This window comes from Kutzneria buriramensis, from assembly GCF_003387475.1.
GTDB lineage: Bacteria > Actinomycetota > Actinomycetes > Mycobacteriales > Pseudonocardiaceae > Kutzneria > Kutzneria buriramensis.
In genome coordinates, this window is the sequence record NZ_QUNO01000033.1 from 1 (window position 1) to 57,671 (window position 57,671).

Consider the following 57,671-nt stretch of genomic DNA (forward strand, 5'->3'; position numbering starts at 1 on the left):
CTCCGATCCCTACTTCGCGCGGATCGTGGTCGGCGTCAGCCGGGAGGTCACCGCCGCCGGACTGCAACTCGTGCTACTACCCGTCCCGTCCACAAGGGACTGTCAGGCGCCGGCCATGCACTACCTGAGCAGCGGTCACGTCGACGGCGCGCTGTTCGTCAGCATGCGCGGCCGCAGTCCGCTGGATCTGGACCGGATCGAGGTCCCCGTGGTCATCGGCGGACGCCCGGTGCACGGCGGCCAGCACCGCCAAGTCTCCTACGTGGACGCCGACAACCTCGGCGGTGCGTCACGGGCCGTTCGACACCTCATCGACAGCGGCCGGTCCGTGATCGCCACCGTGGCCGGCCCCCGGGACATGACCGTCGGCCTGGACCGCCTCGCCGGCTACCGCCAGGTGATGGCCGACGCGGAGAGGTCCGACCACGGCCTGGTCTTCTTCGGCGACTTCGGCCAAGCCTCCGGCGAACACGCCACCACCCGACTACTAGAACGCCGCCCCGACGTCGACGCCATCTTCACCGCATCCGACCTGATGGCCGTCGGCGTACTCCGCGCACTACGCCGGGCCGGCCGCCGAGTGCCCGACGACGTCGCCGTGATCGGCTTCGACGACCTGCCCATCGGCCGCCACACCGACCCCCCACTCACCACCGTCCGCCAACCCATCGAGGAAATGGGCGCACGAATGACCGGCGAACTGCTCAGCCAGATCGTCGCCGGGCCCTCCGCACCACGCCGGGTCGTGCTCGACACCGAACTCGTGCTGCGCGCCTCGGCGTGAAAGACGCCGACCGGGCCGACGTCGATATCCGCCACCGGCGGAAAGCCGAAAGCTCCCCGAACGCACCGCGGAGGTGACTTGACCGGCGATACCGCGCCAAGCCGGTAACCAATCGGTCGAGGTCAGACCGCCAGTGCTCGACCCGCGCTGGGGCGTCAGCACTGGGAGTGCTCGCCACTCCCCTCACCGAGCCGGTCGTCGCGGCAAGGTCCACAAGCGCCGGCTCAGCCGGCGACGAAGACCCGCACATCCCAGGCGCCGAGGCGCACCTCCGCACCGCTGGGCAGCCAGCCGCCGTCCAGGACATCGGTCAGGCTCGTCGGCGCCTGGGCACGAGCGGGACGCCAGCTCCAGTTGTGCACCACGTGCACCCGCCGACCGTCCGTGCCGGTTCCGGTCATCACCGTGGCGGACGCAGGCAGGTCCCGCCAGCCGCTGACCGGCTCCGGCGCCAGCCAGGTGGCCAACGCCTGAGCAAGGCCGCGCCCGGGCACGGTACCGACGCTGGTGACGCGTCCACCGCCGTGACGGCGCGTGGTGGCCACGGGCCAGCGGCCGAAGTGCGGGTGGTCGTACTCGGCGAGCACCTCGGCGTCCTCGACGGTCAGGCCGTCCACCCAGTGGGTCGCCGAAGCGCCGTCGGGCAGCTCGAGCGGGCTGCCGGGCGTCGCCCGAACCGAAAGGTCGGCGGCGAGGTTGCTGAACTCGTCGTACCTGGCGCCCGCAGCCTCGGCCAACCGCGACTCGTGGCGGGCCCGGCCCTCGTGATCGGCGTAGCCGGTGCGGGGCCCCAGAACCAGGTGGCCACCGGCGGCCGCGTAGGCCACGAGCCAGTCGAGCATGGCGTCGTCGGCGAGGTACAGGCCGGCCGCGATCAGCACCGGATGGCGGCCCACGGCCAGGTCTGCCGGAATCTGGCCGAGCTGGCGGGCGTGGTAGATCCGCACCTGGCGGCCGGCGTCGAAGGCGCCGCGGTAGAACGGGTCGAAGATCCGGTCGTACGCGGCGGGATCCGGCCCGCCGTCGGCCTTCGCCAGCGGCGGGTACTTCTGCATCAGCCACTTGCTCGGCGCCGAGTAGACCATCGCGATGTCGGCGTCCGGCCGGATGCCGGCGACCAGCGCGCCGGCGGTGTCGAACTCCGCGCCGAGGCGGGCGATCTCGGCGTACACCCGGCCCGGGCGGCCGCTGTGCGGCAGGACGCCGCCCCAGTAGGTCTCCGCGCCGAAGTGCAGCGTGTGCCAGTGCCAGTACTCGATCATCCGGGCTCCGCGCGCCACGAGTGCCCACGCGGCCTGCCGCCACTGCCCGTCGAAGGCCGGGCGGTTGTCCCACGGCGAGCCGATCGCCTGGGCGTTGGTCTCGGTGACCAGGAACGGCTCCTGGCGGGAGGAGAAGATCCGGTCCGCGCTCTTGACCAGCCCCCACACCCCGGTCGCCAGCCACGGGTGCTCGCGGCTGCCGGTGGGCGCGGGCAGTTCGAGGCCGTCCTGCATGTCGTAGTACGGGTTGCCGGCCGTCACGTCGAGCTTGTCGGTCAGCTCGTCGTCCTGCAGCGCCGGATGCCCGTAGGCGACGCAGGTGGTGACGAACTGCTCGGGCCGGGCGTACTCGCGCACGATGTCGGCCTGCCAGGCCACGAACTCGGTGGTCTGCCGGGCCAGGAACGCCCGCCAGGCCACGTCGTACTGCGGCTGGGCGTTGCCGTCCGGCGTCCACAGATCGGCCCATGTCGACAACCGGTGCGACCAGTAGACCAGGCCCCACTCCCGGTTCAGCGTCTCGACGTCGCCGTAGGTGGCGCGCAGGTGATCGACGAAGCGTTGGAACACGCCGTGGTTGTGCGGCAGGCGCAGGCCCGGCTCGTTGTCCACCTGGAACCCGATCACCGCCGCATGCTCGGCGTAGCGGGCGAGGATGGCTCGGATCACCCGCTCGGCGTGGAAGCGGAACGCCGGGTGGCTGAAGTCGATCTCCTGCCGGGCGCCCCAGTCGATGCGGTGGCCCGTGGCGTGCTCGGCGGCGATCTCCGGGTACTGGCGGGAAAGCCAGGGCGGGACGGCGTAGGTCGGCGTGCCGAGAACGACCGAGATCCCGCGCTCGCGGGCCCCGTCGAGCACCGGCTGGAGCCAGTCGAGCTCCAACCGGCCGTTGTCCGGCTCCCACGTGGACCAGACCGACTCGCCGACCCGGATGACGGTGAACCTGGCCTCCTTCATCAGGTCCAGGTCGGCCTTGAGCCGCTCGTACGGCTGGTACTCGTGGTAGTAGGCGGCGCCGAACAGAACGCGGTCGGCCATGGGAGGACCTCCGGCGGAAGGGCGGCCGGGACGGGGGCACGCCCCGGCCGCCGGGGTCGTCAGGACGAGGTGCCGGTCACGGTGTTGCCGGACTTGGTCACGTGGTAGGTGAGGGAGGTTCCGGTCCAGTAGTGGAAGGTGAGCTTGACCGGCGCGCCGTCCTTGAGGCTGTTGAGGAAGTCGGAGGTCATGGTCGTGGTGCCGGCGGTGTAGTCAGGGGAGAACGAGTACCCGAACTGCTGGTACGAGGTCCAGCTGGCCGGGCCGGCATTCGTCCCGTCGGCGTAGGTGGCCTCCATGGTGGCCAGCAGGTCGCCGTGGAACTGGGTGGGGATGGCGAGCGAGGTGGTGGTGCCGGTCGCGTCCGAGAGCACGGGCCGGTCGGCCGACCTCACGTGGAGTTGCCAGGGCACGCCCCGCGAATACCGGACCTGGAGGGTCGAGTCGACGCCGTAGACGCGGTCGCCGGCCAGCCGGGTGAGCGCCCGGGAGGTCAGGGTCAGCTGGTTGCCGTCCAGGGTGTAGTCGAGGAACGGGATCAACGGGACGTCGCCCTGCCACAGGCCGGCGAAGAAGAGCCCGTTGGTGTTCAGGGTGATGGTCTGCGCGGGGATCGGACCGGTCTTCGGCACGAAGAGGTTGTCGGTGGAGGCGGTGCCCGAACGGGTGGTCCAGGAGGCCTTGATCAGGGCCTCCATCTCGGGGTCCACCCACTGCATGGTGGTGCGGTTGAGGAAGTCGTTGTCGGCGTCCCAGACCGCAGTGGTGAGGCCGTTGATCCGGGCCTCGTAGTCGACCTCCTCGAAGTACTTCAGCATCTCCCCGCGTTCGACGTAGCCGGAGTGGGGCGAGGTGAGCAGCCCGTACTCGCCGAGGTAGACGGGAATGCCCTTGGCCACGAAGGTGTCGTGCACCCGGGCGAAGCCCTCGGTCAGATCCTGCTGGGCCTTGGCGTCGAAGGTCGTGCCGCCGGCGATGTTCACACTGAACGGGTACCAGCTGTAGTAGTGCACGGTCGCCACCAGGTTGCGGTCGTGCAGCGAACTCATCGTCGCCGACAGGTCGTCGAGCCAGTTCTGGGCGGAGTTGGTCTCCTCCGCGGGAAGGACGAGCAGGCGGTCCTTGTTCCCCCCGCCGCTGTCGCGCACGATGTCGTGGAACGAGGTGTTGAGTTCTCGCAGGTACTGGGTCTTCTGGGCGTCGGTCGCGTTGGCGAACTGCGGCTCGTTGATGCTCTCCATGAGCAGCGTGCGCGGCTCGTCCTTGAACTCGGCGGCGATCTGCTGCCAGGTCGAGTCGAACCGGGCCATGATGTTGTCGTGGTCGGTGGACATGTACTCGATCCACTTCCACGAGTCGTGGTGCACGTTGATCTCGACGTAGAGCCCGTCCTCCAGGGCCCAGTCGACCACCTGCTTGACCCGCTTCATCCACACCGGGTCGATGGTGTACGGGGTGGTGTCGGACTGGTGGGGGTACCAGGTGACGGGGATCCGGACGCTGCGGAAGCCCCGGGCCCGGAGGCCGTCGAACGTGGCCTTGGTGGTGAGCGGGTTGCCCCAGGAGGTCTCGTCGGGAATGGCGTCGAGGGTGTTGCCGAGGTTCCAGCTGGGCTGCATCGCGGCCACGGCCTTCATCGGATCCGCCGGGGCCGACTGCGCCGCCGGCGTCGCGTGCGCGGGGACGACGGCGAGCGTGGCCATGGTCGCCACCGCGATCGGGATGCTCGCCAATAGTCCGAGTCTGCGCCTGCGGTGCCGTGTCTGTGTCATGTGCCGTCCTCTTCGGTTGATCGAACTGGGGTCAGTCGGCGGTGAAGGCGGCGGCCACGGCCGCGCCTTCACGGAGGAAGACCGGAATGTGCTCGAGCGGGGCCGCCGCGTCGACGGTGACGCCGCCGTCGTGGACGTCGCCGCTGGCCGGGTCCAGCCAGCGGGTCCCCGCCGGCAGATACACCGGCCGCGACCGCGCCCCGGCTTCGGTGACCGGGGCGACCAGCACGTCCGGTCCGAGCAGGAACTGGTCGTCCACCGTCCAGGCGCGCTCGTCGTCGGGGAAGTCGAAGAACAGCGGACGCATCGGCGGCGCGCCGGTGCGGTGCGCGGCCCCGGACAGCTCGGTCAGGTAGGGGCGCAGGCGTTCCCGCAACCGCAGGTGCGCGGCCAGGATTGCGTACGCCTCCTCGCCGTAGGACCACACCTCGTTCGGCCCGCCGGACATCGAGGCCGAAAACGCCTGGTTCGGTACCCGGTCACCGTGCAGCCGCATGATCGGGCTGAACGTGCCGTACTGGAACCATCGCACCACCACCTCCCGGTAGGCCGGATCGTCCGGGTCGCCGCCGAGAAAGCCGCCGATGTCGGTGTGCCACCACGGGATGCCGCTCATGGCGACGTTCAGTCCGGCCCGGATCTGGGTGGCCAGTGACGCGAAGGTGGGGGCGATGTCGCCGGACCACAGCGCCACGCCGTGACGCTGGCTGCCCGCCCAGGCGCTGCGGATCAGAGTCAGCGGACGGTCCTCACCGACCGACCGCAGGCCGTCCGCCACGCCCTGCGCGTGCAGCAGCGCATAGAGATTGCCCACCTGCACACCCGGCCCGGCGGCATAGCCGGCGTGCGCGGCCAGCTCCGGCGAGACGTCCGGCTCGCACGCGTCGAGCCAGAACACGCTGATTCCGTCGGATCGGTAGCGCTCGCTCAGCTGCTGCCACAGCAACTGGCGGGCACGGGGATGGGTGGCGTCGTAGAGGGCCATCGGCTGGTAGTCGGTTCCGTGGCCCCGAGCCGGCCAGTGCGAGGTGAGCAGCCCACCTTGACGGCGATCCCGCACCAGCAACCCGTCCGCCCGCAGCGCCTCGTAGTTGTCGCTGTCCGGCTCCACCATCGGCCACACCGACACCGCGAGCTTGACGCCGAGCTCCGACAACTCCTTCACCATCGCCGCCGGATCGGGCCACTCGCTCGGTTCGAAGCGCCAGTCCCCCATCCTCGGCCAGTGGAAGAAGTCGCAGACGATCACCGACAGCGGCAGCCCGCGGCGAGCGTGCTCGCGGGCCACGGCCAGCAGTTCCTCCTGATCGCGGTAGCGCAGCCTGGACTGCCAGAACCCGCTGGCCCACTCCGGCAGCAACGGCGGATGGCCGGTGGCATCGGCGTAGCCGGCCATGATCTCGGCCGGGGTGTCGCCCGCGGTGATCCAGTAGTCGACCTGCTGGGCGGAGTCGGCCACCCAGCGGGTGGTGTCGCCGGCCAACTCCACCCTTCCCATCGCGGGGTTGTGCCACAGCAGCCCGTAGCCGCGCGAGGAGTGCAGGAACGGGATGGCGACCACCCTGTTGCCCTGGACCAGGTCGATGACCAGGCCCTTCTGGTCCAGCCGGCCGTGCAGGTGCTGGCCCAGGCCGAAGATCCGTTCCCCCTCGTATGCCGTGAAGTGCTGCTCGATGCGGTAGCTGCCGTCCCCGCGAGGCGAGTGGATCCGCGGCCCGGGGTCCCAGGCGGTGTACGGCTGCTGGTCCGCGAGCAGTTCGCGGCCGGTCGCCGCGTGCAGGAACCGGATCCGGCCACGGGTGTCCGCCGCCACGGCGAGCCGCCCGTTGACCAGACGAGCCGATCCGTCGTCCAGGACCGTCAGCTCGACCCCGGAGGCCGGCGGGGCCGTCGTGTCGAGCGCGCCCGGCAGGTCGCTCTCGATCGCGGTGGCCGCGGCGCGGACCCGCACCGCGTGCGGACCCCAGGGCTCGATGCGCAGCACCTCCTGCGGCGTCCGCAGTTCGAGACCGCCGTCGTGGCGGATGAAGTCAGGCATGGCGTCTCCCTTGTCGACCGCGCTCGGAAGTCCGTAGCCGAACCGGCCGAAGTGGACGGTGCGGGCCGAGGGCGGCCCGGCGACGTGCGGGCGCCGGGCCGCCGGGTCAGTTCAGCCGAAACGGGTCAGCTGAACGTCCACTGCTGATTGCTCTGGCTCGACCCGCAGGCCCACAGCTGGACCTTGGTTCCGTTCGCGGTGCCGAACCCGTTCACGTCAAGACACAGTCCGGTTTGGACGTTGCTGACCGTGCCGCTGGAGTTGACGTTCCACTGCTGGTTGGCACCGCCGGTGCACTGCCAGATCACGGCGGCGGTGCCGTTGGCCGTGCCACTGCCGGAGTCGTCCAGGCACATCGGGGTGCTGGTGTTGTCGTAGAACCGGAACTCCTTGGCGGAGGTGCGGGTCAGGGCCTGGGCCGTCCCGCCGTTGCAGTCCCAGATCTGGGCCTGCGTGCCGGCCGTGGTGCTGCCGCCGTTGATGTCCAGGCACTTGCCCGCGCCGACCGCATGCAGCGCGCCGGTGCTCCCGCCCGTGTTGCCGCCGCCGCTCGGGTGCATCTGCACTACGACCACCGAGTACGCCGGGACCGTCTGGGTGGTGCCGCTACCGGTGGCGGCCGAGGTGATCGAGGTGCCGTTCTTCTGATAGGTGTACACGGTCGGGGTGGCCGAGGACGGCGTGAACCCGGTGTAGGACAGGGACACCGTGGTGCTGTTGTTCGGATCCTTGTTGATCAGCATCACGTTCACGTCGCCGTTGCCGCGGTGCACCGCGTGCGCGGAGATCAGCGAGTTCGAGCTGGTGGTCTGGACCAGCGAGTCGCCGGACTGGGCCAGCTTGCCGATCATCGAGATGCCGTAGTAGGGCGCGAACGGGGTGTTCACCGCCGGCTCGCAGGACGAGCCGCTGGAGATCACGGCCCCGTCGTCGTAGTCGGTGGCACCGTCCACAGTGGTGACATTGGAGCAGCTGGTGCCGTTGTGCATGGCCCAGTAGTCGACGGTGAACGCGCCGTTCTCGGCCCAGGTCAGCATCTGGTCCGGGGCGAACAACCCGTTCGGGGCGGTGTTCTTGTACTTGTCGGCGTTCGTCTCGGTGATCGCGATGCCCACGTTCGACGCGTTGCCGCCGGCGTACTGGTTGATCAGCGACCGCACCGTGCTGGCCATGCCCGGGACGTTGGCCTGCGGCTTGGCCAGCAGGTCGGCTTCGCTGGTGGTGGTCGGGTAGTCGTGCACGATCACGAAGTCGATCTTCGAGCCGGCGATGGACAGGACGGTGTGGTTCCAGTCCTGGGTGTCACCGGGGCCGACGATGCCGTCCGGCCAGCTGCCGGGCGTGGTGAGCACCGCCCCGATCTTGATGCTGGAGTCCACCGCCTTCATCGCCGAGACGAACTGGACCAGGTTGGTGGCGTACGTGGTGGCGCTGTGGCTGGAGTGCTTGTCGGTCTCCCACTGCGCGCCGTACTCGCCGTTGCCGGGGATCTCGTTGCCGATCTCCCAGTACTTGACGCCGTAGCCCTTGGTGACATTGGCGTACCGCACCCAGGCGGCCGCCTCGTCCGGCGTGCCCGACCCGTAGTCCGCGGTGATGATCGGCTGGGTGTGCGCCGCCCGGACCGTGCCCATGAACGTGTCGAAGTCGGTGTTCGGGGCGACGACGCCACCGTCGGCGGTGTTGGTCTGCCAGTGGTAGATGTCGGCGTAACTGCCGCCGGGATAACGCATCATCCCGATACCGGCGTTGCTGAGCAGCCCGGGAATGGCCGAGCCGTTCATGTTGCCGTCGTACACCTGGGTGTTCAGGCCGGGTGTGGTGGACGAGTAGTTGGCCAGCCAGTGGGTGGCGTCGACCGACACCGTCGCCGAGGTGGCGGCGGTGGCGACCGGGGCGGCGGCGGTGAAAGCGCCGGCGGACAGGGCGGCGGCGAGGAGCGACAGGGCAGCGGCCGGGGCGAGCAGGCGATCACGTCCGGCGCGATGTAACCGTTTCACGAAACCCTCCGTTGGGTCGTGGTTGCGGCAGGGATGTGGTGGTGCTCCCGTCTGCGGAACGGCGGGCTTCCAGCCGTGCGTTCGAGCACGGCGGCCTTGTGGGTGTTAGCGCTAACACGCACTGGCATGGCGATCCCGGAAAGTCCGAGTGGCGCGGTCAGCTGAGGCGGAGCAGGACGGCCGATGGAGCCGCGGGCAGGGTCAGCGCGAGTTCCGCCGCACCGGGGTTCCAGGCGGTGGTGGCGCGGGTGTCGGCGGGGAAGATCGGCGTCGCGACGGCCGGGGTGTCCAGCAGGTGGGGCAGGTGCAGGGTGGTGGTCGGGTCGGCGCCGGGGCGGCGCCACGCGCTCAGGTAGGTGGTGGTCGGGGTGCGCAGGGCCAGCGCCACCCATGGGTCGTCCCAGGCCGGCAGGCCCAGCGGCCACACCGGAAGCGCGCCCGGCAGGTCGGCGCGCAGGTCGCGGTAGACCGCCACCGCCTCGTGCACCAGGGCGCGCGCCGCCGGGCTCAGGTCGGCCAGCTGCCCGGACAGGTGGATCCGCCCGAGCAGCGCGCTCACCAGCGTGAACGCCACCTCGTCCGGGGTGTCGTCGGGCTGTGGGTAGGCCCAGACGGCGCCCTGTTCGGGGGCGACGGCGGCCGGCGCGGCGGCTGCGATCGGCGCGTAGAGCAGCAGGTTCTGTTGGTCGCTGGTGGACAGCAGCTGCATCCGGGACAGCAACGCCTGGTCCGCGCGCATCCCGCCGGACGCGCAGTCCTCAAGCACCAGGTTCGGGTGTCGGTCCAGCACGCCGTCCAGCCAGTCCAGGTGCGCCCGGTGGTGGCCGAGCGCCCCCGCGGCCGGGACCTCACCGGGGTGACCGGTCGTGCCGGAACCGGCGTCGATGTTGTGGTCCAGCTTCAGGTAGCCGACGCCCCACTCGCCGACCAACCGGTCCACCACCGCGTCCAGGTGCGCGCGGGCCGCCGGGTGCCGCAGGTCGAGCTGGTACCGCCCGGTCTCCACCACCCGCACCCCGTCGCGACGGAAGAACGCCGCGTCCGGCAGCGCGCTGGCGATCGGGCTGCGCATCCCGACAACCTCCGGCTCCAGCCACAGGCCGGGCACCATGCCACGCTCACGGATCCGGTCCAGCACCTCGTGGATGCCGCGCGGACCGGGAAACCGGGTGTTGGACGGCTGCCACTCCCCCACGCTGTCCCACCAGCCGGCGCTGTCGTCGTACCAGCCGGCATCGATCACGAAGTACTCCGCGCCGGCATCGGCGGCGGCATCCACCAGCGGCAGCAGCTTCGCCGTTGTCGGGTCACCCATCAGGCAGTTCATGTAGTCGTTGAAGATCACCGGCAGGTGTTCGTGGTCCGGGTGCGGGCGGCGCGTCGCCCGGCGGTGGCGGGTCAGCGCGCCAAACGCGTCATCCAGCCGGTCGCCGAACGCCACCGACACCGGCACCGCGCGGAACTCGCCGCCGGGCTCCAGCGGGTGCCGCCAGCCGTGGTCGCCGTCGGTGGGGCCGGACAGCGCAAGGTAGGCGGTGTCGTGCCGTTCCGAACATTCCCAGCGCCAGCCGCCGCCGTTGTGTTCGACCTGCCACACCAGGGCACGACCGGACCGGCGGTCGGTGAGCGCGCCCATCGGCAGGTGTCCGCAGCTGGACCACGTGCCCTGCCCGGCCAGCGCGAACGAGCCCTTGCCGTACCCGTACCGGACCTGCCGTCCGCTGAGCTGGGGCACCGCCGCCCGCAGTGGCCGACGCTGCCAGCGGAACTCGGCGAGCCAGTCGTTGTCGGCCCAGAGCACGTCGGCGGTGTCCGGGTCGACGTCGGTGATCGCACCGAGAGCCAGCGAGGTCACCGATTCGAGGTGCAGGGTGCCGGCGCCCTCGTTGCGCAGGGTCACCTCGGCGCGCAGGGCCGGCACGCCGTCCGGTGAGCGGTACACCACCTCGGCCACCAGCCCGGTGTCGGGATCCTGCAGCTCGACGGCGAGCACGTGCCACCCGCCGGCGTGACTGACGTGGTGCGCGCGGTACCGCAGCCGGGTGCCGACGGCGGTGTCCACCAAGCGGTGGCTGGACCAGTGCCGGCCGTGGCCGGTGGCGTTGACCTCGACGAGCGGCAGCGCGCCCGGCACCTGGTCGGGGACGTCGCCGGCGGACGGCCCACAACGGACCACCTGAACGGGACCGTCGTCGGTGACGCGGAGGTCGAGCCGCAGTGCGTCGTGGCCCCAACTCAGGATCGGGGAACGGGTCAGCGGGGTGGTGGTCACGGCAACCTCTCCTCGCAGAGTCAGGGCAGACGCAGCACGACGCAGCCGCCGGGCGGCAACTCGCGGGCGGTCGCGCCGGTGAGCAGGTCGTGGCCCGGTTCCGGCAGCGGCACTACTTCGGCGGTGTGGTTGAGCACGAAGTGCCAACGCCGGCCGTCCGGGGCGTGCCTGGTGACGGCTTCGACGCCGAACGGCAGCCCGGGCAGATCCGGCGCGACGCCCGCCTGGGCCAGCAACCGGTCGATCAGGACGGCGTAGTTCGCGTCGTCCAACCGGGTGGACAGGTACCAGCCCCGGCCATTGCCGTGGCGGTGCCGGGTGAGCGCAGCGGTGCCGTTGGTGTAGGCAGCGACGGATTCCGCCCCCTCGAGGCGCACGGACTCGCTCCAGACCGTGCCGTGCGAGCCGTCGGACAGGACGATCCGCTCGTCTCGGCGCAGCGGCCGGTACTCCTCGACGCGGATGCCCAGCGCCTCGCGCAGCGGCGCGGCGGGACAGCCGCCCAGGCGGGCATGGAACCGGGCGTCGACCACGCCGTTGAAGTGCTGGACCAGCAGCGTGCCGCCGTCGGCGACGTACCGGCGCAGGTTCTCCGCGCTGGCGTCGGAGAGCAGGAACAACGCCGGCGCCAGCACCAGCCGATACCGGCTCAGATCGTCGTCGGGACGGGCGAAATCCGTTGTGACGCCGGCATCCCACAGCGCCCGGTGCGCGCGGCGCAGCGCGCCGAGGTAGTCGAGTTCCGCTGACGGCAGGCCGTCCACGTCCATCGCCCACCAGGAGTCGGAGTCGTGCAGCACGGCGACTTCCGCCCGCACGGTCGATCCCGCCACCTCGCCGAGCCGGGTCAGTGCCTCGCCGAGCTCCGTCACCTCGCGGAAGGTGCGGCTGTCCGGCCCGGCGTGCGGCACCATCGCCGAGTGCCACATCTCGGCCCCCGCCTTGGACTGCCGCCACTGGAAGAACAACGCGCCCTCCGAGCCGTGCGCGATGTGGCCCAGGCTGTGCCGCAGGATCTCGCCGGGATCCTTGGCCAGCACGCGATCGCCGGCGTAGATGGTGTTCGCGCCCTGCTCCATCAGCAGCCACGGCCGCCCACCGCCGAAGGACCGCGCGCGGTCGCCGCCGAACGCGATGTCGGCGGCCGCGTCGACGCCCGGCGCGATCGGGTAGTGGTCGATGGCGACGAGGTCGACCTCGCGGCCGAACGCCCACAGGTCGAGGTTCTGGTAGCCGGGCACCATCAGGTTCGTGGTCACCGGCCGGTCGCTGTGGGCGCGGATGGCGTCCCGCTGGTCGATGTACGCGGCCAGCGCCTCGTCGGACCAGAACCGGCTGAAGTCCAGCCGCTGCCCCGGATTGTGGTGCCACTGGGTGGCACGCGGCGGCAGCACCTGGTCCCAGCTGGTGTAGTGCTGGCTCCAGAAGGTCGTTCCCCACGCCTCGTTGAGGGCGTCGAGCGAGCCGTGGCGGGCGTGCAGCCACACCCGGAAAGCCGCGGCGGTGTGCTCGCACCAGCAGAGCGTGGCGTACTCGTTGTGCACGTGCCACATCGCCACCGCCGGGTGGTCGCCGTAGCGCTCGGCCAGCACGGTGGCGATGCGGCGGGCCGCGCCGCGGTAGGCCGGGGCCGCCAGGCAGTACGTGTCGCGGCTGCCGTGCACCAGCCTCGTGCCGTCGGCGGTGACCGGCAGGGCGTCCGGGTGGGCGAGGGTGAACCACGGCGGCGGGGAGGCGGTCGGGGTGGCGAGGTCGACGGCGATCCCGTTGGCGTGCAGGCGATCCAGGTGGGCGTCGAGCCAGGAGAAGTCGAAGTGCCCCTCCCTCGGCTCCAGCAGGGCCCAGGAGAAGACGCCGACGGTGGCCAGGTTGACCCCGGCGCGGCGCATCAGCTCGTCGTCCTCCTCCCACACGGACTTGTCCCACTGCTCGGGGTTGTAGTCGCCGCCGAAGGCGAGTCCCCCGAGCCGGCGGACCAGGCGTTGTGTCGTCACGACTCCTCCCGGATCGGCAGTTGCGCGCCGTCGCGCAGGAACAGCGGGATGCGCTCGATGGGGGCCGCCACGACGACCGTCTGCCCGCCTTCGTGCTCCTCACCGGTCCACGCGTCGGTCCACCGCGCCCCCGCCGGCAGATGGACGGACCGTTCGCGGACACCGGCCTCGGTGACGGGGGCGACCAGCAGGTCGGGGCCGAGCAGGAACGCGTCCTCGACGCGCCACGCCGCCGGATCGCCGGGAAACTCGAGGAACAGCGGGCGCATCGGGGGCACACCGGTCTCGGCGGTCGTGCGCATCTGCGCCATCACGTACGGCCGCAGCCGCTCCCGGAGCCGCAGGTGCGCGGCGAGGATCTCGTACGCCTCCTCGCCGTAGGACCAGACCTCGTTGGGCCGGCCGGTCATCGCCGGCTCCAGCGTCTGGGACGGGCCGCGGAACCCGTGCAGGCGGAACAGCGGGCAGAAGGCGCCGTACTGGAACCACCGCACCAGCACCTCGCGGTAGGCCGGGTCGTCCGGGTCGCCGCCGTGGAAGCCGCCGATGTCCGTGGTCCACCACGGAACGCCGGACATCATCACGTTCAGGCCGGCCTTGATCTGGGTGCGCAGCGACGCGAAGTCGACGTCGATATCTCCCGACCACAGCGCAGCGCCGTAACGCTGGGCCCCGGCCCAGGACGAGCGGTTGAGCGAGACGATCTCGGTCTCGCCCGCCGCGCGCAGGCCGTCGTGCACGGTGCGGGCGTTCTCCCGGGGATAGAGGTTGCCGACCTCCAGGCCGGGGCCGGCGTGGTAGCGCAGGCCGTTCTGGTGGCCGGGCTTGAGTTCCGGCTCGGACGCGTCCAGCCAGAACACCTTGACGCCGAGCTCGTGGTAGCCGCGGCGGATCCGCTCCCACACGTAGTCACGGGCAGCCGGGTTGGTGGCGTCGTAGAAGGCGACCTGCGCCGAGTGCGCGCCGAGGCCCTTGTCCGGCCAGTCGGCGTGCGCGACCGGGCCGTACTCGGTGCCGATGAACAGGCCCTCGTCCAGCATCGGCTGGAAGTTCTCGCTCACCGGGCTGACCGACGGCCACACCGACACCATCAGCTTCACGCCGAGCTCGTCCAGCTCGCGGACCATGGCCGCCGGGTCGGGCCACTCGGCCGGGTCGAAGCGCCACTCCCCCAGGTGCGTCCAGTGGAAGAAGTCCGACACGATGACCGACAGCGGCAGCCCGCGCCGCTTGTACTCGCGGGCAACCTCCAGAAGTTCTTCCTGGGTGCGGTAACGGAGCTTGCACTGCCAGAACCCGGCCGCCCACTCAGGGAGCTCGGGCGCGTGGCCGGTCGCGTCGGCGTAGCGGCGGAGCACGTCGGCGGGGCGGCCGGCGGTGATCCAGTAGTCGATCTGACGGGCGCTGTCGGCGACCCAGCGGGTGGCCGTCTCGGCCAGCTCGACCCGGCCGATCGCCGGCGAGTTCCACAGCAGCCCGTAGCCGCGGTCGGAGACGAGCAGCGGGATGGTCACCTCGCCGTTGCGCTGGACGAGGTCGATCACCGCGCCCTTCTGGTCGAGCAGGCCGTGCGTGTGCTGGCCCAGACCGTACAGGCGCTCGCCCGGGTAGGCCCGGAACCGCTGTTCGAGCCGGTGGTAGCCGTTGCCGGTCGCGGTGGCCAGCCGCGGCCCCGGCCACCAGAAGTGGGCCGGCTGCTCGGCGAGCAGCTCGGCGCCGTCCTCGGTGCGCCGGAACGTCAGGCGGCCGGAGGTCGGCGTGAGGCCGGGGTTGATCCGGCCCTCGGTGCCGGCGTCGACGTGGACGGTCAGGCCGCCGTTGACGAAGGTCGCGTGGTGCTCGTCGATGGTGATCTGGGCCTTGCCGCCGGTCGGTGGCGTGTCCAGCAGCGCGCCGGGCAGGTCGTCCAGCAGCTCCCCGCCGGGAACGGCCCGAACCCGGACGGCGTCCGGGCCCCACGCCTCGATGCGCAGGGTCTCGCCCCTGGCCCGCCACTCGAGGGCGTCGCCGAGGTCGTGGAAATGCGCGGGCATGCGGTGCTCCTCGATGTTCTGGGCTGCGGGCGTGCGGGATCGGACCGTGCCGGCGGCACGGCCTGTCGGTCGGTTTCGGGGCTAGCGCGGGGCGGGGCCCGTGCTCTCGCGGACGGTCAGGACGGGATCGAGCAGGACGAGCTCGTCGGTGGGCCGGCCGCCTCTGCTGGCGGCGGTGATCCGGCCCATCACCTGTTCCACGGCGACGCGGCCGAGTTCCTTGGTCGGACCGGTCACCGCGGTCAGCCGGGGCGAGTACTGCTCCGCCAGCTGCTCCGGGCACAGCGCCACCACGGAGGCGTCCTCCGGCACCGTGCGCCCGCTGCTGCGCAGGAGGTTGAGCAGCGGACCGATCGCCCCCTCGTTCTGCACCACGAAGCCGGTGGTGTCGGGCCGGTCGGCGAGGACGCGGGCGAGCGTGCCGGCCGTGCTCTCGAAGGTGCCCTCGCACGACCGGTGCAGGAACCGCAGGCCGCGTTGGTCGGCGCGGGCGCGGAAGCCCGACAGCGTGCGCTCGGCGTAGCCGGCGTGGCGTTGGTAGACGCCGGCGCCGTAGCCGATGAAGGCGATCTCGCGGTGCCCGAGGTCGGCCAGGTGGTCCGCGCACATCGCGCCGGCGGCGGCGAAGTCGTGGTCCACGCAGGACAGTCCGCTCGCGTTGTCGGGCAGGCCGATCAGCGAGGCCTGCGTGCCCTGCGCGCGCAGCGCCGGGATGCGCTCGTCGTCCAGCTCGACGTCCATCAGGATGACGCCGTCGGCCAGGCCGCTGGCCGCGACCCGCCGCACCCCGTCCACGCCCTCGTCGTTGGTGATCAGCAGCACGTCGTAGCCGTGCTGGCGGGCGGCCATGGTGACCGAGATGGCGATCTCCATCATGATCGGCACGTACACGTCCGAACGCAGCGGCACCACCAACGCGATGATGTGCGAGCGGCGGGCGGCCAGCGCGCGGGCGCCGGCGTTGGGGTGGTAGCCGAGCTCGACGACCGACTCCTCGACCCGGCGCCGAGTCTCCTGGGAGATCGAGCGCTTGCCGCTGAGCACATAGCTGACCGTGCTGGCCGAGACGCCCGCGTGCCGCGCCACGTCGGCGAGTGTCACCATCGGCGGAACTCCTGTTTTCTCTCAGCCCTTGATCGCGCCGGTGAGTACGCCGGTGCGGAAGTGCTTCTGCACGAACGGATACACGATCAGCAGCGGCACCAGGGTCAGCACCACCACCGCCATCTGCAGCGATAGCGGCGCGGTCTGGGCGTGCGTGGTGCCGAAGCCGGCGTTGACCGAGCCCGGCAGGCCGTTGCCCCGGTTGACATAGGTGTACAGCACGTACTGCAACGGCCACTTCGCGCTGTCGGTCGGCATGTACAGCATCACGTTGAAGAACGAGTTCCAGTAGCCCACGGCGTAGAACAGCGCGATCACCGCGGTCACCGCCCGCGACGTGGGCAGCACCACCGACCACAGCGTCCGCCACTCCCCCGCGCCGTCGATCCGGGCCGCGTCGATCAGGTCGACCGAGGTGCTCGAGTAGAACGACCGCAGCACCAGGATGTTGAACACCGACACCGCGCTGGGCAGGATCAGCGCCCACCACTGGTCGTAGCCGCCCAGCCCGGTGACCACCAGGAAGGTGGGGATCAGGCCGCCGTTGACGAACATCGTGACGATCAGCAGCACCAGCACGAACCGGTGGCCGAACGACCGCGACCGGGACAGGCCGTAGGCGCACAGCACCGACACCACCATCGACACGGCCGTGCCGACCAGGGTGATGCCGAGGCTGACCAGCAGCGACGTGCGCACCGTCGAGTCGCCCAGCATCTCCCGGTACGCCTCCAAGGTCAGCCCGTCCGGCCAGATCACCAGCCCACCGGCCCGGTTGACCGCACCGGGGTCGGACAGGCTGGTCACCACGATGATCCACAGCGGCACCAGGATCACCGCGAGCATGCCGGCCAGCGTCAGACCCTTGGCCGCCTGGCCGGCCGGTGTCGGCGGTTCCTCCCAGGTCGGGCGGGCCGTCCGCCTCGCCCGCCGGCTGGCGGCACGCGACGTGGCGGCGGCCGCGGGGGCACGGTCGATCGTGAGTGCGTTCGTCATCGTCGGTACAACCCGTCTTCCCCGAAGGCGTGCGCCAGCCGGTTCGCTCCCCAGATCAGCAACAGCGAGATGATGCTCTTGAACAGGCCCGCCGCGGCGCCGTAGCTGTAGTTGCCGGTGGCGATGCCGTAGTAGAAGGAGAACGTGTCGAGCACGTCCGCGGTGTCGTGGCCGACCGCGTCGCGCTGGATCAGGAACTGCTCGAAGCCCACCGACAGCGCGTTGCCCAGGCGCAGCACCAGCATCAGCACGATCACGCCGCGCAGGCCCGGCAGCGTGATGTGCCACAGCCGCCGCCACCGCCCGGCGCCGTCGGCCGCGGCCGCCTCGTACAGGTCGGTGTTGATGGCGGCCAGCGCGGCCAGGAACACGATGATGCTCCAGCCGGCCTCCTTCCAGATCGCCTGGGACGTGACCAGCAGCGCGAAGGTGTGCGGGTTGGTCATGATGTCCCAGGTGCCGATGTCGTGCGTGCGCAGGAACTGGTTGAGCACGCCGGCGCCGCCGAGCATCTGCTGGAAGACGGTGATGGCCAGCACCCACGAGAAGAAGTGCGGCAGGTACACCACGGACTGCACGAAGTTGCGCAGCCGCTCGGACAGCACCGAGTTCAGCAGCAGGGCCAGCGCGATCGGGATGGGGAAGAACAGCACCAGCTGGACGAAGCTGAGGTAGAGCGTGTTGACCGTCGACTCCCAGAACAGCGGGTCGCCGAGCAGCTGGCGGAACTGGTCGAGGCCGACCCAGTCGCTGTGCCAGACGCCGACCAGCGGGTCGTAGTCCTGGAACGCGGTGAGCAACCCGAACAGCGGCACGTAGTTGAACACCACCAGCAGCGCCACCGCCGGCACGGTCATCAGCAGCAGCGAGCGGTCCCGCCGCAGTCGGACCAGCCAACTCAGCCGCGGTCGGCCGACGCTCGTGGTGGTCACTGGCCGGTACCGTACTTGTTCAGCACGTTGTCGGTCATCCACTGGGTGAGCCGGTCGCCCCCGCTGGACTTCCAGCTCGCGATCGCGGCCTGCACGTCGGACACCTTCTTCTTGCCGTGGTAGCAGTCCTTGATCGTGTCCTCGACGGCCTGCCCGGCGTCGGCCGTGGCCGCCCACTGCGGCATGCTGATGTTCATGTTCCAGAACACCGGCTTGGTCAGGCTCTTCACGTTGGCGGTCTGCCAGGCGGTGTAGTCCTTGGTGACGACGTCCCCGCCGGGGTTGCTGATCACCGACCGCGGGGACGCCAGGAACGGGAAGGTCGTCGCCTGGACGTTCTTCTTGCCTTCGTCGGTGAAGGTCGGCACGCCGTTCTGTCGGGTGTAGTGCACCCCCTCGACGCCGAAGTTGGCCATCGTGTACTCGGCGGAGCCGTAGGGCGCGGCCAGGTAGTTCGCGACCGACAGCAGCTCCTCGATCTGCGCGGGCTTCAGGTTGGCGTTGAGGTAGCTGATCATGGAGCTGGAGGCGCCCATGGACGTCCGGGGCGTGCCCTTGCCGTCGGCGGTGATGACGTTGAACGCGCCGCGCCGGTAGTTCGGGTTCGCCGCGACGCCGGACTGGTAGTCGGCGAGCACCCACGCGCCCATGCCGCCGCCCTGGATCAGCTCCTTGCCGGCGTAGAAGCGGGTGCCGCTGTTGGCGTTGTCGCCGGCCAGCGTGTCCGGGTGCATGTAGCCGGAGGTCGCCAGCTTGTAGTGCCAGTCCAGCGCGTCCAGGAAGGCCGGCAGCTCGTACTTGTTCACCAGCTTGCCGTTGTCGATCGCCCACTTGAACGGCAGGTTCCAGGCCCCGAACATGTAGGTCCAGACGTCGCCGAACGCCCACACGCCGCGCTTGGCGTCGGTCAGCTCCTTACCCAGGCTCATCAGGTCCTCGGCCGACCGCACCTGGTCGGCGGTGATGCCCTTGGACTCCAGGATGTCCCGCCGGTAGAACGTGCCGCCGGCGACGACGAAGCCGCTGGAGAAACAGGGGATGCCGTAGAGCTTGTCGCCCCAGGCCCCGACGCGCCAGGCGGCGCTGGGAATGGCCGCGAGGTTCGGGTACTTCTTGATCTTGTCGCCGGCCAGGTACGGCGTCAGGTCGGCCAGCTGCGAGCCGGCCAGTTCGCCGACGTTGAAGTTGGAGTTCCACCAGGACGGCAGGTTGATCCAGTCCGGTAACTGCCTGGCCGCCGTCATGGTCGGCACGATCGTGTTGTAGTTGTTGCCGTCGGCCGGCTTCATCGTGAGGGTGACGCCGAGCGCCTTGTTCATGGCCTCGTAGAAGGAGTTCCCCGCGGTCGGCACGGTCCCCCACAGCGGCGTGACCGCCGTGTAGCTGCCACCCCGGCCCGGCACGCCGGACACGGTGGTGACCGGATTGGCCGGGTAGCTGAGGAAACCGGGATCGGTCATCACGTCGGGACCGCCGGCCATCGACGGGAAGTCCGGTTTGAGGGCCGTGCTCGGCACGTAGGCGGGCAGCGCCGCCTGGAGTCCCGACGCGGTGTTCACAGTGCTCGTCTGGCTGGCGCTACCGCTGCACGCGGACAGCAGGGGCGCCGCCGCGGCGAGACCCGCGACCGAGGCGGCGGCGCTCAGGAAGTGTCTGCGATTCAACTCGATGCCCATGTGGCGGCGGCCCTTCTCCATTGAAGTGTCGAAGCGCTTGAACTGCCGGTGAGACTAGCGCCACATCTCAGCCTTCGACAAACGTTTCGATGGGTCCAAAATCCCTACTTGTGCAGGACATTGACAAGGCCGAAGCCGCATGTCACGGTTCGAACCGCTTGAATTCTGGCCTTCTGCGAGGGGTTTGCCACGTGACTTCCCTGTCCGCGTCCGCCACCGAACGGCTGCCGTACCGCGACCCGGCGCTCCCACTGGACAAGCGCATCGACGATCTGGTCGAACGGCTCACGCTCGACGAGCGGATCGCGATGCTGCACCAGTACGCGCCGGCGGTACCGCGTCTGGGCCTGGGTGCGTTCCGCACCGGGACCGAGGCCCTGCACGGCGTCGCCTGGCTCGGCGAGGCAACCCTCTTCCCGCAGGCGGTGGGCCTCGGCGCGACCTGGGACGAGGAACTGGTGCGTGCCGTCGCCGAGGCGGTCGCCGTCGAGCAGCGCGCCTTCCACCACCACCGCCGCGCCGCCGTCGGCGCCGGGCCGATCAGCCTCCAGGCGTGGGCGCCGGTGGTGAACCTGCTGCGCGACCCGCGCTGGGGGCGCAACGAGGAGGGCTACTCCGAGGACCCCGTGCACACCGCCCGCCTCGCGACGGCCTACTGCCGCGGACTGGCCGGCGACGACCCGCAGTACATGCGCACGGCCCCGGTGCTCAAGCACTTCCTGGCGTACAACAACGAGGACGACCGCTGCACCACCTCGTCGAGCCTGCGTCCCCGGGTGCTGCACGAGTACGACCTCGCCGCCTTCCGGCCGGTGATCGCCGACGGCGCCGCGACCGGCGTGATGGCCGCCTACAACCTGGTCAACGGCCGTCCCTGCCACGTCAGCCCGCTCATCAACGAGCTGCGCCGCTGGTCCGACGAGGAACTGTTCGTGGTCAGCGACGCCGAGGCGCCGTCGAACCTGGTCGACCCCGAGCACTACTTCGACGACCACGCCGAGTCCCACGCCGCCGCGCTCAAGGCCGGCATCGACAGTTTCACCGACCACGGCGAGGACAGCGGCGTCCCGATCGGTCGGCTGCGCGAGGCACTGCGGCGGGGCATGATCGACGAGTCCGATGTGGACCGAGCGGTGCGACGGCAGCTGCTGGTCCGGTTCCGGCTCGGGGAGTTCGATCCCGACCTCGACCCGTACGCGGGCATCGGCCCGGAGGTGATCGACTGCGCCGAGCACCGCGACCTCGCCCGGCGGTCGGCGACCGAATCCGTTGTGCTGCTGCGCAACGACGGCATGCTGCCGCTCGCCGCGCCCCGGGTCGCGGTGATCGGCCCGCTCGGCGACATGCTGTGCGAGGACTGGTACAGCGGCACTCCGCCATACCGGATCACCTGTGTGGACGGGCTGCGCGCGGCGCTCGACGACGTGGTGTTCGTCGAAGGCGCCGACCGCGTCGCGCTGCGTTCACACACCAGCGGCGCGCTGCTCGGCACGTTCGATATCACCGACTGGGGCGGCGCGGCGCTGACCCTGCGAGACGCCGAGACCGGCCGCTACCTGAGCCTCAAGAGCGACGACACGCTCGTCGCCGACCAAACGCTGATCAAGAGCTGGGAGGTGCGAGAGACCTTCCGTCTGGAGGCCGACGGCGACGCCGTGCTGTTGCAAAGCGTCCTGACCGGACGGTTTGCGGCGGCGGACGGCACGGTCACCGCGGAGACCCGCGAGGACGCCGAACGCTGGCACCGCGAACTGGTGCGCGACGGCACCGCGGCGGCGCGGGCGGCCGCCGAGGCGGCCGACGTCGCGATCGTCGTGCTGGGCAACCATCCGCTCATCAACGGCCGCGAGACACAGGACCGCGCCTCCATCGCGCTGCCCGCGGGGCAGGAGGCGCTGCTGCGCGCCGTCGCCGAGGTCCGGCCGAACACAGCGCTGGTCGTGATGAGCAGCTACCCCTTCGCCCTGGACTGGGCGCATGAGCACCTGCCCGCCGTGGTGTGGATGTCCCACGGCGGGCAGGAATCCGGCCGCGCGCTGGCCGACGTGCTGCTGGGCGAGGCCGAGCCCGGCGGCCGGCTGCCGCAGACCTGGTACCGGGGCGACGACGAGCTGCCGGATCCGCTGGACTACGACGTCATCAAGGCGGGCTGGACCTACCAGTACCACCGGGCGACGCCGCTCTACCCGTTCGGCCACGGCCTGTCCTACACCACCTTCGACTACCGTGACCTACGCCTGTCCAGCGCCTCCGTCGATCAGAACGGTTCCGTCGACGTCTCGGTGACGCTGGCCAACACCGGCCCGCGGGCCGGAAGCGAGATCGTCCAGCTCCACGTCCGCGCGCTGGACGCCCGCTACCAGGCCCCCCGGGTGCGGCTGGCCGACTTCGGCAAGGTCCGGCTCGATCCGGGCCAGAGCCAGGAGCTGACGTTCCACCTGCCGGCCGAGGCGCTGGCCCACTGGGACGTCGCCACCGGCGCCTTCACCGTCGACCCGGGGGCGTACGAAGTGGTGGTGGCCCGCTCCGCCGACGACGTCATGCTGTCGGCGCCGCTCACGGTGATCGGCCCAGCTCCCTCGCCCCGGCGCGTCGTGGACCGCCGCACGTCGAGCGTCGACTTCGACGACTACGCGGATATCACCATCGTCGACGCCACCCGTGAGACCGGTGACGCGGTCGCCGCGACGGGAGCCGGGACATTGTGGTTCCACTCCGTCGACCTGTCCGGCGCGGTCCGGATCGAGGCGGAGGTCAGCCGGGAGGGCGACGGCTCGGCCCCGGCCTGCCTGGAGTTCAGGACCGGCGACCGGCTCCTGGCGGAGCTCTCGGTGCCCATGACCGGCGGCCGCTACACGTGGTCGACCGTGGCCGCCGACTTCCCGGCGCCGCTGGCTGGCGTCCATGACCTCCGACTGACCCTGTACGGCGACTTCCGACTCGCCGCCTTCCAGTTCCGCTCGGCCCGCTGAGGACCCCCATGCCTTTGACCGACTCCTCCCTGGACGAACTCGTGCGCTATCGACCGGACCTGCCGGCGCCGGAGGACTTCGACGCCTTCTGGAACCGCACGCTCGCCGAGGCCCGCGCCCACAACGGCTCCGTGCGGGTCGATCGAGTCACCGACCAGCACCTGTTGCGCACCGTCGAGGTGGAGGACGTGCGCTTCCCGGGCTGGAACGGCGAACCGGTGGCGGCCTGGCTGCTCCGCCCAAGGGACGCCGACGGCCCGCTGCCCGTCGTCGTGACGTGCATCGGCTACAGCGGCGGCCGCGGACTGCCCACCGACCACCTGCTCTGGTCCGCCGCCGGGTACTCCCAGCTCGTCGTCGACAGCCGCGGGCAGGGCCACGACACCCCCGACCGCACCGAGGGCGACGGCACGCAGTGGGCCGAGGGCTTCATGACCCGCGGCATCGACTCCCCCGACCACTACTACTACCGACGCCTGATGACCGACTGCGTCCGCGCCGTGGACGCGGTTACCGACCTGCCCGGCCTGGACCCCGACCGGGTGATCGTCACGGGCGGCAGCCAGGGCGGCGGTCTCGCGCTCGCCGTGGCGGGCCTGGCGCCGGGTCGGGTGGCGGCGGTCATGCCGGACGTGCCGTTCCTGTGCCACTTCCGCCGCGCGGCGGAGATCACCGGCGAGGGACCGTACGTGGAACTGGCCAAGTACCTGCGCTGGCACAGCCGGCACAACGTCGAGCCGGCCTTCGCCACACTGTCCTATTTCGACGGTGTGCACTTCGCCCGCCGCGCGACGGCGCCGGCGTTGTTCAGCGTCGGCCTCATGGACCCGATCTGCCCGCCGTCGACCGTCTACGCCGCGTACAACCACTACGCGGGCGCGGACCGCACCATGACCGTGTGGCCGTTCGCGGACCACGGCGGCGGCTGCGGGTCGAACCCGGCCGTGCAACTGGCCTGGCTGCAGGACCGTGGACTGACCCCGAAGTAGTCGTTGGACCGCTCCGGAACAATGCCCTGACCGCACCGGCCCCACCGGCGCGCCCGCGACCGCCAGCGGGCGCGCCGGTGGTCCGCCCATGACCGGAGAGAAGATCGATGGCCGAGACGTTCGCCAATCCCGTCATCCCCGGGATGCATCCGGATCCCAGCATCTGCCGCGTCGGCGAGGACTACTACCTGGCGTGCTCCAGCTTCGAGTACTTCCCCGGCGTGCCGATCTTCCACAGCCGCGACCTGGTGCACTGGACCCAGATCGGCAACGCGCTCGACCGCCCCGGGCAACTGCCCCTGCCGGTGGGCACGCCCGCCTCGGCCGGTGTCTACGCCCCGACGCTGCGCCACCATGACGGCCGGTTCTGGCTGATCACCACGAACGTCGCCCCGGGCGGCGGCAACCTGCTGGTCACCACGACCGACCCGGCCGGCCCCTGGTCCGACCCGATTCCGCTGCCCGGAGTCCCCGGCATCGATCCCGACCTCGCCTGGGACGCCGACGGCACCTGCTGGTGCACCGTCGCCGGCGTCTCCCAACTGCGCCTGGACCCCGACACGGGGCGAGCCCTCGACGAACCGCGCCGGATCTGGTCCGGCACGCCCGACGGCAAGGCCCCCGAGGCCCCGCACCTCCACCGCATCGGCGAGCACTGGTACCTGATGATCGCCGAGGGCGGCACCGAGCGCGGCCACGCCGTCTCGATCGCCCGGGGTCCCGCGCCCAGCGGACCGTTCGAACCGTGCCCGGACAACCCCGTCCTGACCCACCGCGGCACCGATCACCCGATCCAGAACACCGGCCACGCCGACCTCGTGCAGGCCGTCGACGGCTCGTGGTGGATGGTGCTGCTGGGCGTGCGGCCGCGCGGTGGCACCCCCGGCTGGCACGTGCTCGGCCGCGAAACGTTCCTGGCCCCGGTGACCTGGGTGGACGGCTGGCCGGTCGTCGGCGAACTGGCCATCGACCAACCTGTTCCGCCGTGGCCGACGCACCCGGTCGCGCCACTGCCGGCGCGCGAGGACTTCGACACTTCGCAACTGGCCCCACACTGGATCTCGATCCGCAGGCGGCCAGTGGAGGACTGCACCACCGAGCGGCGTCCCGGCTGGCTGACCCTCCGTGCCCGGGGCGGCTCACTGGACGAACAGGACGTCACCTTCGTCGGCCGCCGCCAGCAGGACCTGTACTGCGAGGCGCGCGTTCTGCTGGACACCGCCGAGGGCCGCGGCGGCCTGGCCGTGCGCCTCGACGAGGAACACCACTACGAGATCGAGGCCGGCGAGGGCCAGGTGCGCGTCCTGGCACGCGTGGGTTCGCTGCGGGCGCAGGCCGCGGCGGTGCCGCAGCCGGACGCGGCGGTCACCCTGGCGGTCCGCATCGTCCCGGTCCGCGAACCGGGCGGTCCGCGCGTGGGACCCGACACGATCGTGTTCGGCCTGTGCGGCGCGGACGGCTCGTTCACCGAACTGGCCGCGCTGGACGGCCGCTATCTGTCCACAGAGGTGGCCGGCGGCTTCACCGGCCGCGTCATCGGCGCATACGCCGCATCAGGCACCGCCCACGTCGACTGGTTCGACTACCGCCCGCTCGAGGAGACCGCATGACCAAGGCCGACGTCCCCCATTTCCTCGATGTCGTCGACCGGCGTGTCGCCACCGGCCCGTTCCTCGCGACCTGGGAATCCCTGGCCGACTACCGGGTTCCCGACTGGTATCGGGACGCCAAGTTCGGGATCTTCATCCACTGGGGTCCCTACAGCGTCCCGGCGTTCCGCAACGAGTGGTACTCGCGCAACATGTACCTGGCCGACCAGCCCGAGTACACCCACCACCGAGACACCTACGGACCGCAGGACGAGTTCGGCTACAAGGACTTCATCCCGCTGCTCACCGGTGAGAACTTCGACCCGGACGCGTGGGCCGCCCTGTTCCGACAGGCCGGAGCCCAGTACGTGGTGCCGGTGGCAGAACACCACGACGGGTTCGCCATGTACGACTCGGCCCTCACCCCGTGGAACGCGAGCGCGATGGGGCCCAAACGGGACGTGATCGGCGAACTCGCCGACGCGGTGCGCGCCAAGTCGATGGTGTTCGGGCTGTCCTCGCACCGCGCCGAGCACTGGTGGTTCTTCAACGGCGGCATGCGCTTCGACTCCGACGTGCGCGCCGGCCGGCACGCCGACCTCTACGGCCCAGCCCAGTCCGAGGAACTGCCGCCCAGCAAGGATTTTCTCGACGACTGGCTCGCGCGCACGGCCGAGCTGGTCGAGCGCTACCAGCCCCAGCTGCTCTACTTCGACTGGTGGATCCACCAGCCCGCGTTCAAGCCCTACCTGCCCCGGCTCGCCGCCTTCTACTACAACCGGATGGCCGACGTGGATCGCGGCCCCGTCCTGGCCTACAAACACGCCGCGTTCGCGCCCGGCACCGCGGTGTACGACGTCGAACGCGGCGTGAGCGCGACGCTGCGCCCCGACCCTTGGCAGTCGGACACCTCCGTGTCGCGCAATTCGTGGTGCCATGTCGAGAGCCACGACTACAAGAGCGGCGCCGAACTGCTGGCCACGCTCGTCGACACGGTCAGCAAGAACGGCTGCCTGCTGCTCAACATCGGCCCGCGCGCCGACGGCGCCATCCCCGAGCACGAGATCGGGCTGCTCCGCGAGATCGGCGCGTGGCTGGCCGTCAACGGAGAGGCGATCTACGCTTCCCGCCCCTGGACCGTGTACGGCGAGGGGCCGACCCGGATCAGCGACGGCCAGTTCACCGACGGCAGCCAGGTCACCTACCAGCCTGAGGACCTGCGCTTCACCACACGCAAGGAACACCTGTACGTGACCGCCCTCGGCGGCGTGCGGGACGGCCGGATCGACGTGCGCTCCCTGAGTCGGGACCTGACGCTGTTCCCGCAGGAGATCGGCACGATCCGGCTGCTCGGCCACCCGGAGCCGCTGCAGTTCGAGCGCGGCCCACACGCGCTGACCGTGCGGCTGCCCGAACGCGCCGCCGAAACGCCGATGCCCGTGCTGCGCGTCGACCCCGCGCACTGACCTACCTTTGCCCTGCCGGCAAACGACTCCTGCCGCCCGGCGGCGGCCACTGGTCCACGCCGGGACAGCCGGCTGGTGCGGCGCACGCCTGTAACTTTCACCGTCCACCCGTCCTTCGTGGACCGAGGACTGTGGCCTTGAGGTGCGAGGCCGCCCGGCCCGGGCGCGCACGGATTGACAACTCTTCTCTCGGCGTCGAGGTTGGCGTGACACATGTTAGCGATAACAGTCTTTCGCTGGGAGCAACGAGAAGTGGACCTACGGCTGACTGGGAGAAGATCGTCATGAACAGAGGAAGCATCAGCCGCAGGAGTCGATCCTTGATCGCCGTACTCGCCACCGCGGCGATGGTCGCGGTGGGGGCGATGCTGGGGGCCGGCCCGGCCCTGGCCGACGTCACCGGCGCACTGCAGGGTGTCGGCTCGGGTCGATGCCTGGATGTGCCGAACGCCAGCCGGACCGACGGCACCCACCTGCAGATCGACGACTGCTCGAACGCCGCGAGCCAACAGTGGACGTCGACGGACGCGGGCCAGTTGACGGTGTACGGCAGCAAGTGCCTTGACGTGCCCGGCAACGCCACCACTGCCGGCACACCGGTGCAGATCTGGACCTGCAACGGCGGATCCAACCAGCAGTGGCGGGTGAACTCCGACGGGACGGTGGTCGGGGTGCAGTCCGGGCTCTGCCTGGATGTCACGGGCGCCGCCACGGCCAACGGCACCGGGGTGGAGATCTGGACGTGCAACGGCGGCAGCAACCAGAAGTGGACGGGCCTGTCGACCACGCCGCCGGGCGGCGGAGGCGGCAACTGCTCTCTTCCATCGACTTACCACTGGTCGTCGACGGGTGTGTTGGCGACGCCGCAGCACGGGTGGGTCTCGCTCAAGGACTTCACCAACGTCGTCTACAACGGCAAGCACATCGTCTACGCGTCGAACGTCTCGGGGTCGTCGTACGGCTCGATGGCCTTCAGTCCCTTCACGAACTGGTCCGACATGGCCTCGGCCGCCCAGACCGGCATGCCCCAGGGCACGGTGGCGCCCACGCTGTTCTACTTCGCGCCGAAGAACATCTGGGTGCTGGCGTACCAGTGGGGTGCTTGGCCCTTCATCTACCGCACGTCGAGCGACCCCACCAATCCCAATGGCTGGTCGGCGCCGCAGCCGCTGTTCACGGGCAGCATCTCCGGCTCCGGCACCGGGCCGATCGACCAGACGCTGATCGGCGACGGCACGAACATGTACCTGTTCTTCGCCGGCGACAACGGCAAGATCTACCGGGCGAGCATGCCGATCGGGAACTTCCCGGGCAGCTTCGGCTCGTCGTACACGACGGTCATGAGTGACTCGACGGCCAATCTGTTCGAGGCGGTCCAGGTCTACAAGGTCCAGGGCCAGAACCAGTACCTGATGATCGTCGAGGCGATGGGCGCGAACGGGCGCTACTTCCGCTCGTTCACGGCCAGCAGCCTGAGCGGCACGTGGACCCCGCAGGCCAGCAGCGAGAGCAATCCGTTCGCGGGCAAGGCCAACAGCGGCGCCACCTGGACCAACGACATCAGCCACGGTGACCTGGTCCGCAACAACCCGGACCAGACCATGACCATCGACCCCTGCAACCTCCAGTTCCTCTACCAGGGCAAGTCCCCCAACGCCGGCGGCCCCTACGACCAACTGCCGTGGCGGCCGGGAGTGCTGACGTTGCAGCACTAGCCGACTCCGCCTGACCGAAACCCATCTCGGGGAGGAACCCCAGCCGCCCACCGGCTGGGGTTCCTTCCGGCCGACGGGTTGTCGGCTCCTTCCGGTGCCCGGCACCGAGCGGTAGCAGCAGACAACCAGCGGTAGAGACCTCCTCACCTTCGGCGCCGGGCCTCCGTCGACGCACAGGCGACACAGTGTTGCTGGTGGCTGGCTTTCCGCCGCTGGCCACAACATCGTCGGGCGGGCACTGGCTCGTGGCCATCAGTATGCGCAGGTAGGTGATCACGGCCGCCGCGCCGCCCATGCGTCGGTCGGTGAACTGGCACCCGATGTCGCGGATCCGACCCCGATTTCGTGGATCTGACGTTATTTCGTGGATCTGACGTTGTTGCGGCGGGAACTGTCGGGGCAGCGGTGAGAAGTCGCCGAGGCCACGCGCCGTGTGTACGACGGCGACCGGGAGCTGCTGTCGCTCTGGTGGTTGGAGGCGTCCAGCGAGTTGACCCGGGCCGAGCTGGCGGCGTCGCCCACAGTCACCTCGCCGAACGCGCTGCCGGTGCGGCCGGCCGGGCAGCTCGACCAGGACTGACCGGCCCCGTTGTCGGGAGGGAACGCGCACTCGGGCGTTCCCTCCCGCTACGGCTCACTGGTTGGCCACCCGCAGCATCACCGTGCCGTGCGCGGGGACGGAGGCGCTGATGGCGCCGGTGGTGCTCGACGTCGCGCCGGTCCACAGGTCGGTCAGCGCATACCGGCTCGCGCCGGTCTTGCCGACCGCGCCGGTCGTCGTGGAGATGGTCGCGGTCGAGCCGGTCTCGTTGAACAGCACCACCGACACGTCGCCGTTGGCCAGCGGCTTGGCCAGCACGTCGTGCCCGCTCGACGAGGTCACCATCCGGCCCTGCCTGCCCAGCGAGTCCTGGTCGACCGCGACGACAGCCCTGTTCGACAGGATGCCCAGCGTTGTGGCACTCGCCCTGGCGATGTTGGTGCCGGCGATCAGTGGCGCCGCCATCTCCGCCCACAGGCTGAACTCCGCGCGGTCCTCGGTGGCCGACATGCCGTTGCCGATCTCCAGCATGTCCGGGTCGTTCCAGCCACCCGGCCCGGCGTAGCCGTTCAGGCCGACGTTGGCGTGAAAGATCGACAGCATGCTGCCGAAACTGGCGTTGATATCGCCGGTGGTGCGCCAACTGTTGCCGACGCCCGCGCCCCAGGTCCACACGTTCTCCTGGCCCCAGTTGCACAGGCTGAACAGGATCTGCCGCCCGCTCGCGGCCAGGGCGTCCCGCATCGCGGTGTACCGGGTCTTCGCGCTGACCCCGGTGTTGTTGCAGTTGTCGTATTTCAGGTAGTCCACGCCCCAGGACGCGAACAGGGCGGCGTCCTGCCGCTCGTGGCCGAGGCTGCCCGGGTAGCCGGCGCAGGTCGCGGTGCCGGCGTCCTCGTAGATGCCGAGCTTGAGTCCGAGGGAGTGCACGTAGGACGCGGTTCCGGCGATGCCGTCCGGGAACTTTGCCGGGTCCGGCACCAGGTTGCCGTTGCCGTCACGGTTGTGGGTCAGCCAGCAGTCGTCGATGTTGACGTACTGGTAGCCGGCGGCCTGCATCCCGTTGGTGTGCATGGCCTGCGCGGTGGACTTGATCAGCGATTCGGAGACGTTGCAGCCGTAGGCGTTCCAGTCGTTGAAGCCCAGCTGCGGGGTCCGCGCCAGGCCGTTGCCCAACGCCTCGGCCGGCGCGGCCGTGACGAGCGCGAAGGCGGGCGCCGTCGTCACCGCCAGCACGGCGGCCACGGCGAGCCGGCTGAGCCGCGATCGCATGCGGAACGTGGTCAGACGCATCGGAGTGCTCCTTGGGGACGGGCCGAGGAGTGCGGTCGCGTCATCGGGACAGCGACCAGGTCTGGTTGCCGCCGCCGTTGGTGGTCCACTGGACGACGGGAGCGCCGGCGTCAGCGGAACCGCCGGAGACGTCGGCGACCCAGCCGCTGCCGAGGTTGACGAACAGGTAGCTGGTGTCGGTCGGCGAGGCGTAGTCGCCGACGGCGTCGAGGGCCCATTGCTGGCCGGCGCTGCCGTCGCAGGTCCGCTGGTCGAGTTGGGTGCCCTGGGCGGTGGAGCCGGCAGGGTCCTCGAGGCACTTGCCGCTGCCGGCGTTGACGACGGTGTAGACGTTGCCGGCGCGCTGGGTCAGGGTCCAGCGCTGGTTGCCGGCCTGGTGGTCGGTCCACTGGATGACCTTGGCGCCGTCGGCGGCCGACGCGTCGCTGACGTCCATGACCAGGCCGCTATGGGCATTGGTAAGTGCGCGCGTGCCGGCGGTCGGGTTCGACGAGCCCGCCGACCACGTTCCCGCGACCGGGTCGAGGCTCCAGGAGTTCTGCCACCCGACGGTCACGGTGGCGCCGGCGATGGTCATCGGCAGCCAGACCGCCGGGGACGCCCCGAGATTCCCGGTCGTCCACCGGTCCCCGGCGTAGACGTAGGTCGTGCCGGCGCCGCCTTGCACCGGGATGATGTTCGCGGTCTGGCTGTTGTACGTGTTGGTGCCGGCCGGGGCGACAGGCCGGAAGGGAGCCCAGGGCCCGCTCGGTGCGGTCGCGGTCGAGTACACGTTGTCGTTGGTGCCCCAACCGGTCAGGTGCGAGCCGAGCAGATAGTACCGGCCGTTGTCCTTCACCATGGCGGGTGCTTCGTAGTCCGGCAGGACGGCGACGGCGGCCTCGACCGAGAGGTAGTCGGCCGACAGCCGGTCGATGCGCAGTCCGTTGTTGCGGTCCTCGCTGAGCAGGTAGCCGGTGCCGTCACTGTCCTGGAACAGCCCGATGTCCCGGCTCAACTGTCCCAGGGGCCGAAAACTGCCGCGGTAGGTGTAAGGGCCGCACGGTGTGCCGCTGGTCGCCACGCCGACCTTGGCTTCGCCGTAGGACGGACTGTCGATGTGCAGGTACATCACATACGTCCGGGTGGTGGCGTTGTAGAGCACCTTCGGCCGCTCCACGACGCGGTTCGGACCGAGGTCACCGCTCGCCTGCCGGACAAGGGCGCGTCCTTGCGGCGTCCAGTTCGCGAGATCCGTGCTTGCGTAGCAGGGAATGTCCTGGAACGACGTGTCGGCGGAGGTCTCGCCGCTCTTGTCCTCGCCGAAGCCGTACCAGGTGGCGCCGACCTTCACGATGCCCAGGCCGTGCAACTGGAGTGCGGCGCCACTGGTGTCCTGCCATGCCTTGCCCGGGGTGAACGCGACCGTCGCGGCCCGTGCCGGCGCCGCGATCAGCACGGCCCCCAGCACCGCCAGCAGCACGGCGATCGCGCCGGCGCGGACACGCACCCCGATCCACTCGGACATGAAGTTCCTTCCGCGACAGTGTGCAGGCCCTCGACAGCGATACCCATCCGCCGCCGCGGCGTCAAGCCGTCGGGACACTGTCACGGAATCGCCCGAGGTGACGGGCGATTCCGGCGGATCCCCCGCGTGAAACCTTCACCGAGGCTTCGGCCGAACCTGGTGTAGCCCAGCGGAACGACGCCGGCGGCGAACAGCTCCACGCAGATCCACACCGAGGCCGGCAGGTTGAAGCAGTCCTGGCCGCCGGAGAGGCCGGTCGACAGGCCGGGCGAGTGTCCACCTTGGACTGCCAAGCAGGCGGCCGGTACGGCGCGAGGCCCAAGGTGGACTCCAGCGACAGGTGCATCTTCCCGAGGATCAGCACCGTTGTCCGGGCCAGCGCCATCTTCGACGTCGTCGGGAGGATGTCGATCACGTTGTCGCACCGTGGGAGGACCGGGTTGACCAACTGGCCGACGATGGCGGGCACGAGCGCGCAATCGGGCGAGGGTGAGCCGCCGCGCGGGCCGGCCCCGCGCGGCGGCACCCTGTGGTGGCCCGGCCGGTCCGGCCGGGCCACCGGAGCGTCAGGACGCGGTGCAGGTCAGCGTGGGCGACGCATTGGTCCCCGAGTAGCTGCCCTGGAACCCGAAGGACGTGGTGCCGCCGGGCGCGATCGCGCCGTTGTACCCCGCGTTCGTGACGGCCTCGCCCTGGCCGCTGCGGCTCTCCACACCGTTCCAGACGCTGGCGATCTGCTGGTTGCCGCCCCACGTCCAGGCCACCTTCCAGCCGGTGGTGGCGGTGGTCCCGGTGTTCGCGACCGTCACGTTGGCGGTGAACCCGCTGTCCCACTGGTTGGTCACCGCGTAGGTCGCCGTGCAGCCGCCCCCTCCCCCGCCGCCCGAGGACGTGGTGGCGGTCACCCCCGCGGACTGGGACGAGACGTTGCCGGCCGCGTCGTAGGCGGCGACCGTGTAGGTGTGCCGCGTCGAGGCGGACAGCCCGCTGTCGGTGAACGTGGTCCCGGTGGGCGTGCCGACCTGGACGCCGTCCCGGTACACCCGATACCCGGCCACGCCGACGTTGTCCGTGGCCGGCGCCCACGACAGGGAGACCGAGGAACTCGTCACGCCGGTGACCGCGACGTTCGCCGGCACGGAGGGCGCGGTGGTGTCCCCGCCGCCGCCGGCCGTGGTCGAGACGGAGAAGCTGTTCGTCGCCAGGCCCTGCCCGCCCTGCCAGATCTCGAAGCCGGCCTCGACGTCGATCAGGTAGTGGGAGGGGTTGATGGAGCCGCGGGCCACCGCGTCGTTGATCATCGCCTTGAGGTCGAGGTTCGACACGGCCGTGGCGCCCGGCGTCAGCACGTACGAGATGATCTTCCACGAGGTCTGCTGCCCGGTCCACACCGCCCAGTTCATGCCGGCGGCGCCCGACGTGCCGGTCTGCGAACCGAACGGCTGCACCCCGCCGCGGCTGTTGATCCAGATCATCACCTCGGTGCCGTCGGGCTGGCCGGTGGTGGTGGGCGTGGAGTTGAACCAGATGTCGTAGGCGACGTCATAGGCGCCGGAGGCGGGCTGCACGGTGCTCCACGACGTGGTGGCGCTGCCCAGCTTGCTCACCTGGATGGGCATTCCGCTGTTGGCGGTGCACAGGCCCCAGTGACATCCCTTGTAGATGGACGGGTAGGTGGCCGGCGCGCCGCCGCTGAGGTTGAAGTTGGCGGTGCTCACCGACCACGCGGTCCCGCCGGTGTAGGTGAGGCACTGCTGCGCGCTCGAGTTCCACTCGTTGGCCTGAATCAGATAGTCCCCGGCCGGGATCGTCCCGGTGCCGGAACAGGTGGTCGTGGCGGCGTGCGCGGCCGGGGCGGTGACTGCGAGGGCCGCCCCGACGGCGGCCGCCAGCGCCACCGCGAACGCGCGGAGCCGAGGGAATGCTCGGGACATCGAACTGTCACTCCTTCGGAAGTCCGCCGTGCTCCCACGGCGGAAAGGCTTGCGGCGAGCCGCAGGAGGACCACGGGCGGACCTGACCGCGGCAGACGCTAGCCACGCGCCTGCCGCGGCCCAAGGACGACCGCGACGAAGCCCAGGTCGAGCCGGCATCGTGAACTGAAAGTTTCAGGGCGGCCATTGGATTCGTCCGAACGACACGCACGAGCAGGAGTCTGTCGTCCGGTCCGTCCGCGGCCGGCTCCGGCATGCTCATCGGCCGGGTCAGGCCCGGGATGAAACATGCTCATCACCGCAGGAAGAGCCCTACACAAGCGTGATCGATCGGCCCACCCGTACGTGTCCGACCTCCGTGCCGCCCAGACCGTCTGTCTGGTGGACGGGCCGCTGACGTCGCAGGGCGGCTGCTTGCCGCCGGACGGACCGGCTGCTATCGATGGTGGCCGACCTGGCCGGAATCACGTCGAACCAGAACCCATGAGTGCTGCTGATCCCAGCACATCAGTGTTACTTCCCTGAGCGGCTGCCATGGCATGAGCAGAGCAGCCGAAACCGCCCGAGCGGGCGGCGTCAACCGACATCGGACGGCGGAGGGTGTGGATGTCTGGACACAAAGCCGTTTTCGTTCCCGTTGCGCTACTGGCAGCCCTCGTCGTCGCCCTGGGCGGTCTGGTGGTGACCGGCCTCGGCATGACCGCGGCGGCCTCGGTCGACGCCCACCTCACGGCAACCGCCGGCTGCGGCAAGGCCCCCACCCTGGCCAGCGGCACACACACCATCCAAAGCAACGGCCAGAACCGCAACTACATCCTCCGAATCCCCACCAACTACGACAACAACCACCCCTACCGACTCATCTTCGGATTCCACTGGGTCGGCGGCACCGCCAACGACGTCGACTCCGGCGGCACCGACGGCTACAACTGGTCCTACTACGGCCTCCGCCGCCTCGCCGACACCGCCGGCAACACCACCATCTTCATCGCACCCCAAGGCAACAACAACGGCTGGGCCAACCCCGGCGGCCAAGACATCACCTTCGTCGACGACATCACCAAACAACTCGAGGGCGGCCTCTGCGTCGACACCACCCAACTCTTCTCCGCCGGCTTCAGCTACGGCGGCGCCATGACCTACGCCCTAGCCTGCGCCCGCCCCACCACCTTCCGCGCCGTCGCCGTCTACTCCGGCGCCAACCTCAGCGGCTGCAACGGCGGCACCCAACCCATCGCCTACATCGGCCTCCACGGCCTCCGCGACAACGTCCTACCCATCGCCAACGGACGCGCACTCCGCGACACCTTCGTCCACACCAACGCCTGCACACCACAAAACCCACCCGAACCCACCCAAGGCAGCCTCACCCACATCACCACCACCTACACCGGCTGCAAACCCGGATACCCCGTCGAGTGGGCCGCCTTCGACGGCGCCGGCCACGACCCCGGCCCCATCGACGGCTGCACCTGCGACGGCTGGCACACCTGGACCTCCAGCGAAGTCTGGAAATTCTTCACCCAGTTCGACTCCACCACCCCACCGCCCACGTCGACCACCCCGCCACCCAGCGGCGCGTGCAGCGCCGCCTATCGGACGGTCAACTCGTGGCAGGGCGGTTTCCAGGGCGAAGTCACGGTGACGGCAGGCAGCGCGGCGGTCAACGGCTGGACGGTCCACTGGACGCTCGACAGCGGACAGACCATCAGCCAGATGTGGAACGGCACCCTGACCGCGACCGGCTCGTCGGTGTCGATCACCAACGTCTCGTACAACGGCGCACTGCCGGCGGCCGGGTCGACGACCTTCGGCTTCCTCGCCAACGGCACGCCGCCGACCGCCGCGCCGAGCTGCACCAGCCCGTAGCGCCGTCCCCAGCCAAGCCTGACCAGGAAGGAGCACGCACGTGCACCCTGTCCATGCCGACCGCCGCAACGGACTCAGACGGCACGGCAACCGTGCCAGGCTGCTGCTCAGCGCCGGCTGCACCATCGTGTTGGCCGTGGCACTCACCCTGGTGGGGATCTTCCTGCCCGGCACCGCCAACGCCGCCGGGACGATCTGTTCGAGCCAGACCGGGAACAGCAACGGCTACTACTACTCCTTCTGGACCGCGGGCGGCGGATCGGCCTGCATGACCCTCGGCTCCGGCGGGAACTACAGCACGTCGTGGAGCAACGTCAACAACTTCGTCGCCGGCACCGGCTGGGCCAACGGCGCACGCATGACGGTGAACTACTCCGGATCCTTCAACCCCTCCGGCAATGCCTACCTCTCCCTCTACGGCTGGACGTCCAACCCCCTGGTCGAGTACTACATCGTCGACAACTGGGGCAGCTACCGGCCAACCGGCGACTACAAGGGCACGGTCACCAGCGACGGCGGCACGTACGACATCTACGAGACGACGCGCTACAACGCCCCCTCGGTCGAGGGCACACGGACGTTCAACCAGTACTGGGCCGTCCGCCAGTCCCGGCGCACCGGTGGAACCATCACCACCGGCAACTTCTTCGACGCCTGGGCCAGCCACGGCATGAACCTCGGCAGCTTCAACTACTACATGATCCTGGCCACCGAGGGCTACCAGAGCAGCGGCAACTCCAACATCGTCCTGGGTGGATCCGGCGGGGGTGGTGGCGGCGGTGGCGGCACCACCGGCGCGGTGCACGCGGTGGGCGCGGGCAAGTGCCTGGACGTGCCGAACGCCTCGACGACGCCGGGGACCCAGTTGCAGATCTACTCCTGCTGGGGCGGCGCCAACCAGACGTGGACCCACACGTCCTCGGGCCAACTGACCGCCACGATGAACGGCACCACCCTGTGTCTGGACGCCTACGACAACCAGACCAGCCCCGGCACCAAGGTGGAGACCTGGTCCTGCAACGGAGGGACCAACCAGCAGTGGAACGTCAACTCCGACGGCACGATCACCGGAGTCCAATCCGGACTGTGCCTGGACGTGGTCGGAGGCGCCACTGCCGACGGCGCGCTGGTCGACCTGGCGACCTGCAACGGCCAGAGCAGCCAGCGATGGTCCCTCGGGTGACCACCGGCACGTCCCCCAAGTCCAATCCGGACAGCGCCACCGACCACCTGTGACGGAGCACCGATGTCCTTGATCCGCCCCGGCCGGCGCCGAGCACGACTCGTCGCCGCCTCCCTGCTCGCCGCGGCCGCACTCGTCCCGTCCACGTGGGCGGCCGCGTCGGCGCAGCCGGCCGCGACCGCGCTGCCGCTCTACCGCGACACCCACCACAGCTTCGCGGAGCGGGCCGCGGACCTCGTCTCCCGCATGACGCTCGCCGAGAAGGTGCTGCAACTGCACACCAACAGCGCGCCGGCCATTCCCCGGCTCGGCGTGCAGCAGTACACGTACTGGAGCGAGGGCCAGCACGGGCTCAACACGCTCGGCGCGAACACCGATCACGGCACGGTCGGCGGCGGCGTGCACGCGACGAGCTTCCCGACCAACCTGGCCAGCACCATGTCGTGGGATCCGGATCTGATCTACCAGGAGACCACGGCGATCTCCGACGAGGCCCGCGGCATGCTGGACAAGTCGCTGTGGGGCGTGGCGCAGAACAACATCGGTCCGGACAAGAACGGCTACGGCTCACTGACCTACTGGGCGCCGACCGTGAACCTGGACCGCGATCCCCGATGGGGCCGCACCGACGAGGGGTTCGGCGAGGACCCGTACCTGGTCGGCCGGATGGCCGGCGCGTTCGTGGACGGCTACCAGGGCCAGACCCCGTCCGGCCGGCCGCTGACGCCCTACCTCAAGGTCGCGGCCACGGCCAAGCACTACGCGCTCAACGACGTGGAGAACGACCGGCACGCGGACTCCTCGGACACCACGGACGCCAACCTCCGTGACTACTACACCGCGCAGTTCCGGGACCTGATCCAGAACGCCCACGTGTCCGGCCTGATGACCTCGTACAACGCGATCAACGGCACGCCGTCGCCGGCCGACACCTACACCGCCAACGAACTGGCCCAGCGGACCTACGGCTTCGACGGCTACACCACGTCCGACTGCGGCGCGGTCGGCGACGTCTATGCGCCGGGCAGCCACAACTGGGCGCCGCCGGGCTGGACCACCGCGACCGCCAACGGCGCGACGCAGTGGACGAACACCGTTACCGGGCAGCAGGTTTCCGGCGCCGCCGGCGGCCAGGCGTACGCGCTGCGCGCGGGCACCCAGCTCAACTGCACCGGCGCGGAGGACACCCTCGCCAACATCCAGGAGGCGATCAAGGCCGGGGTGCTGTCCGAGGGCGTGATCGACGACGCCCTGGTGCACCTGTTCACCATGCGCATGCAGACCGGCGAGTTCGACCCGCAGAGCCAGGTGGCCTACACCAAGATCACAAAGGACCAGATCCAGAGCCCCGCACACCAGGCGCTGGCCGAGAAGGTCGCGGCGAACTCGTTGGCCCTGCTGAAGAACGATCCGGTGCCCGGCACGGGTGCGCCGCTGCTGCCGGCCGATCCGGCGAAGCTGGACAACGTGGTCGTCGTCGGCGACCTGGCCGGCACGGTCACCCTCGGCGACTACTCCGGCGAACCGGCCCTCCAGGTGAGCGCGGTGCAGGGCATCACCTCCGCGGTCAAGGCGGCCGACCCGAAGGCCACGATCACGTTCGACGCGTGCGGCACGTCCACCGCCGCGACCACGACGGCGAGCTGCTCGGCGCAGACCCTGGCCGCGATCAAGACCGCCGACCTGGTCGTGGTGTTCGTCGGCACCGACACGAACGTGGCCACCGAGGGCAAGGACCGCACCACCATCGCCATGCCCGGCAACTACGACTCCCTGATCGACCAGGTCCACGCGGTCGGCAATCCGCGCACGGCGTTGGCGATCCAGGCCGGCGGCCCGGTCGCCATCGACGACGTCAAGGGCGACTTCCCGGCCATCGTGTTCAGCGCGTACAACGGGGAGAGCCAGGGCACCGCGCTCGCCGACGTGTTGTTCGGCAAGCAGAATCCCAGCGGGCGGCTGGACTTCACCTGGTACGCCGGCGACGCGCAACTGCCCGGGATGAAGAACTACGGACTCACCCCGTCCCAGACCGGCGGCATCGGGCGCACCTACCAGTACTTCACCGGCACACCGACGTATCCGTTCGGCTACGGCCTGTCCTACACCAGTTTCGCCTACTCGCATGTGCGCGCCAACACCAGGGCGGTCAGCGCGGACGGGCAAGTGACCGTGCACGTGGACGTGACCAACACCGGCCGCACGGCCGGCGCCACCGTCGCCCAGCTGTACGTGGCCACACCGTTCACCGTGCCCGGCGTGGAGCTGCCGCGCGAACGGCTGGCCGGGTTCCAGAAGACGACCGTGTTGAAGCCCGGCCAGACCCAGCACCTGGCCATCCCGGTGCGGATCAGCGATCTGGCGTTGTGGGACGAGGCGCAGCACCGCGACGTGGTGCACGACGGTCCCTACCGGTTCGGCGTGGGCACCGACGCGGATCACATCGTCGGCGCCAGCACGGTGAACGTCACCGGGGCCATCACCCCGAGGACGCGGTACGTCACCGTGCAGCCCGACCAGGTGGTGTTCGCGCCGGGCCAGAGCATCGACCTGACCGGCGGGAACCCGTGGATCGCCGACGACACCGCGCAAGTCGCCCAGCACGTCCGGGCCGACCACGTCGTCGAGGCGGTGAACAACGACGAGTCCTTCGTGGACCTGGCGCACACCCAGGTCGGCTACCGCAGCAGCGATCCGCGAGTGGCCCAGGTGAGCCGGAACGGCAAGGTGACCCTCGTGGCGCCCGGCGTCGCGACCATCAGCGTCACGGTCAACGGGGTCACCGGCTCGACGCCGGTCGTGGTCAAGCAGCCGTTCACGCTCAGCGCACCGGCCCAGGTGCAACCGGGCACCACCGTCACCGCCACCACCACGCTGCCCAACCCGACGGGTGCTCAGCCGCTGCGCGACGTGACCTTGGCGCTCGACGCGCCCGCCGGCTGGACCGTCCAGGCCACCTCTCCGTCCACCTTCGCCACCGTGGCCGCCGGGCAGACGGTCAGCACCACGTGGCAGGTCGCCGTGCCGGCCTCGGCGCAGCCCGGCAAGTTCGACGTGTCCGCGCAGGCGACGTTCACCTCCGCCAACGGGTCGGGCAGTTCGACGGATGCGACCACGCTGCTGCTGCCGCATGCGCCGTACCCGTCGCTCGCGGCCGCGTACGACAACGTGGGCATCAGCGACGACGCCAGCCCGGGCACGGGCGACTTCGACGGCGGCGGCGCCAGCTTCTCCGCCCAGGCGCTGGCCAACGCGACGCCCAGCCTCACCCCGGGTGCCACGTTCACCCATGACGGCTTGACGTTCACCTGGCCGAACGCTCAGCCCGGCGCCCAGGACAACGTGGTCGCCGGCGGGGTTGCCGGCGGGCAGACCATCGAGATCTCCGGCTCCGGCCGGACGCTCGGCCTGATCGGCGCCGGTGACTACGGCAGTCCGACCGGAACCGCGACGGTGACCTACACCGACGGCACCACCGAGTCCCACACTGTCAGCTTCGCGGACTGGTGGGCCAACGCGGCGACCGGTGGCGACATCGCCGTCACGGTCCCGTACCTCAACAACAGCAGCGGGCGGGAGAACCAGCAGGTGAGCCTGTACTACGCCGGGATACCGCTCCAGCCGGGCAAGACGGTGCGGTACCTGACCCTGCCGGACATCAGCGACGGCGCGGTCAGCGGCACGGCGGCGATGCACATCTTCACCATCGCCATCGGCTGACCGCGGCCTCGCCCGTCCGGTTGTCCCGCTGGCGTCGTGCCGGCGGGACAACGAGTCGGGGACCTCGGGTTTCACATCGTCCCGCAATGGGCATGAAAGGGACGAACGACGCCGAGGAGAAGAGGGACCCGATGGCGTCCATCTGGCAGCGAGTGACGGCATACCTGCGGAGTCCACAGGGACGCGAACTGACCGAGCAGGTCATGCGCGCCGCCCGGGACCCGAAGAACCAGCAGCGCGCGAAGGAGGTCGTCCGGCGCCTCCGCAAGCGGTGATCAAATCCCGCTCGCGTCCTCGGAGACGCGGTGGCCCCAAGGGTGGGCAATCGCGGAGATCATCCCGTGGAAGACCGGGCCCCGGAAGTCGTCGAACTGCGGCTCACGCATCCGGTGAAGTGCGGCCTGGGACAGAAGCCGGCCGCCGACACCCGCGCGGTGTCATCCGGCAGATCGCCGCCGCGGAACGGCAGGCGCCCTACGCCGACGGTCTCATCGAACTGCTCCTTCACAAGGTGACGTGGAAGTGCCAGTGCCCGGAGCCCACGGCGTGCGCGGTACGACCGCCACCCGTTGTCGGCAGCGACACCGTCGCGGTGGTGTTGACCGGGATCGTGACGTCCAGATCGAACGCCTTGCCGGTTTTCCACCAGGAGACGGCGATCTCGCCGTAGGCAGTGTCAATGGTCGCGGCGACGTGCGAGAGGCCGGCCGGCGCCTGCGGCTCGATCAACGACGCCGCGTACCCCGGCGCTGCCGGCCGGATGCCAGCGAGCTGGGTGTACAGGGAGGCGTTGACGCCGGCGAACATGGCGTGGTCGTGGGTCTCCATGTTCGAGCTGTAGAGCCATTCCTCCCACGAGCTGGTGGCGCCACGGCTGATCTCGTATCCGAAGCCGGGGTAGGTCTTCTGGTCCAGCACCGTCATCGCCACGTCGACCCGGTTGACGCGGGCCAGCGCGTCGACGAGGTAGCGCGTGCCGAAGATGCCGGTGTCGAGGTGGCCACCGTTCGTGTCGAGGATCGTGTCCACCAGCCGGTCGCCGACCGCCGTGACGTTGCCGGCCGGCACCATGTCGAACGCGAGCGGGAGGATGCTGGTGGTCTGCCGACCGTCGGCGTAGGAACTGCCGTCAGCGTTGAGGAAGTGCGCGTTGAACGCCTGCTTGATACTGTCGGCCAACGTCGTATAGGTGGCGGCGTCGGCCGGCTTTCCCAGCGCCTGCGCGGCTTTCGCGACGTCCTCGGCCTGCACGTAGGACAGTGCGGTGTTCACCAGGGAGACCTCGCTGGTGCAGTTGCCCTCGCTCGGCCCGCCCTGCCCGCCGTTCACGCCGCCGTCGTGCACCGGCGGGCACCAGTCGCCGAATCCCCTGTCGTCCGGCCAGATGTGGCCGGGCGCCTGGGCATTGTCGGTGTCCACGAAGGCCTTCATCGCCGGGTACTGGGCGGCCAGCGCCGCGCGGTCGCCGTACTGGTCGTACAGGGTCCACGCCAGCGTCACCTGGCCGCCGGCCATGTCGGGCTGCTGCGCGTTGCCGGCGTCGTTGGGCAGCGCCGTGCCCGGCGGCAGGTCGGCGAGGTAGTTGGCATAGAAGGTGTCCATGCCGAAGTCGCGAGTGGACGCGGCGCTGTACGCCTGCACGTCCATCGCCGGCGGCGTTCGCTCGTCGCGGACGGGATTGTCCGTCGGGATGGACATCGAGTTGTTGAGGATGCTCCAGCGATTGTTGCGCCACAGCTGGTTCAGCGTCGGGTCGGAGGACGTGAAGCTGCCCGTGCTGGGCACGTCGGCATGCACGACACGGCCGTCCAGACTGTCCACGGTGGCGGTTCCGGGGAAGCCGGTCACCTCGACGTAGCGGAAACCGTGGTAGTCGAAGCGGGGTTCGTAGCTCTCGGTGCCGCCGGTGCCCGCGAGGACGAAGGTGTCGGTGGACGCGGCGTTGCGGTTGGTGGTGGTGTCGAGACGCCCGTCCGGCCCGAGTTCCTCGGCGGTGCGCAGCTGGATCCGCGTACCGGCCGGTCCTTCGGCGCGGACGCGCGCCCAACCGGCGATGTTCTGTCCCAGGTCGTAGACGTACACGCCGGGCGCCGGCTGGGACACCTTCACCGGCCGCAGCGTCTGGACGACACGGATCGGAGGCAGGGCGCTGGGCGTGAGCATGCCAGCTGGGGCGGCCACGGTGGTCACCGGCAGCCAGTGGGATGCGTCGAATCCCACCGTGTCCCAGCCGCGCTGCTCCTGGCGCGCGTCGTAGGTCTCGCCGTTGTAGATGTCGTCGCCGATGATCGGGCTGTCGGACCACGACCAGTCGCGGTCGGTGGTGACGGCCTGCCGCGTGCCGTCGGTGTAGCTGACAGTGAGGGTCATGATGGCCTGTTCCGGTCCCGGCCAACGGAATCCGTACGGGCTGAAGTGCTGGCCGTAGCCGTTGCCGAGCATGATGCCCACGGCGTTGGCGCCCGGCTTGAGCCGGCTCGTGACGTCGTAGGTGTCGTACAGGTTCCGGCGGTCGTAGGGGGAGTTGGCCGGAGTCAGCACGGCGTCACCGACCTTGCCGCCGTTGATGTGCAACTCGTAGAAGCCGAGGCCGTAGACGGTAACGTCCGCGTGCGCGATCGGCTTGCCCAGGGTGAACGCGCGGCGCAGCATCGGCGCGGCGTGGCTGGCGCCGAGCAACACGGGATCGCCGGACGGCTCCAGTTCGCCGCCGACGATCTTCTGCTGGGTGAACCGCGGATCTGGAGAGACGGAGAAGTCGTCGGCGAACAGCGGAGTTCCGTCGAGAGCGCGCACCGACAGGTTGTCGTACAAGGCATCCTCGGCCACGTTCGCGGTCACCGAGGTGCGGAACCCGATCGTGCCCTGTGCCAGCGTTGTGTCGGTTCTGGCGTCCACCTGCGTGCCGTCGACCGCCGTGGTGATGGTGGCGCCGTCCGCCCTGATCTCCAGGTGGTGACGGTCGCCCGCGTTGGCCGGGGTCAGCACGGGGCTGAGGTCCACCTCTGTCAGCGTGGTGAAGTGGCCGCCGACCTGGACGTGCGGGCGGAGCATCACCTTGCCCGGCGTGGTGACCGTGTTGATCTGCCACAGGTAGTAGTCCGCGCTGTCCTTGGCGCGGAAGACGATGCCGGCCGCGGCGGCCTTGATGGTGAAGTCGGTGTCGAGCACGAAGTCCGACCACGAGTTCGTGCCCGCGTTGTCCGGACTGATCCACTGCGCGCCCTGCCAGTCGGTCGGCCCGACCGCCAGCGACTGCGGGCTGCTCCAGGCCGACGGTCGCCCTCGGGAGTCCCACACCTGGACCGTCCAGAGGTAGCGCTGCCCCGGTCGCAGCGCCGGGCCGAGATAGGGCACTCCGACCGAGGTGCCCGTCGTGATCCGGCCGCTGTCCCACACGTCCGGACGACCGGATTTCAACTGGTGGTCGGTGCTGGCGACGAGCACCCGGTAGGCCGTCTGGTGTTCGCCGTCGACCGGCGAGCCCAGCTGCCAGCGGAACGTGGGCGGCGAGGTTCTCGTCTCGGCCTGCATCTGCCGCACGACCAGGCGCGCCGGGGCCGCGGCGGCCGGCGCGACCGCGATCGCCAGTGGCAGCAGGAGCAGGGCGACCAGTGCGGAAATCCCTGGCCTGGTGGGGAAACGTGTCGACGCTGACAGGACCATCGCCGGATCACCTCGCGGTTTTAACGTTTCAATCCGGGTTGTATTGGTAACGCAGGTCGACGCCGGCGACAAGGAATCCGGTCGTTTCTGTCCGGGACCGGCCAAGGCGACCAACCAGCATCGGCCGCCCGGCGTGCGACAAGCTGCTGACCATGGTGGCGGGGGCCGACGCCAAGCTGGTCTTCATCACGGCCCCGCCGGCCTTCTACGAGCCGCACAGGTCCACCTGGACCGCGCCCCGATATCGCGGCGGGTTCCCCGGGTCAGGCGGACATGCTCGACGGCAAGGCGGTGTGGGACAACAGGTCCGGAACGGCAAGGCCGACCGCAGCTGCGGCAGCACCCCCGGCTCCGGCGCAATCCTGGGTCAACACCGGCTGTCGGCGTGGTCGCGCACCCGGTCGGCGGGACGGCGTTGCGCGGCATCCGAGCCGTCCTCGCGGCCCGCCGCTGACCGGCCAGCAGCTTCACCGGGCCAACTACAGCTACGTCCCATCCGAGAACGGTGGCGGCTGCCACGGTCCATCAGGAATTGCCACGGTGGCCATCGGGTGGCGGTTGATGGTCGAGTCCGGCTCGAGCGGGTGCGGTCGACGCGCGTACCACCAGTTCGGTGGCAAGCTCGATGTGGTGGGACTCGATCTTCTCCCCGTTCGCGAGGCGGAGCGCGGTGCGCAGGGCGACGCCGCCCATCTCCCGCAACGGCTGACGCATGGTCGTCAGCGGCGGTGAGGCCATCCGGGCGAGGAGCGTGTCGTCGAAGCCCACCACGCTCAGGTCCTCGGGGATGCGCAGGCCTCGGGTGCGAGCGGTCTCGATGACGCCGAGGGCGATCTCGTCGTTGCCGGCGAAGATCGCCGTGGGCGGCTCCGCGAGGTCGAGCAGGGCCGCGGCGCCGAGCAGGCCGTTCTGGTACGTGAACTCCCCCGGCCGTACGTAGCCGCACGGCACCGGCGCCTTCTCCGCTTCCATGGCCGCCCGATAGCCGTGCGCCCGTGCCTGGTTGCACGCGGCGGAGGCCGGTCCACCCAGGTAGGCGATGCGGCGGTGGCCGAGGTCGAGCAGGTGCCGGGTCGCGGCCAGGCCGCCGGCGAAATTGGTCGATCCGACGCTGTTGACCTCGCTGTCCGGCAGGTGCAACGGGTCGATGACGACCAGCGGGAGGCCGGCCCGGGTGAGCGCGTCCAGGTGGGCGGCGGTGTGCACGCTGGTGACCGCGATGAGCGCCCGGCGCCCGGCCGCCACCAGGTCACGGGCCCAGTTCCGCGCCCGGTTCGGCTTGCTGACCACGACCGAGACCCCGAGCTCGGCGGCGGCGTCGACGATGCCCTCCAGGGCCTCGGCGCTGTACGACCTGAGGCCACCCTCGAACTGGACCTCGATGATCGAGGGCACCCGTGGTCCGCCGCGACGGACCACGGGAGTCACGTAGTCGTGCTGGTGCAGCAGTTCCTGGATCCGGATGCGGGTCCGCGGCGCGACGTCGCTGCGGCCGTTGACCACTTTCGACACGGTCGCGACGGATACCCCGGCCAGCCGCGCGACGGTCGCCAGCGTCGTGCGGCTAGTGTTCGCCGGCATCGGTTTCCCCGGGAATTATGTGTACCGGTGTGGTGAGCCGACGGTCGTGCCCGACCACGCGGGTGGCTCCGGTCAACCGAACCGTGGTCCGGCACGGGAGATCGACCGAGGACGTGCCGACGTGCACCTCGACCTCGCCGGGTTCGACGATCCGCCGGAGCTCCCGGCCGGTGAACGCGGTCCGGTCGGCGTGCACGTCGAACCGCACTCGCGCGCTCGCGCCCGGTTCCAGGCGCACCGCGGCGAAGCCGGCCAGCTGCCGCACCGGTCTGGTCACCTGGGCGATGACGTCGTGCAGGTACAGCTGGACGACCTCGTGGCCGGCCCGGTCGCCGGTGTTGCGGACCAGCACCGACACGGCGAACTCGCCGTCGGTGGGGATCTCGGTCGCGCTCGTGCGCAGGTCGTCGACCTCGAACGTGGTGTAGGACCGGCCATGGCCGAAAGCGAACAGCGGCGTCGGGTCGAGATTGCTGATGCCGCGGCTGTTCAGGCCGAGCGGCGGCTGCAGGTACGTGCCGGGCTGGCCGCCCGGACGGCGGGGAATCTGCACCGGCAGCTTGCCCGTGGGCTGGACCCGGCCGGACAGCACGCCGGCGATCGCCGCCGCGCCCTCCTGGCCGGGCATGAACGCCTGCACCAGCCCGGCGGCGTGCGGATGCACATCGCCCAGGGCGTACGGACGGCCGGAGACCACCACCACGACCACCGGCGTCCCGGTCGCGAACAGCTCCGCCAGCAGATCGGCCTGCACGCCGGGCAACCGTAGATCCTCGGCGTCGCAACCCTCTCCGGAGGTGCCGTTGCCGAACAGGCCGGCTCGATCGCCGACGACCGCGATGCACAGGTCGGCCTCGTGGGCCGCCGCCGTCGCCGCGGCGAATCCGGACCGGTCCTCGTCGCGCACGTCGCACCCCGGCTCGTGGACGATCTCGGCGTCCGGCAGCTCGGCGCGCAGCGCCTCGACCACGGTCGGCACCGTCACTCCGATGGGCAGCTCGGGATAGCGCGGCAAGACGTGGTTGGGGAAGGCGTAGCACCCCATCAACGTGGTCGGGTCGTCGGCACACGGCCCGACGACGGCGATCCGGCCCGGCGCCGGGCGGCCCGCTCCGACGAGCGGCAGCGCGCTGCCCGCGTCGAGCAGCACGACGGACCGCTCGGCCAACTCGCCGGCCAGCTTCCGGTTGGCCGGCGAGTCCAGGTCGACCGCGTCGGACCCGGCGACCGACGCCTCCGGCGTCCACTCGGGATCGAGCAGCCCGAGCTGGACCTTCTGGGTGAGCAGCCTGCCCACCGCCCGGTCCACTGTGGACTCCGGGAGGTCGCCCCGGCGGACCCGGTCCACGAGGTGCTGGCCGAAGCAGAGCGTGTCCGGCAGCTCCACGTCGACGCCCGCGGACAGCGCCTGGACGCCGGCCTCGTCGGTGCTCGCCGCCATGCGGTGCATGGTGGCGAGGAACGCGATCGCCCCGTAGTCGGAGACGACCGTGCCGGTGAACCCCCACTCGTCCCGCAGCAGCTCGGTCAGCAGCCACGCGTCGATCCCCGCCGGCACACCGTCCACATCGGAGTAGGAGTTCATCACGGAACGGGCGCCGCCCACCGCGATCGCGGTCTCGAACGGCGGCAGTACGACGTCCAGCAGCTCACGGCGGCCGATCGCCGCGGGCGCGTGGTTGCGCCCGGCTCTCGACGCGGAGTATCCGGCGAAGTGCTTGAGGGTGGCGATGGCGCCGGCGCTCTCCAGACCCTGGACGTAGGCGGAGCCGAGCATCGCGACCAGGTGGGGATCCTCGCCCATGGTCTCCTCGACCCGGCCCCACCGGTAGTCCCGGACCACGTCGAGCAGCGGCGCGAGGCCCTGGTGCACGCCGACGGCGCGCATGTCCCGCCCGATGGCGGCGCCCAGCCGCCCCACCAGCTCGGGGTCGAAGGTCGCGGCCCAGGCGATGGCCGCCGGGTACACCGTGGCGCCGTACGTGGTGAAGCCGGTGAGGCACTCCTCGTGCACCAGCGCGGGAATGCCCAGCCGAGAGTTGGCCAGGACCGTGTGCTGCGATCGGACGAGTTCGGCGACGCCGTCCGCCACGGTCACCGGTCGGCTGCCGTAAACCCGGGTCAGGTGGCCGAGCCCGTGCCGGCTGGCCTCGGCCAGCGGCGCCATCCCGGCCGTGAACACGTCCTGCATCGGCGCCACCTGCGAGGTGCCGCCCTGCTCGGTGCCGGCGTGCGACGTGTCGTTGCCCAGCCAGCGGCTGCCGAGCTGGCCGACCTTCTCCGCCAGTGTCATCTCGGCCAGGAGAGCGGCGACGCGGTCCGGCGCCGGCAGCGTCGGGTCCTGCCAGCGCGGCACGTCGCGGCCAGTGACCGACGCCTGATCAGCCGTTGTCATCGCGCTCCCTCTCTTCGACCGGATTTCGAAACATTTCGACAGTCAGAATACGGAGATAACTTTTAGGGAGCAAGTAAGTTGCCGGGTGCTTGACAGTGCAAGGCGGTCATACCTAGGGTGGAAAACCGTCACAAATTTCGAAAGTTTTCGAAGACGACCCCCAAAGAAGTCGGCGGCTCTCGGGAACGGAGAACCCAGCGTGGCAACCCCTATCTCTCGACGTACCGTCCTCGGCCTCGCCGCCGGCCTGCCGCTGTCGATGGCGCTGGCCTCCTGCGGCACGTCCGGTCCGGGCACCAGCGGCGGCGCGACCTACTGGTACCTCAACGGCCAGCCCCAGGAGGGCATCCGGACCGGCGCCGTGGACCGGTTCACCAAGGCCAACCCGGACGAGAAGATCTCCCCGACCACGTTTCAGAACGACGCCTACAAGACGAAGATCAAGACCGCCATCGGCGCCGGGCAGGCGCCCACCATCATCTGGGGCTGGGGCGGCGGCAGCCTGCGCACCTACGTCAAGGCCGGTCAGGTCGAGGACCTCACCTCGTGGTTCGACCAGAACTCCAAGATCAAGGATCGGCTGTTCCCGACCTCGTTCCCCGCCGCGACCGTCGACGGCAAGATCTACGCGCTGCCGTGCGAGACCGTGCAGCCCATCGTCATGTACTACAACAAGAAGGTCTTCGACTCCGTCGGCGCGCGGCCGCCGCAGACCTGGGGCGAGGTCATGGACCTGGTGCCCAAGCTCAACGCGAAGGGCATCGCGCCGTTCTCGCTGGGCGGGCAGTCCCGGTGGACGAACATGATGTGGCTGGAGTTCCTGTTCGACCGCATCGGCGGCCCCGAGGTGTTCCAGGCCGTCTTCGACGGCCAGAAGGACGCCTGGTCCAACCCGGCCGCCATCGAGGCGCTGACCAAGGTCCAGGACCTGGTCCGGGCCGACGGGTTCATCAAGGGCTTCTCCTCGATCACCGCGGACTCCAACGCCGACCAGGCGCTGCTCTACACCGGCAAGGCCGCGATGATGCTGCACGGCTCCTGGTCGTACGGCATCCAGCAGTCCCAAGGTGGCGACTTCGTCTCCAGCGGCTCGCTCGGCTTCATGAACTTCCCCGCCGTCGACGGCGGCAAGGGCGACCCGAGCGACACCGTCGGCAACCCCGCGCAGTACCTGTCCATCTCCTCGAAGGCCACCGACGAGCAGAAGAAGATCGCCAAGGACTTCTTCGCCAAGGGCGTCCTCGACGACGAGGAGATCAAGCAGTGGATCGGCACCGGCGGGGTCCCGGTCGTCAAGGGCACGCAGGACCTGCTGGCCAAGGACAAGAACGCCGACTTCCTCAAGTTCACCTACGACCTCGCCAACAACGCCAAGGTCTTCGCCCAGTCCTGGGACCAGGCGCTCAGCCCGACCGCGGCCGAGACCCTGCTGGACAACATCGCCAAGCTGTTCCAGCTGTCCATCACGCCGCAGCAGTTCGCCACCAACCTCAACGCGGTCATCGGCCAGTGAGGTGAGCCTGCGGAGCGAAGCGATGTCAATGACCGAACTCGCGAGCGATCGGACGGCCCGGGGCACCCGCACCCGCCGGCGCGACCACGGCGGCGTCCTGCCGTGGCTGGCCGCGCCGGCCCTGGCGTTCTTCGTCGGCTTCGCCGTCATCCCGCTCGTCGGCGTGTTCGCGCTGAGTTTCACCACGTGGGACGGGATCGGCGCCATCGTCCCGTCCGGACTCGACAGCTGGCGGGCCGTGCTCACCGATCCCGGGCTGCCGCACTCCCTCTGGGTGACCTTCCTGGTGATGGTCGCGTCCTGGGCGGTCCAGACACCGTCGAGCATCCTGCTGGGCACGTTCCTGGCCGGATACCAGCGCCACCGGGCGGTGCTGTCCGTCGTGTACTTCGTCCCACTGCTGCTCAGTTCGGCGGCGATCGCGATCGCGTACAAGGCGTTGCTGGACCCCAACTTCGGGCTCGGCGCCGGCCTGGGGATCGGGTTCCTCAGCCAGGACTGGCTCGGCCGGCCGGCACTCGCCTTCGGCCTGGTCGTCTTCGTCGTGTCCTGGCAGTTCATCCCGTTCCACGCACTGATCTACCAGGGCGGCGTCCGGCAGATCCCACGGTCCCTGTACGAGGCCGCGCAACTGGACGGCGCCGGGCGGGTCCGCCAGTTCTTCACCATCACACTCCCCCAGCTGAGATACACGATCATCACCTCGTCCACGCTCATGGTGGTCGGGTCGCTGACCTTCTTCGACCTCATCTTCGTGCTGACCGCGGGTGGCCCGGGAGACGCCACCCGCGTGCTCGCGCTCGACATGTACAAGCGGGGGTTCCAGGCGAACCTGATGGGCCCCGCCAGTGTCATCGCGGTCATCCTCGTCCTGGTTGGCCTTGCCCTCGCCCTGCTGCTGCGACGGCTCGGTGGCCGCGACGCGAGCCAGAGCCAACTCGAAGGCGTCTGACATGACCACCACATCGACCAGGCCACAACACCACACCGCACCTCACCGCGTGCGGCAGCACCACGCCGGTCCGGCCCACCGGCGCAACTGGCCGGGCAACCTGGCCGCATGGCTGTGGCTCGCCGTCGTCGTCATACCCCTCTACTGGATTCTCATCACCAGTCTCAAGGTCCAGAGCGGCTACTACGCGAGCAACCCGCTGGTGCCCCCCAGCGACCCCACGCTGGACAACTACCAGTTCGTTCTGCAGTCCGACTTCATCACCTACTTCATCAACACCGTCGTGGTCACCGCCGGCGCGGTCGTGCCGGCGGTCACGGTGTCCTTCATGGCCGCCTACGCCATCGTGCGCGGCTGGTCCAGTCGGTTCCTGCGTGCGGTCAACAGCCTGTTCCTCATGGGGCTGGCCATTCCGCTACAGGCCACGGTCATCCCCATCTACCTGATCATCATCAGGCTGCACCTGTACGACAGCCTGCTCGCGCTGATCCTCCCGTCGATCGCGTTCGCCATCCCGCTGTCCGTGCTGATACTGGCCAACTTCATCCGCGACGTCCCCAAGGAGCTGTTCGAGGCGATGCGCGTCGACGGCGCCACCGAGTGGATGACGATGTGGCGACTGACGGCGCCGCTGACCCGACCGGCCCTGCTCACCGTGTCCATCTTCAACGCGCTGACCGTCTGGAACGGGTTCCTGCTGCCGCTGATCCTCACCCAGAGCCCCGACAAGCGAACCCTGCCGCTGGCACTGTGGACCTTCCAGGGCCAGTACAGCGTCAACGTCCCGGCCATCGCCGCCGCCGTTGTCCTCACCACGCTGCCCGTCCTGGTCCTCTATGCCTTCGGCCGCCGCCAACTCCTCGGTGGCCTCGCCGCCGGCTTCAGCCGGTGACCGGCAGCACTCCGCGTTCGGCGTTCACGTCGCTGTGTCCCGGTCTCCTTGCGGGGCGCGACCGCACGCCGCCGCTGCTGGCGCGCCCCCTGGGGCTGCGCCTCGGCGAATCTGACGGACCCTCGCACGCCAGTCCCGCCGGCACCCGGACGGTCGACTTTCCGCTCCCGACCTGAACCCTGCCCGGCCGGTGCCTCGAACGGCTGAAGGTGCCCGGCCACTGCGGTGGCCGGGCAGCAGTCGGCGCGGTCCCGGCGCGGGCGATCAGCTGAAGAGCCGGTCGTATGCCTGGAACTCGCGGATCGACGCCCAGCAGCCGGTGTCCAGTCCGGTCACGGTCACCCGCAGATGGCGCGCGGTCGCGGTGAACGGCAGGGTGTGCACCTGGCTGGTGTCGCTGTTGTTCGTCCGATCGACCACAGTGGACCAGGTGCGGCCGTCGGTCGAGCCCTCGATCCGGTAGCGGTAGGTCTTGCCGGGGAACTCCCAGGCGATCCGGGCGCCGGTCAGCCCGGTGACGGCGCCGAGGTCGACGTGCAGCCAGTGGCCGGTGGCGCCGTCCGCGGCGCACCAGCGGGTCGCGGTGTCCCCGTCGGTGGCGTGCGCGGCGGTGTTGCCCTTGCCCTTCTCCTCGCTGTCGGCGGTGGTGGCCCGGCCGACGGCGATGTCGGTCGCCACCACGGGCCGGTCCAGCACCACCGCGACAACGGTGTCCTGCGGGTGCACCGTGCGGTCGATACCGGTGATGGTGACCGTGCCGTCCGAACCGACGGTGTAGGGCAGGGACTGCCCGCCGGGCACGGCGTACACCCGCCGCACCTGGGCATCGCCGATCGGCGGGGTGGTGACCGCGCCGGAGGGCTGGCCGGGCAACAGGTGCACGTAGAACGTCGCGTCCCGGAACGTGTAGCCGACCTTGCCGTCGACCGGGTTCCACGGCCCGCCACGGGTTCCGTACACTGCTTCGTCCACATCGGACAAGAAGGTGCCGACCTGGGTGAGCACAGTCACCGAGTCTGCCGGCACGGCGCCGTGCCGGTCCGGCCCCACATTGATCAGCGTGGTCATGTTGCGCACCAGGGCATTGACCACCACCGCGACGATCTGGTCGTAGCTCATCACCGAGGCTCCCTCGGTGTAGCCCCAGGCGCCCCGGATGGTGAACGTCTTCTCCACCACCCCGGCCCGGATCGGCCCGGTCGGCACCGAGCCCCCCTCCTCGACACCGTAGTCTCCGGCCCAGCCCGAACGCGGGGTCACCACGACAGTGGGCTGGTGCGCGCGCACCATACCCATCAGCCCCAAGGGTTTTCCGGTTGCGGGCTCGGTCTCGCCGTACCCACCCACCGGCCACTGGTTGGCCGGGTCGCGGTACTGGCCGGGCTCCCAGAAGAACGCGCCGTCGGCGTCGCTGCCCTGCTCGGCCAGCCAGCCGCCGTCCCACCACAGATCGTCGATCGGACCGTAGTCGGACACCAGCTGCTTGACCGCCTGGTACACCTCCTCCTTCATCACCCTCGCGTTCGCCCGGTAGTCGAAGCTCGCCGGGTCGGCGCCCTCGTAGTTCCACGGCGGAGTCGGCAAGGTCGCGCCGGTGACGTTGTAGTAGCCGGGATAACGCCAGTCGATCGGCGAGTAGTACAGCCCGACCTTCAGGCCGGCGGCGCGCACCGCCGACACGTAGCCGGCGACGAAGTCCCGGTTCAGCGGCGCCTGCGCGCTGGTCCACGCGTTGGGGTGCGAGTTCGGATACAGCCCGAACCCTTCGTGGTGCCGGGAGGTGAGCACCACGTACTTCGCGCCCATGGTCTTGGCCAGCTCGACCCAGGCGGCCGGTTCGTACTGGTCGGCGGTGAACTGCTGCGGCGAGGCAGTGGTGAGGAACCCGCGGTACACGCTGGGCTTGACCTGCGCGGTGCGCTCGTACCACTCGCCCTGGGCCGGTCCGGCGTAGACGCCCCAGTGGATGAACAGGCCGATCTTCGCGTCGGCCAGCCAGCCGACCGTCGCGTCGGGCTGTTGAGCGAGCCCCAGGTCGACCTGCGGCACCCGCAACGCCGGCAGCGGCACGCCGGTCGGGGTGGCCGCGGTCGGGGTCGCGGAGGGTCCGGTCGCGGCCGCGGCGGTGGCGGGCAGGACGCTCAGGGCACCGGCGGCGGCCGCACCGGCGAGGAAACGACGGCGAGGCAACGGTTCGGCGGGAGACATCGGCATCAACCTCCGGTGGCGGGCGGAAGGGGTCGACAGCCGAGCCGGATGGCGGCCCAGCCCAGGTAGGACATCCGATCTTTAGCGGACGCTACAGTGGGCCGAGCCGGACCGTCAAGGACACTTCTCTTGAGCTGCAATCGTTCCTGCTGTCGATTCGCAAGACATCGCTATCGACACATCGGATCTATGTTGGGACAGTGGGCGTCAGCCGAGATGCCACTGCTGATTGCCGCCGCCGTTGCAGGACCACAGTTCGACCGGGGCGCCATCGGCGGTGGAGGCGCCGGTCACGTCCAGGCACAGCCCGGACTGCGCACCGGTGACGGTGCCGTCGGCATTGAGGTTCCACTGCTGGTTGACCTGACCGTTGCAGGACCAGACGATCACCTTGGTACCAGGACTGGAGCCCTGGCCGCTGGCGTCCAGGCACAGCGTGGCGCCGCCCAGTGTGACGGTCAACTGCGCGGCGGCGGTGTGCGTCCAGATCTGCCCGGCCTGCCCGCCACACGTGCCGATGGTCACCTGCGCGCCCGGTGCGCCGGTCGAGGGGGCGGCCAGGCACTTGGCCGCGCCCACCGCGTGCAGCGCGCCGGTGTTCCCGCCTCCCGGTGCGCTGCCGCCGGGCACGTACGGGCACTTGGGGGTGTAGAGCGAGATGGAGCTGGGATCGGGTGGCGCCGGGCACAGGAAGGGCGTGTAGCGGGTGTCGTTGTCCAGGAAGGTCTTCAGCCAGGGGATCAGCAGTTTCATCTCGACGTTGTTGGGATGGGTGTAGTAGACGTGGTCGGCGCCGGCGACCTGGGCGAAGTCGCTCTGCGTCGAGGCGGGCATGGTGGCGTAGAGGCCGCTGAGGTAGGACGGCGTGACCACAGCGTCGTTCTGCCCGCCGATCACCATCGTCGGCACCGTGTCCGCGGCCAACGACAGGTTGCCCACCGGTGAGCCGGGTGCCAGACCGACCGCGGCCTTCAGCGTGGGCTGCCTTTCCGCCGCGAGCATCGCCCCGGCCCCGCCCGCGGAATGGCCGAGCACCGACAGCCGGTTCGGGTCGACCCGGTCGCGCACCGGGCTCTGCGTGGTCAGATAGTTCAACGCGGCCAACAGTTCGGTGCCGCGGGCGTCGGCGCTGTCGGTGCGGGTGGTCGTCTCCACGCCGATCACCACGAAACCGAACGAGGCCAACCACGGCCCCATCCACGCTTCCTCGTTGGCGAACAGCGCGGAGTACCCGGGGACGATCGCCAGCGCACCCCAGGTGCCCAGGCTGGTGTCGGTCGGGTAGTACACCGTTCCACCGTTGAACCCGTGGCCCGCCGGCACGCTCGTCGAGGCCGTCGCGAACGGGCCGGCACTGGCCTCGATCATCGCCACCGTCGGATCAGGGCCCCGCTGGTACGGATTGCCCGGCGCGGTGTCCCGCGGCTGGGCGAGGGCGGGCCGCGCCGCGAGCACGGCCCCGGCCAGCGCGACCACCATGGCCAGGACAGCCACGAGGATTCCGGTCACCTGGCCTCTTGTCCCGCCTCGTCGCACGATCGCCTCCACAGCCACGCGGACATTCCACCCGAGGGTGACAAGACGATTCCGCGACCTCAACAACGGGCGCGCACCGGTGCGGACCACCGAGCCGGCCCGCCGCCGGATCGCCGCTGCACCTTCCCCTGTTTCGATTCCATCGACGCGGCGACCGCCGCGTCGTCGACGGTCCACGGCCCGGAAAGTTTCATCGGCGAATCGGGATTCTTCGCGGCGCCGGCGCCGCACCGTTGACATCGGCCGGCGCCGCACCGCGCAATGAACGCCGACGAGCCACGTCCGGAAGGGGTGTTCATGCGCAGGTCGCGCGGGACCAGATTCGTGCTCGGCGCCAGGGTGCTGGCGGTGACCGCGTTCGCGGCCGTCGTCGGGCTGCTGCTGTTCCAGTCACCGGCCGTCGCGCTCGACGTCACCGGCACGCCGTCGCCGGTCACCGGCAACGCCACGTACTTCAGCGGCCTCGGCTCACCGTACGGCGGTTGCGGGCTGCCGCAGGCCAACCTGGACAGCCAGGACTTCGTGGCGTTGAACGTGTTCAACACTCCGGGCAACTACGGGATGTTCCCGCGCCCGGTGCCGTCGTCGCAGTCCAACATCCTGGGCATGTTCGACAACGGCCTCAACTGCGACCGGTACGTCCAGGTCACCATCGGCGACTACTGCACCGGCACCAACGACGGCGCGCAGAGTCAACCCTTCTGCCGCAACGGTTCCTGGGTCGGCGACAAGTACAACGGTGCCACGCTGACCATGGTGGTCGCCGACAGTTGCGCCGACTCCAACGCGTGGTGCCGGGACGACCCCTACCATCTGGACCTGCACCAGGACTCGCTGAGCCGGTTCGCGCTGAACGGCACCCCGGTCGGCAGCGGGTTGGCCGATCACTGGAACAACCGGCACATCTCCTGGCAGTTCGTGCCGACGCCGAACTACACCGGCGACATCCAGATCGGTTTCCTACAGGGCGCGCAGACCTGGTGGGGCGCGACCGCGATCTCCCACCTGCCCAACGGCATCCACGGCGTGCAGTACTTCGCCAACGGCGGGTGGACCAACGCCACAATGGACGGTGACATGGGACAGGCGTACATCCTGGCCCCCACGACCGCCGGCGGCACCCAGTTCAAGATCCGCGTGCTGGACGCGAACGACACGCTGATCAACAACGGCCGGGTGTACACCTTCTCGCTGCCGGCGTCCTGTTCCGCGCAGTGCGCCGCGGCCTACACACAGGTCGGCTACACGACCAGCGACGGCGGTGGCACCACCACGACGACCACTCCCCCGCCCTCGTCCACCACGACGCCGCCGACCACGCCGCCCGGCGGGTGCACGGCGAGTGAATCGATCACCAGTAGTTGGCCCGGCGGTTTCCAGGCCAGCGTCACCGTCACCAACACCGGGACGGCGCCGATCAGCTCCTGGACCGTCACCGGCACGTTCCCCGGCAGCCAGACCGTCGCCAACTCGTGGAACGCCACGGTCACCCAGTCCGGTGCGCAGCTGAGCGCCACCAACGCCGGCTACAACGGCACCATCGCGGCCGGCGGCAGCACGAGCTGGGGCATGACCATCAACGGCGCCAATCAGCCACTGACCAACCTGGTGTGCCATACCTGAACCACGGCAACCGAACTCCGCTGTGCCCCACAATCTGGGTGCGGCCACGCCGCCAGCGTGGCCGCACTCGCGGTCGGCCGCAGGCGGTTCCGTTGAGAGTGAACGCGGTCGGGGGCGAGTCGTCGGTGTTCCAGGTGCCCTGGAAGCCGAACGAGGTGTTTCCACCCAGGCGTTGGTGATCTTCTGGTCGCCGGGAAGGTGAACCCGACCGTCCAGCCGCTGACCGCGCCGGACCCGGTGTCGGTGATCGTCACGTTCGCCGTGAATCCACCTGCCCACTCACGTGTCCTGGCTTACGTCACGACATCGATCGAAGAGCGTGACGGTGAAGGTGCCGGCCGTGGTCGGGCTGCCGGTGATGAACCCCGACGAGCCGATCGCCGGCCCGCTCGCGCCGTAGGTCGACGTCTGACGTGCGGGCCGGACCGCCCGGCCAGGTCCACGCGGTCCGGCTCGCCACTGTCGCCTCAGCCGCAGGCGGCTCCGTTCACCGAGAAGCTGGTCGGCGAGGCGTCGCTGCCGGTCCAGGTGCCCTGGAACCCTATGGACGTGGAGCCGTTGGCCGGGATCTGGGCGTTGTAGCCCACGTTCGTGATCGACACGTTCGCCCCGCTCTGGGTCGTCGT

At 70.2% G+C, this 57,671-nt stretch carries 35 protein-coding genes and 1 pseudogene (1 of these 36 running past the window's edge); 15 read left to right on the forward strand and 21 right to left on the reverse strand.

Annotated features, from left to right (window positions below):
* Positions 1 to 784 (forward strand): LacI family DNA-binding transcriptional regulator (locus tag BCF44_RS51510; RefSeq protein ID WP_116181937.1); only part of this gene is annotated, 784 nt, incomplete at its 5' end.
* Positions 785 to 1,008: 224 nt separating this feature from the next.
* Here BCF44_RS51510 and BCF44_RS51515 read toward each other — a convergent pair.
* From BCF44_RS51515 to BCF44_RS51565, 11 genes are all read right to left on the reverse strand, one after another.
* Positions 1,009 to 3,084 (reverse strand): beta-galactosidase, encoded by a 2,076-nt coding sequence (locus tag BCF44_RS51515; RefSeq protein ID WP_116181938.1) that lies wholly within the window; start codon positions 3,082 to 3,084, stop codon positions 1,009 to 1,011.
* 59 nt (positions 3,085 to 3,143) lie between these two features.
* Positions 3,144 to 4,856 (reverse strand): cellulase family glycosylhydrolase, encoded by a 1,713-nt coding sequence (locus BCF44_RS51520; protein ID WP_116181939.1) that lies wholly within the window; start codon positions 4,854 to 4,856, stop codon positions 3,144 to 3,146.
* A 31-nt stretch (positions 4,857 to 4,887) separates the two neighbouring features.
* A complete protein-coding gene (locus tag BCF44_RS51525) occupies positions 4,888 to 6,894 on the reverse strand; it encodes a glycoside hydrolase family 31 protein (RefSeq protein WP_116181940.1) in 2,007 nt (668 codons plus the stop codon).
* A 125-nt stretch (positions 6,895 to 7,019) separates the two neighbouring features.
* Positions 7,020 to 8,894 carry an RICIN domain-containing protein gene (locus tag BCF44_RS57145; protein ID WP_246016296.1) on the reverse strand — a complete coding sequence of 625 codons (1,875 nt, stop codon included), beginning with the start codon at positions 8,892 to 8,894 and terminating at the stop codon, positions 7,020 to 7,022.
* Between the two features lie 157 nt (positions 8,895 to 9,051).
* Positions 9,052 to 11,166: an alpha-galactosidase gene (locus BCF44_RS51535; protein ID WP_211353642.1), complete on the reverse strand. Its 2,115-nt coding sequence runs from the start codon at positions 11,164 to 11,166 to the stop codon at positions 9,052 to 9,054.
* 20 nt (positions 11,167 to 11,186) lie between these two features.
* Complete coding sequence (locus tag BCF44_RS51540) at positions 11,187 to 13,160, reverse strand: beta-galactosidase (protein ID WP_116181941.1); 1,974 nt, start codon at positions 13,158 to 13,160, stop codon at positions 11,187 to 11,189.
* Positions 13,157 to 15,193 carry a glycoside hydrolase family 31 protein gene (locus BCF44_RS51545; protein ID WP_116181942.1) on the reverse strand — a complete coding sequence of 679 codons (2,037 nt, stop codon included), beginning with the start codon at positions 15,191 to 15,193 and terminating at the stop codon, positions 13,157 to 13,159. The genes BCF44_RS51540 and BCF44_RS51545 overlap by 4 nt, the downstream gene beginning before the upstream one ends.
* 81 nt (positions 15,194 to 15,274) lie before the next feature.
* Positions 15,275 to 16,297, reverse strand: a complete 1,023-nt coding sequence (locus BCF44_RS51550; protein WP_116181943.1) for a LacI family DNA-binding transcriptional regulator — start codon at positions 16,295 to 16,297, stop codon at positions 15,275 to 15,277.
* A gap of 21 nt (positions 16,298 to 16,318) precedes the next feature.
* Positions 16,319 to 17,293, reverse strand: coding sequence for a carbohydrate ABC transporter permease (locus BCF44_RS51555; protein ID WP_116181944.1), 975 nt, complete (start codon positions 17,291 to 17,293; stop codon positions 16,319 to 16,321).
* Positions 17,290 to 18,225: an ABC transporter permease gene (locus BCF44_RS51560; protein ID WP_246016297.1), complete on the reverse strand. Its 936-nt coding sequence runs from the start codon at positions 18,223 to 18,225 to the stop codon at positions 17,290 to 17,292. The genes BCF44_RS51555 and BCF44_RS51560 overlap by 4 nt, the downstream gene beginning before the upstream one ends.
* The gene (locus BCF44_RS51565) at positions 18,222 to 19,901 is read right to left on the reverse strand and encodes an ABC transporter substrate-binding protein (RefSeq protein ID WP_147329011.1); all 1,680 of its coding nucleotides are present in this window, start codon (positions 19,899 to 19,901) and stop codon (positions 18,222 to 18,224) included. The genes BCF44_RS51560 and BCF44_RS51565 overlap by 4 nt, the downstream gene beginning before the upstream one ends.
* Positions 19,902 to 20,092: 191 nt before the next feature.
* On the opposite strand from BCF44_RS51565, the gene BCF44_RS51570 reads away from it, so the two are divergent.
* The 6 genes from BCF44_RS51570 (at position 20,093) to BCF44_RS57150 (ending at position 29,212) form a co-directional block, all read left to right on the forward strand.
* Positions 20,093 to 22,873 (forward strand): glycoside hydrolase family 3 protein, encoded by a 2,781-nt coding sequence (locus BCF44_RS51570; RefSeq protein ID WP_211353643.1) that lies wholly within the window; start codon positions 20,093 to 20,095, stop codon positions 22,871 to 22,873.
* A gap of 8 nt (positions 22,874 to 22,881) precedes the next feature.
* Positions 22,882 to 23,862 (forward strand): acetylxylan esterase, encoded by a 981-nt coding sequence (locus tag BCF44_RS51575; protein WP_116181947.1) that lies wholly within the window; start codon positions 22,882 to 22,884, stop codon positions 23,860 to 23,862.
* 107 nt (positions 23,863 to 23,969) lie between these two features.
* A complete protein-coding gene (locus tag BCF44_RS51580; protein ID WP_116181948.1) occupies positions 23,970 to 25,472 on the forward strand; it encodes a glycoside hydrolase family 43 protein in 1,503 nt (500 codons plus the stop codon).
* Positions 25,469 to 26,917 (forward strand): alpha-L-fucosidase, encoded by a 1,449-nt coding sequence (locus BCF44_RS51585; protein WP_116181949.1) that lies wholly within the window; start codon positions 25,469 to 25,471, stop codon positions 26,915 to 26,917. Before BCF44_RS51580 ends, BCF44_RS51585 begins: the two co-directional genes overlap by 4 nt.
* Positions 26,918 to 27,201: 284 nt before the next feature.
* Entirely contained in the window at positions 27,202 to 28,632 is a 1,431-nt protein-coding gene (locus BCF44_RS51590; protein WP_116181950.1) for a non-reducing end alpha-L-arabinofuranosidase family hydrolase, read from the forward strand.
* Between the two features lie 433 nt (positions 28,633 to 29,065).
* Positions 29,066 to 29,212 carry a hypothetical protein gene (locus BCF44_RS57150; RefSeq protein ID WP_211353644.1) on the forward strand — a complete coding sequence of 49 codons (147 nt, stop codon included), beginning with the start codon at positions 29,066 to 29,068 and terminating at the stop codon, positions 29,210 to 29,212.
* Between the two features lie 54 nt (positions 29,213 to 29,266).
* On the opposite strand, the gene BCF44_RS51600 is transcribed toward BCF44_RS57150, so the two are convergent.
* The 3 genes from BCF44_RS51600 to BCF44_RS51615 all read right to left on the reverse strand — a co-directional run bounded on the left by BCF44_RS51600 (position 29,267) and on the right by BCF44_RS51615 (position 33,907).
* Positions 29,267 to 30,466, reverse strand: coding sequence for a glycoside hydrolase family 27 protein (locus BCF44_RS51600; protein ID WP_116181951.1), 1,200 nt, complete (start codon positions 30,464 to 30,466; stop codon positions 29,267 to 29,269).
* Between the two features lie 40 nt (positions 30,467 to 30,506).
* Entirely contained in the window at positions 30,507 to 31,973 is a 1,467-nt protein-coding gene (locus tag BCF44_RS51605) for an RICIN domain-containing protein (RefSeq protein ID WP_116181952.1), read from the reverse strand.
* A gap of 566 nt (positions 31,974 to 32,539) precedes the next feature.
* The gene (locus tag BCF44_RS51615; protein ID WP_116181954.1) at positions 32,540 to 33,907 is read right to left on the reverse strand and encodes a GH12 family glycosyl hydrolase domain-containing protein; all 1,368 of its coding nucleotides are present in this window, start codon (positions 33,905 to 33,907) and stop codon (positions 32,540 to 32,542) included.
* A 696-nt stretch (positions 33,908 to 34,603) separates the two neighbouring features.
* On the opposite strand from BCF44_RS51615, the gene BCF44_RS51620 reads away from it, so the two are divergent.
* The 4 genes from BCF44_RS51620 (at position 34,604) to BCF44_RS51635 (ending at position 40,954) form a co-directional block, all read left to right on the forward strand.
* Positions 34,604 to 35,776, forward strand: coding sequence for a CE1 family esterase (locus BCF44_RS51620; RefSeq protein WP_379800138.1), 1,173 nt, complete (start codon positions 34,604 to 34,606; stop codon positions 35,774 to 35,776).
* 40 nt (positions 35,777 to 35,816) lie between these two features.
* On the forward strand, positions 35,817 to 36,959 hold the full coding sequence (locus BCF44_RS51625; RefSeq protein ID WP_116181956.1) for a glycoside hydrolase family 11 protein: 1,143 nt from the start codon (positions 35,817 to 35,819) through the stop codon (positions 36,957 to 36,959).
* Between the two features lie 63 nt (positions 36,960 to 37,022).
* Complete coding sequence (locus tag BCF44_RS51630) at positions 37,023 to 40,679, forward strand: glycoside hydrolase family 3 C-terminal domain-containing protein (protein ID WP_116181957.1); 3,657 nt, start codon at positions 37,023 to 37,025, stop codon at positions 40,677 to 40,679.
* Positions 40,680 to 40,765: 86 nt separating this feature from the next.
* Complete coding sequence (locus BCF44_RS51635) at positions 40,766 to 40,954, forward strand: hypothetical protein (RefSeq protein WP_116181958.1); 189 nt, start codon at positions 40,766 to 40,768, stop codon at positions 40,952 to 40,954.
* A 229-nt stretch (positions 40,955 to 41,183) separates the two neighbouring features.
* On the opposite strand, the gene BCF44_RS51640 is transcribed toward BCF44_RS51635, so the two are convergent.
* The 3 genes from BCF44_RS51640 to BCF44_RS51650 all read right to left on the reverse strand — a co-directional run bounded on the left by BCF44_RS51640 (position 41,184) and on the right by BCF44_RS51650 (position 48,321).
* Complete coding sequence (locus BCF44_RS51640) at positions 41,184 to 44,345, reverse strand: family 78 glycoside hydrolase catalytic domain (protein ID WP_116181959.1); 3,162 nt, start codon at positions 44,343 to 44,345, stop codon at positions 41,184 to 41,186.
* A 525-nt stretch (positions 44,346 to 44,870) separates the two neighbouring features.
* Positions 44,871 to 45,926, reverse strand: a complete 1,056-nt coding sequence (locus tag BCF44_RS51645) for a LacI family DNA-binding transcriptional regulator (protein WP_116181960.1) — start codon at positions 45,924 to 45,926, stop codon at positions 44,871 to 44,873.
* The gene (locus BCF44_RS51650; RefSeq protein ID WP_116181961.1) at positions 45,910 to 48,321 is read right to left on the reverse strand and encodes a glycoside hydrolase family 3 N-terminal domain-containing protein; all 2,412 of its coding nucleotides are present in this window, start codon (positions 48,319 to 48,321) and stop codon (positions 45,910 to 45,912) included. The genes BCF44_RS51645 and BCF44_RS51650 overlap by 17 nt, the downstream gene beginning before the upstream one ends.
* A 199-nt stretch (positions 48,322 to 48,520) precedes the next feature.
* Here BCF44_RS51650 and BCF44_RS51655 point away from each other — a divergent pair, with 199 nt between their 5' ends.
* From BCF44_RS51655 to BCF44_RS51665, 3 genes are read left to right on the forward strand one after another with little or no spacing between them, the layout of a single operon-like run.
* Positions 48,521 to 49,834, forward strand: coding sequence for an extracellular solute-binding protein (locus BCF44_RS51655; RefSeq protein WP_211353645.1), 1,314 nt, complete (start codon positions 48,521 to 48,523; stop codon positions 49,832 to 49,834).
* A 28-nt stretch (positions 49,835 to 49,862) separates the two neighbouring features.
* Positions 49,863 to 50,786 (forward strand): carbohydrate ABC transporter permease, encoded by a 924-nt coding sequence (locus tag BCF44_RS51660; RefSeq protein WP_116181963.1) that lies wholly within the window; start codon positions 49,863 to 49,865, stop codon positions 50,784 to 50,786.
* Between the two features lies 1 nt (position 50,787).
* A complete protein-coding gene (locus BCF44_RS51665) occupies positions 50,788 to 51,678 on the forward strand; it encodes a carbohydrate ABC transporter permease (RefSeq protein WP_116181964.1) in 891 nt (296 codons plus the stop codon).
* Between the two features lie 264 nt (positions 51,679 to 51,942).
* Here the strand turns inward: BCF44_RS51665 and BCF44_RS51670 are convergent, their stop codons facing one another.
* On the reverse strand, positions 51,943 to 53,886 hold the full coding sequence (locus BCF44_RS51670) for an alpha-L-fucosidase (protein WP_211353646.1): 1,944 nt from the start codon (positions 53,884 to 53,886) through the stop codon (positions 51,943 to 51,945).
* Between the two features lie 207 nt (positions 53,887 to 54,093).
* Complete coding sequence (locus BCF44_RS51675; RefSeq protein WP_116181966.1) at positions 54,094 to 55,434, reverse strand: poly(ethylene terephthalate) hydrolase family protein; 1,341 nt, start codon at positions 55,432 to 55,434, stop codon at positions 54,094 to 54,096.
* Between the two features lie 285 nt (positions 55,435 to 55,719).
* Here BCF44_RS51675 and BCF44_RS51680 point away from each other — a divergent pair, with 285 nt between their 5' ends.
* Positions 55,720 to 57,045 carry a cellulose binding domain-containing protein gene (locus BCF44_RS51680; RefSeq protein WP_116181983.1) on the forward strand — a complete coding sequence of 442 codons (1,326 nt, stop codon included), beginning with the start codon at positions 55,720 to 55,722 and terminating at the stop codon, positions 57,043 to 57,045.
* Here BCF44_RS51680 and BCF44_RS51685 read toward each other — a convergent pair.
* Positions 57,012 to 57,320 (reverse strand): annotated as a pseudogene (locus BCF44_RS51685) (cellulose binding domain-containing protein); the annotation flags it as partial. The gene BCF44_RS51680 and the pseudogene BCF44_RS51685 overlap by 34 nt on opposite strands.
* A 192-nt stretch (positions 57,321 to 57,512) precedes the next feature.
* On the reverse strand, positions 57,513 to 57,671 hold the 3' end of the coding sequence (locus BCF44_RS51690; RefSeq protein WP_211353648.1) for a cellulose binding domain-containing protein. The gene runs 1,893 nt beyond the window's last position; 159 of the gene's 2,052 nt are visible here — the last part of the coding sequence; its start codon lies beyond the right edge, outside the window — the gene reads right to left on this strand; it ends in the stop codon at positions 57,513 to 57,515.

Bases quoted from the DNA above. Each gene is read 5' to 3' on its own strand.
- BCF44_RS51515 (WP_116181938.1), bottom strand. From the start codon at position 3,084: ATGGCCGACCGCGTTCTGTTCGGCGCCGCCTACTACCACGAGTACCAG.
- BCF44_RS51520 (WP_116181939.1), bottom strand. From the start codon at position 4,856: ATGACACAGACACGGCACCGCAGGCGCAGACTCGGACTATTGGCGAGC.
- BCF44_RS51525 (WP_116181940.1), bottom strand. From the start codon at position 6,894: ATGCCTGACTTCATCCGCCACGACGGCGGTCTCGAACTGCGGACGCCG.
- BCF44_RS51545 (WP_116181942.1), bottom strand. From the start codon at position 15,193: ATGCCCGCGCATTTCCACGACCTCGGCGACGCCCTCGAGTGGCGGGCC.
- BCF44_RS51550 (WP_116181943.1), bottom strand. From the start codon at position 16,297: ATGGTGACACTCGCCGACGTGGCGCGGCACGCGGGCGTCTCGGCCAGC.
- BCF44_RS51555 (WP_116181944.1), bottom strand. From the start codon at position 17,293: ATGACGAACGCACTCACGATCGACCGTGCCCCCGCGGCCGCCGCCACG.
- BCF44_RS51565 (WP_147329011.1), bottom strand. From the start codon at position 19,901: ATGGGCATCGAGTTGAATCGCAGACACTTCCTGAGCGCCGCCGCCTCG.
- BCF44_RS51575 (WP_116181947.1), top strand. From the start codon at position 22,882: ATGCCTTTGACCGACTCCTCCCTGGACGAACTCGTGCGCTATCGACCG.
- BCF44_RS51580 (WP_116181948.1), top strand. From the start codon at position 23,970: ATGGCCGAGACGTTCGCCAATCCCGTCATCCCCGGGATGCATCCGGAT.
- BCF44_RS51585 (WP_116181949.1), top strand. From the start codon at position 25,469: ATGACCAAGGCCGACGTCCCCCATTTCCTCGATGTCGTCGACCGGCGT.
- BCF44_RS51590 (WP_116181950.1), top strand. From the start codon at position 27,202: ATGAACAGAGGAAGCATCAGCCGCAGGAGTCGATCCTTGATCGCCGTA.
- BCF44_RS51600 (WP_116181951.1), bottom strand. From the start codon at position 30,466: ATGCGTCTGACCACGTTCCGCATGCGATCGCGGCTCAGCCGGCTCGCC.
- BCF44_RS51605 (WP_116181952.1), bottom strand. From the start codon at position 31,973: ATGTCCGAGTGGATCGGGGTGCGTGTCCGCGCCGGCGCGATCGCCGTG.
- BCF44_RS51615 (WP_116181954.1), bottom strand. From the start codon at position 33,907: ATGTCCCGAGCATTCCCTCGGCTCCGCGCGTTCGCGGTGGCGCTGGCG.
- BCF44_RS51620 (WP_379800138.1), top strand. From the start codon at position 34,604: ATGACCGCGGCGGCCTCGGTCGACGCCCACCTCACGGCAACCGCCGGC.
- BCF44_RS51630 (WP_116181957.1), top strand. From the start codon at position 37,023: ATGTCCTTGATCCGCCCCGGCCGGCGCCGAGCACGACTCGTCGCCGCC.
- BCF44_RS51635 (WP_116181958.1), top strand. From the start codon at position 40,766: ATGGGCATGAAAGGGACGAACGACGCCGAGGAGAAGAGGGACCCGATG.
- BCF44_RS51640 (WP_116181959.1), bottom strand. From the start codon at position 44,345: ATGGTCCTGTCAGCGTCGACACGTTTCCCCACCAGGCCAGGGATTTCC.
- BCF44_RS51645 (WP_116181960.1), bottom strand. From the start codon at position 45,926: ATGCCGGCGAACACTAGCCGCACGACGCTGGCGACCGTCGCGCGGCTG.
- BCF44_RS51650 (WP_116181961.1), bottom strand. From the start codon at position 48,321: ATGACAACGGCTGATCAGGCGTCGGTCACTGGCCGCGACGTGCCGCGC.
- BCF44_RS51660 (WP_116181963.1), top strand. From the start codon at position 49,863: ATGACCGAACTCGCGAGCGATCGGACGGCCCGGGGCACCCGCACCCGC.
- BCF44_RS51665 (WP_116181964.1), top strand. From the start codon at position 50,788: ATGACCACCACATCGACCAGGCCACAACACCACACCGCACCTCACCGC.
- BCF44_RS51670 (WP_211353646.1), bottom strand. From the start codon at position 53,886: ATGTCTCCCGCCGAACCGTTGCCTCGCCGTCGTTTCCTCGCCGGTGCG.
- BCF44_RS51680 (WP_116181983.1), top strand. From the start codon at position 55,720: ATGCGCAGGTCGCGCGGGACCAGATTCGTGCTCGGCGCCAGGGTGCTG.